Here is a 57,142-nt window from a genome sequence, read left to right on the forward strand (position 1 = left end):
CGGCGGGCTGGAGCTGACCGGGGTGACCTTCGCCGACGCCGACGCCGTGCGCAGGCTCGCCCAGCGGCTGGCCGCCGTCGCGGGCCGGCGCCTGGACGACGCCCGGCCCTGGGCGGACGCCCGGATGCCCGACGGCACCCGGCTGCATGCCGTGCTGCCGCCGGTGGCGGTCGGCTCGGCCTGCCTGTCGCTGCGGGTGGTGCGGCCGAGGGCGTTCACGCTGGACGAACTGGTCGAGGCGGGGACGCTGCCGCCCGGCGGGCAGCGGCTGCTGCGGGACATGGTCGAGGCCCGGCTGTCGTTCCTCGTCTCCGGCGGAACGGGCACCGGCAAGACCACGCTGCTCAGCGCCCTGCTCGGGCTGGTCGGCCCCGGCGAGCGGATCGTCCTGGCCGAGGATTCGGCCGAGCTGCGCCCCGACCATCCGCACGTCGTGCGGCTGGAGACCAGGCCGGCCAACCAGGAGGGTGCCGGCCTGGTCACGCTGGCGGACCTGGTCCGGCAGGCACTGCGGATGCGCCCGGACCGGCTGGTCGTCGGCGAGGTCCGGGGCGCCGAAGTGGCCGACCTCCTGGCGGCTTTGAACACGGGTCACGAAGGCGGCTGCGGCACGGTCCACGCGAATGCCGCCGCGCACGTGCCGGCCCGGCTGGAGGCACTGGGGACCTCGGCCGGGCTCGACCGGGCCGCCCTGCACAGCCAGTTGGCGGCCGCGCTGACCCTGGTGGTCCATCTGGTCCGGGACCGGGCCGGGCGGCGCCGGGTGGCCGAGGTGCACGTGCTGGAGCGGGACGCCGCCGGGCTGGTGGTCACCGTACCGGCGCTGCGCTGGTCCGCCCGGGGCTTCGCCCGGGAGGCAGGCTGGGAGCGGCTGCGCCCGCTGCTGCGGGGTGCGCGGTGAGCGGGGTGACCGCGGTGCCGGTGCCGCTGTTCGCCGGGGTGCTCTGCGCGGGGACGGCCGCCTGGGCGCTGGCCGGGGGAGACCGGGTGTCGCGGCGGGCCCGGGTGGTGCTGGCCGGGGGCGGGCCCGTGGCGCACGGCGGTCCGTTGCGCCGGGAGCGGCTGCTGGTAGCCGTGCGGGTACGGGCCGCGCGGTGGCGGGAGTGGGCCTGTCTCGGGATCGGGCTCGTGGTCGCGCTCCTGGGTGGCTCGGTGATCCCGCTGGTGGCGGGCGCGGCAGCGGTGCCGCTGGTGCGGCGGTGGCTGCGGGTCATGCGGCGGGAGCGGGAGCGGGGTGCCCGGGCCGCCGGGGTGATCGCGCTGTGCGGAGCGGCCGTGGGCGAGCTGCGGGCGGGGGCCCAGCCCGGACAGGCGCTGACGGCGGCGCTGCGGCGGACAGCCGCGGGTCCGGGCGGTCCGGGCCCGGCGGAGGCGGCGGTGCTGGCCGCCGCGGCGTTCGGCGGCGACGTCCCCGCGGCGTTGCGGCAGGCGTCGCGGGAGCCCGGCGCGGAAGGGCTGGCCGGCATGGCCGCCTGCTGGTCGATCTCGGTGGACGGGGGCGCGGGGCTCGCGGCCGGACTGGACCGGCTGGAGGGGGCGTTGCGGGCCGAGCGGGACCGGCAGGAGTCCCTGCGGGCGCAGTTGGCGGGCGCCAGGTCGACCACGGCGGTGCTGGCCCTGCTGCCGCTGGTCGGCCTGTTGATCGGCACCGGGCTCGGAGCGGACCCGCTCCGCGTGCTGCTGCACACCCCGGTCGGGTGGGGCTGTCTGCTGGCGGGCGGGGTGCTGGAGGCGCTGGGGCTGCTGTGGTGCCGGCGGATCGTACGGGCGGGGGAGCGGTGATGGGCGGATTCGTGATCCACAGGCTGGGGATGGCGTTGTGCCTCGCGGTGGCGGTGCTGTGCACGGCTTCGGCGGTGGCGGCCCGGGTCCGGGAGCGGGCGGCCCGGCGCAGGATCTCCGCGCTGCTGTCGGCGGAACCGGAGCGTCGGGCGCCGGCGTTCGGAACCGGGATACGGGCGGCGGTGACGGTGTGGGCGGGTCCGGCGGGGGCGTTGCTGGCGGCCTGGGTGCTGATCGGCGGGGTGCTGGGAGTACCGCTCGGCTGTGGGGCGGCGATCGGGGTGTGGCGCTGGCAGCGGCGGGCGCGACCGCCGGCCGGGGTGGATCCGAGGGAGGCGGAGCGCCAGCTCCCGTTCGCGGCCGATCTGTTGGCCGCGTGTCTTGCAGCCGGTGCGGCGCCCGTGGAGGCCGCCGAGGCGGTGGGCGAATCACTGGGCGGTCCGGTCGGCGAGCGGCTGGCGCTCGCCGGGGCGGAGCTGCGGCTCGGCGGTGAACCGGGCGCCGCGTGGGGGAGGTTGGCGGAGATACCGGGCGCCCGGATGCTCGCGGAATGCCTGGAGCGGGCCGCCCGTACGGGAGCCCCGGCGGCGGAGCCGGTGTCCCGTCTGGCGACGGCCCTGCGCGAGGACCGCGCCCGCCGGGCCGGGGCCCGGGCGCAGCGGGCGGCGGTGCTCGTCACCGCTCCGGTCGGGCTGTGTTTCCTCCCCGCGTTCCTCGCGGTCGGAGTGGCCCCGGTGGTGATCGGAATGGCCTCTGGCCTTCTCGCGACTACCTGAAGTCACAGCAGAAACTCGGGTAACTCGGCTCTCGCGTTGGACCTCAACTCTGCGCCTGGAAACACCAATCGGATCACCACTGAGATCACGTCAGGAACGCGAATCAACAGGAGGTTGTCATGAGGATCATCTGGCTTCGTCTGCGGTCGGCGATGAGCGGTCGTGCGAACGACGCGGGCATGTCCACTTCGGAATACGCCATGGGCACGATCGCGGCATGTGCGTTTGCGGCCGTTCTGTACAAGGTGGTGACGAGTGACGTGGTCTCCACTGCACTGCAGTCGACCATCGGGAAGGCGCTCGATGTGCCGTTCTGAGGAAAAGCGCGGGCGGCCGGGCGACCGCGGATATGTGACGGCGGAGGCCGCCCTGGTGATTCCCGCGCTGGTGCTCTTCGCGGCGCTGCTGGTGTGGGCGCTGATGGCGGGGGCCGCGCAGATCCGGTGTGTGGATGCGGCCCGGGCCGGTGCCCGGGCGGCGGCCCGCTCGGAGCCGCCGGATGTGGCGGAGGCGGCGGCCCGGTCGGCCGCCCCGGCGGGGGCGGAGGTGGGGCTGGAGCGGGAGGGGGACCTGTGGCGGGTCCGGGTGTCGGCGCCGGCGCCGGGCCCGGGCGGGCTCCCGGTGCGGCTCGGAGCACAGGCGGTGGCCCTGGCCGAGGACAGCGTGGGGCCGCCGCCATGAGCCGGGACCGGGACCGGGGGTCGGCGACGGTGTGGGCCGCGCTGGTGGCGACGGTGCTGGGGGCGGTGTTCGGCGGGGTGCTGCTGCTCGGCCAGGCCGTCGTGGCCCGGCACCGCGCGGCGGCGGCTGCCGACCTGGCGGCCCTGGCGGCGGCTGCCACCTGGACCCACGGTCCCGAGGCCGCCTGCGCCGCCGCCCGCCGCGTCGCCGGGGCCCAGAGCGCGGCGGTGAGCGTCTGCACCGTCCGCGGTGAGGTGGCCGAGGTGGCGGCCCGGCCCGCGACCGGCCCCTTCGCCCCGACGATCGCCGCCCGGGCGGGCCCGCCCGCGGCCGGCCCCGACCGACCCGGGACTCCCCGTACGGGGGCGCTCAGGCGGGCGGGGCCTGCGACAGGAGGCGGGTGAGGAGGCGGATCGCACCGCGTTTGTGGAGGGGGTCGTTGCCGTTGCCGCACTTCGGGGACTGGATGCAGGACGGGCAGCCGGCCTCGCATTCGCAGGCGGCGATCGCGTCGCGGGTCGCCGTCAGCCAGGCGCGGGCCGTGTGGAAGGCCCGCTCCGCGAATCCGGCGCCACCGGGGTGGCCGTCGTAGACGAACACGGTCGGGAGGAGGGTGTCGGGATGCAGCGGGACGGAGACCCCGCCGATGTCCCAGCGGTCGCAGGTGGCGAAGAGCGGGAGCAGGCCGATGGAGGCGTGCTCGGCGGCGTGCAGGGCGCCGCCGAGGATCTCCGGGTTGATCCGGGCCTCGTCGAGCTGGTCCTCGGTCACGGTCCACCACACGGCCCTCGTGCGCAGGGTGCGCGGCGGCAGGTCCAGCTTGGCCTCGCCGAGCACCTCGCCGGTGATCAGTTTGCGGCGCAGGTACGAGACGACCTGGTTGGTCACCTCGACCGAGCCGAAGCACAGCCGGGCCGGACCCCACGGGATCTCGGTCTCGGTCTCCAGGACGGAGATGGAGGTGGTGTCGCGCGCGGTGGTCGAGAACGGCGGGCTGGACTCCTCGACCAGCGCCACCGAATCCTCCAGGTCCAGCTGCTTCACCAGATAGGTGCGGCCCTGGTGGAGGTGGACCGCCCCTTCGTGGACGGCGGTGTGGGCCGCCGACTCGTCGACGGTGCCCAGCAGGCGCCCGGTGGCCGCCTCGACGATCTGCACCGGGCGGCCGCCCCCGCCGCGGATGTCGGTCAGGTCCGAGGCCCGCTCCCGGCGTGTCCAGTGCCAGGCCGTCGCCCGGCGGCGCAGCAGCTTGGCGGCCTCCAGCTGCGGGATCAGTTCGGCGGCCGCCGGGCCGAACAGGGCGAGGTCCGGCTCCGTCAGCGGCAGCTCGGCGGCGGCCGCGCACAGGTGCGGGGCGAGGACGTACGGGTTGTCCGGATCCAGCACCGTGGCCTCCACCGGCCGGCGGAACAGAGCCTCCGGATGGTGGACCAGATAGGTGTCCAGGGGGTCGTCCCGGGCGATCAGCACGGCCAGGGCGCCCTGCCCCGAACGCCCGGCCCGGCCCGCCTGCTGCCACAGGGAGGCCCGGGTGCCCGGGTACCCGGTGATCAGGACGGCGTCCAGCCCCGAGACGTCCACGCCCAGCTCCAGGGCGGTGGTGGCGGCCAGGCCGAGCAGCTCGCCGGAGTGCAGGGCCCGCTCCAGGGACCGGCGCTCCTCGGGCAGGTAGCCGCCCCGGTAGGCCGCGACACGCCGGGGCAGGGACCGGTCCACCTCGGCCAGCCGCTCCTGGGCGATCACCGAGATCAGCTCCGCGCCGCGCCGGGAGCGGACGAAGGCGACCGTGCGGACGCCCTGGACGACCAGGTCGGTCAGCAGGTCGGCGGTCTCGGCCGTGGCGGTGCGGCGCACCGGGGCGCCCTTCTCGCCCCGCAGCTCGGTCAGCGGCGGCTCCCACAGGGCGAAGACGACCTCGCCGCGGGGGGAGGCGTCGTCGGCGACCTCCAGGACCGGCAAGCCCGTCAGCCGGGACGCGGCGGCCGCCGGGTCGCTCGCGGTGGCCGAGGCCAGCAGGAAGACCGGATCGGCGCCGTAGCGGGCGCACAGCCGCCGCAGGCGGCGCAGTACCTGGGCGACGTGGGAGCCGAATACGCCCCGGTAGGTGTGGCACTCGTCGATGACCACGTAGCGCAGCGCGCGCAGGAAGGAGGACCAGCGGGGATGGGCGGGCAGGATCCCCCGGTGCAGCATGTCGGGGTTGGTGAGCACGTAGTTCGCGTACTGGCGCACCCATTCGCGTTCTTCCACCGGCGTGTCGCCGTCGTAGACCGCGGGCCGGACCGCGTGGCCGAGGGGCGCGGCCAGCTCTCGTACGGCTCGCCGCTGATCGGCCGCCAGGGCCTTGGTCGGTGCCAGGTACAGGGCGGTCGCACCCCTGCCGTTGGGGGCCTCGGCGCCGTCCGCGAGGGCGGAGAGCACGGGCGCGAGGTAGGCCAGCGACTTTCCCGAGGCGGTGCCGGTGGCGACGACCACCGACTCGCCGTCCAGGGCGTGCTCGGCGGCCGCGGCCTGGTGTGCCCACGGCTGTTCGATGCCCGCCGCCTGGATCGCGGCTACGACATCCGTTCGGATGCGGTCGGGCCAGACTGCATGACGACCCTCCCGAGGGGGCAAGTGCTCCGTATGGGTGATGCGCGCAGCTCGAGAAGGCCCCCTTGAGAGCCGGTCCAGAACCGTGCCGGGAGTGGGTCGAGAGTCCTCGGGTGCCGTGGGCCGACCGGGACGGTGAGTATTGGCCATTGGAACCGAGTGTGTCACCGGCGTGCGGGACAATGGTCGGAAGGCGTCGTGCGCGCCTGCCGGTAAGTGATTGAATGCCATCGCGGCAGCCAATCCCTCCCCTGCCTACGGGTGGGGAGGCCCCTGGGGGGCGCCGCTCGATAGCAAGGTGCTGGAGGATCCGTGGACCTGTCCCTGTCGACTCGCACTGTCGGCGACCGCACGGTCGTGGAGGTCGGTGGCGAGATTGATGTGTATACCGCGCCCAAGCTGCGCGAGCAGTTGGTCGAGTTGGTGAACGACGGCAGCTACCACCTGGTTGTCGACATGGAGCGAGTGGACTTCCTCGACTCCACCGGGCTTGGTGTGCTCGTGGGAGGTCTCAAGCGCGTCCGTGCACATGAGGGCTCGCTGCGTCTGGTGTGCAACCAGGAGCGCATCCTGAAGATTTTCCGCATCACCGGCCTGACGAAGGTGTTCCCGATCCACACGACGGTGGAGGACGCCGTCGCAGCCACCGACTGACGGTTCACCCTCCGCGGCGCCGCGAGGCGCCGCGGAGGGAGCCCAAGAGGAGCGGGGGCGCGGGCCGACAGCGGTCCGGGCCCCTGTAAGGCACGCCCGTAGTCCGAGGGGGACGCGCATGGCCACCGTTGAACTGCGCTTCAGCGCCCAGCCCGAACACGTCAGGACGGCCCGCCTCGTCGCGGCCGCCGTGGCGCGGCGGGCAGGCGTGGACGAAGCCGTGCTCGACGAGGTCCGCCTCGCCGTCGGCGAGGCCTGCTCGCGCGCCGTCGGTCTGCACCTCAGCAACGGGCTGACCGCGCCCGTCCGGGTGGTTCTGACCGAGGAGGAGAAGCTGTTCTCCATCGAGGTCGGCGACGAGGTGCCCGGACCGGCCGGCGGCCCGGAGGGCGCCGTGTCCGGAATCGACGCCGCCCTGGACCCGGACACCGAGACCGAGGACGAGATGGGCCTCGCGGTGATCAGCGGGCTCGTCGACGACGTCGAGGTGACGAGCGGGGAGGGCGGCGGGACCATCCGGATGAGCTGGCCCGTGTCCGGCGGGTCGAATCTCCCGTAGCCCCCACCCCTTCGGAGATTCTTCCGATCTTCATCAAGGCCCTGCTGAGCAGGGCCTTTTTTCATACCCCCACGGCATTTTCTAGATCAATGATCAGGCGTCAATGCCTTTGCCCCATTACCTCTTTCGGGGGTAATGGAGTGACAGGATCTATTGCTGAGGAGCAAGAGCAGGCCAATTCCGTTTCCTGCGCACTGTTTTGATCGGGAAGAGCTCCCTACAATCCGTCCACATCTTGAGCTCATCACGTCAAGGAGGACGAATGACGGGGCTCTTCACCCCCAACGCGCCGATCGGAAACTCCGATCTGGCAGCAGCCGTACTCACCGATGACAATCGGCTCATCGTCATGGTGATCGCGGGCGTGGCACTTGCCGCACTCGTCGTCGCGCAGATCCTGGTCCGCCAGGTTCTCGCAGCGGACGAGGGAACCGACAGCATGAAGAAAATCGCCGCCGCGGTCCAGGAAGGCGCCAACGCCTACCTCGGCCGGCAGCTGCGCACCCTCGGGATCTTCGCCGTCGTCGTGTTCTTCCTGCTCTTCCTGCTCCCCGCCGACGACTGGACGCAGAGGGCGGGACGTTCCGCCTTCTTCCTCGTGGGCGCCATCTTCTCGGCGGCCACCGGCTACATCGGCATGCGTCTGGCGGTCCGCGCCAACGTGCGCGTCGCCGCCGCCGCGCGCGAGGCCACCCCCGCCGAGGGCGAGCCCGCCAAGGACCTCACCGACGTCGCGCACAAGGCCATGCGGATCGCCTTCCGCACCGGCGGCGTCGTCGGCATGTTCACCGTCGGCCTGGGCCTGCTCGGCGCCTCGTGCGTCGTCCTGGTCTACGCCGCCGACGCCCCCAAGGTCCTGGAGGGCTTCGGCCTCGGCGCCGCCCTGATCGCGATGTTCATGCGCGTCGGCGGCGGCATCTTCACCAAGGCCGCCGACGTCGGCGCCGACCTGGTCGGCAAGGTCGAGCAGGGCATTCCGGAGGACGACCCGCGCAATGCCGCGACCATCGCCGACAACGTGGGCGACAACGTCGGCGACTGCGCCGGAATGGCGGCCGACCTCTTCGAGTCGTACGCCGTCACCCTGGTGGCCGCGCTCATCCTCGGCAAGGCCGCCTTCGGCGACCTCGGCCTCGCCTTCCCGCTGATCGTCCCCGCGATCGGCGTCGTCACCGCCATGATCGGCATCTTCGCGGTCTCCCCGCGCCGCTCCGACCGGAGCGGGATGACCGCGATCAACCGCGGTTTCTTCATCTCCGCCGTGATCTCGCTGGTCCTGGTCGCGATCGCCGTCTTCGTCTACCTGCCGTCCAGCTACAAGGACCTCATCGGCGTCGAGAACGCCACGATCACCAACCACACCGGCGACCCCCGCATCCTGGCCCTCGTCGCCGTGGCGATCGGCATCCTGCTCGCGGCCCTGATCCAGCAGTTGACCGGCTACTTCACCGAGACCAGCCGCCGGCCCGTCCGGGACATCGGCAAGTCCTCCCTGACCGGCGCGGCCACCGTCGTCCTCGCAGGCATCTCCGTCGGCCTGGAGTCCGCCGTGTACACGGCGCTGCTCATCGGCCTCGGCGTGTACGGGGCGTTCCTGCTCGGCGGCACGTCGATCATGCTCGCGCTCTTCGCGGTGGCCCTGGCCGGCACCGGCCTGCTCACCACCGTCGGCGTCATCGTCGCCATGGACACCTTCGGGCCCGTCTCCGACAACGCCCAGGGCATCGCCGAGATGTCCGGCGACGTCGAGGGCGCCGGTGCGCAGGTCCTGACCGACCTGGACGCCGTCGGCAACACCACCAAGGCCATCACCAAGGGCATCGCGATCGCCACCGCCGTGCTCGCCGCGGCCGCGCTGTTCGGCTCGTACAGCGACGCCATCGCGAACGCGGTCAAGGAAGTCGGTGCCAAGGCGGGCGAGATGAACCTCAGCCTGGACATCGCCCAGCCCAACAACCTGGTCGGCCTGATCCTGGGCGCGGCGGTCGTGTTCCTGTTCTCCGGCCTCGCCATCAACGCCGTCTCCCGCTCCGCGGGCGCCGTCGTCTACGAGGTGCGCCGCCAGTTCCGCGAGCACCCCGGGATCATGGACTACACCGAGAAGCCCGAGTACGGGCGCGTCGTGGACATCTGCACCAAGGACGCGCTGCGCGAGCTCGCCACGCCCGGCCTGCTCGCCGTCCTCACCCCGATCGCCGTCGGGTTCTCGCTCGGTGTGGGCGCGCTCGGCTCGTTCCTCGCGGGCGCCATCGGCACCGGCACCCTGATGGCGGTCTTCCTCGCCAACTCCGGTGGCGCGTGGGACAACGCGAAGAAGCTCGTCGAGGACGGCCACCACGGCGGCAAGGGCAGCGAGGCCCACGCCGCGACGGTCATCGGCGACACGGTCGGCGACCCGTTCAAGGACACCGCCGGTCCCGCGATCAACCCGCTGCTGAAGGTCATGAACCTGGTGGCGCTGCTGATCGCCCCGGCGGTCGTGCAGTTCAGCTACGGCCCCGACACGAGCGCGACCGTGCGCGCGGTCGTCGCGGCCTTGGCCATCGCCGTCATCGTCGGCGCGGTCTACATCTCCAAGCGCCGCGGCATCGCGGTCGGGGACGACTCCGAGGGCGAGGGCGCGGCCGCCGAGCGGGTGGCCCAGCAGGCCGATCCCGCGGTGGTTTCCTGACCCGAGGGGTGACCCCCGGAGGGGTCTGCGGGCCGACCGGCCCGAGGACTCGAAGGTACGCCCGAAAGGCGGACGGGCGGCGCGGACTGACGCGCCGTCCGTCCGCCTTTCTGCGTGCCCGGATGGCGGGCGTGTATCTTCCGGGCCGAGAGCCTTCGAAGGGACCAATCCGGTGAACAAGAAGTTTGCGGCCGCAGTGTCCGGCGGTGCGGTGCTGATGCTCGTGCTGTCCGGCTGCGGCGGCGATGAGACGGACGACAAGGCCAACGCCTGGGCCAAGAAGGTCTGCGACAAGTGGCAGCCGGAGCTGAAGAAGATCGAGACCGCCAACGCCGACATCAAGCGGGTGGCGACCGAGAGCAGCAAGCCCGAAGAGGTGCAGACGACCGACTCCGCGGCGTTCGGGACCATGTCCGCGTCGTACAAGGCGATGGGGACCGCCCTGCAAGGGGCCGGGGTTCCGCCGGTCAAGGACGGCCAGACGACGCAGGCCACGGCCATCAAGGGCTTCGAGGAGTCGTCCAAGGGCTACGCCGACTTGAAGACGAAGATGGAAGGCCTGGACCCGAAGGACCAGACGAAGTTCGCCGAGGGTCTCAAGGAGGTGGCCGGCGGACTCGAAGCGGCCACCAACGGCGGCAAGAACGCGCTCAGCACGCTCAAGGCCGGCGGCCTGGACAAGGCGATGAACAGCCAGAAGGGCTGCCAGGTCGCGGCCCCCTCGGCGTCGCCGAAGTGAGGTAGCCCGCGGGCGCCGTTGCCGGCGGACGCGGCATCGGTACGCCGACCGGGGCGGCCGGGTTCCCCGGAACCCGGCCGCCCGGCACATGCCGGGCCGGCGGCGGCGCGGCGCGCACGCGTCGGCGCAGGATCCCGGCATCCGGAACCGGCCGCCCTGGCACACGCGTCGTCGGCTCAGCGGCCGCGCGGCATACGCATCGGCGCCGGCAGCCGACACAATGGACGGGTGAGTACCACCAGCCTCCCCACGCCCGACCGCGCCGCCGAACTCCGCACGGCCCTGCTCGCCGCCGGCTTCACCGCCGACGGCCTGCTCGACCTGCTCGGCGCCCCCGCCTACGCCGCGCTGGCCCGCAGCGAGACGGTCCCCGCCCTGCGCGCCACGCGCGGCTCCGGCGACGGCCCGCTCGCGAGCCTGGTCCGGCTGTTCCTGCTCCAGCAGCCGGAGCCGTACGTCAACGCCGCCCGGGCGCTGCCCGTCGAAGCGGCGGTGGCCGACGGCTGGCTGCGCCGGGAGGGCGATGAGGTGCACGCCACCGTCGACGTGCGCCCGTACGGCGGACCCGACGGCGAGGACTGGTTCATCGTCTCCGACCTCGGCTGCGCCGTCGGCGGGGCCGGCGGGATCGGCAGCCGCGAGGAGGGCGTTGTCCTCGGCGTCGGCGGGGCCTCCACCACCCTGGCCGGGATCACCGTCCGCACCCCGGTCGGCAGTGCCCTCGACCTCGGCACGGGATCCGGCATCCAGGCCCTGCACGCCGCCCAGCACGCCACCCGGGTCACCGCCACCGACGTCAACCCCCGGGCCCTGGGCTTCACCCGGCTGACCCTGGCGCTGTCCGGCGCGCAGGAGGCCGAACTGCTGCAGGGGTCGCTGTTCGAGCCGGTCGGCGAGGCCACGTACGACCTGATCGTGTCGAATCCGCCGTTCGTGATCTCTCCCGGCGCGCGGCTGACGTACCGCGACGGCGGGATGGGCGGCGACGACCTGTGCCGGACCCTCGTCCAGCAGGCCGGAGCGCATCTCAACCCGGGCGGGTACGCGCAGTTCCTCGGCAACTGGCAGCACGTGGAGGGCGAGGACTGGCACGACCGGGTCCGCGCCTGGGTGCCGCGCGGCTGCGACGCGTGGATCGTGCAGCGTGACGTGCAGGACGTCACGCAGTACGCCGAGCTGTGGCTGCGCGACGCGGGCGACCACCGCACCGACCCCGCCGAGTACGCGCGGCGGTACGAGGACTGGCTGGACGAGTTCGAGGCCCGCAAGACCAAGGCCGTCGGCTTCGGCTGGATCACCCTGCGCCGCAGCGACGCGGCCGAGCCCTCCATCGTGGTCGAGGAGTGGCCGCACGCGGTGGAGCAGCCGCTCGGCGACGCCGTCGTGGCCCACTTCGCCCGGCAGGACTACCTGCGGGACCACGATGACGCGGCCCTGCTGGAGGCCCGCTTCGTGCTGGCGGCGGAGGTCGTCCAGGAGCAGGTCGGCGCGCCCGGCGCGGAGGACCCGGAGCACGTGGTGCTCCGGCAGAACCGGGGGATGCGGCGGGCGACCAAGGTCGACACGGTCGGGGCCGGCTTCGCCGGAGTGTGCGACGGCTCACTCACGGCGGGCCGGATCCTGGACGCGATCGCGCACCTGGTGCAGGAGGATCCCGTCGTGCTGCGGGACCGGACCCCGGAGGCGATCCGGGTACTGGTCGAGCAGGGATTCCTGGAGCCGGCAGCAGGCTGACCGGCCCCGGCCGCCCCCCGGGGCGCGCCCGGCCGGCCCGCTCCGCCGGCTTCTCCGAGCTCCGCCCGCGGCTTGGCCGGCGGCCCGGTCGGCGGCCTCGTCCGAGACGTCCGGCCGTGGCCGAAACCCTCATGTAACCCGGGGTTCGCAGGCCGCGGCGCAGCGCCTGGCGGGCTCGCCCGCAGGGGTACGGCCGGGGGCCGGCCACGGGGGCCGACCGGGACCCGGAGAGCGGCCCGGGAGCAAGCGGGAGTAAGGGGGGAACGGCACGGAGAGCGGTCCGGCGATCTTCGCGGCGACCGTGTTCCTGCTGTTCGGAACGGCTCTGCCGGGCTGGACGGGGATGTGCGCGGCGCGCCGGGCGCCAGTGGCCGAGGGTGTGCGCCCCGCCGTGGCCGTACCGCCGGTGCTCCTCGCGTCCGGGACCTCTCTGGCGCTCGGAGTCCGGCGTCTCGTACGACGGTGATCCCGGGCCGGGTCGCAGGCCTGATCGGAGCCCGATCAGAGTCGCGGTCAGCGGTCGGCCGCCGGCGCGCCGACCCGCGCGATGTGCGTCGTAAACGGGACGTCAGAGCGGGTGCGGGGGCGGGGCCAGACGGCCCCCTGGCCACTCGGCCCGGTGATCGCTACGGGTCCGGCGGGGTATCCGGGCGGCAGAAATGGCACTTGTCGGGTTACCGTTCGAGTGGCCGTTGCGGGCTTCCGCCGTTTGACACGGGGGCGGGTTGTACCGTCACACTCCGCAGCGTCGCCGTACCGCGACCGAGTGCCGACCGGAGAGAAGAGCCAAGTTGTCCCCGACTAGCGAGACCGCAAAGGGCGGCCGCCGACTCGTCATCGTCGAGTCCCCTGCCAAGGCGAAGACGATCAAGGGCTACCTCGGCCCGGGATACGTCGTCGAGGCGAGCGTCGGGCACATTCGCGACCTCCCCAACGGCGCCGCCGAGGTGCCCGACAAGTACACGGGCGAGGTCCGCCGCCTCGGCGTGGACGTCGAACACGACTTCCAGCCGATCTACGTCGTCAACGCCGACAAGAAGGCCCAGGTCAGGAAGCTCAAGGAGCTGCTGGCCGAGTCCGACGAACTCTTCCTCGCCACCGATGAGGACCGCGAGGGCGAAGCCATCGCGTGGCACCTGCAGGAAGTCCTCAAGCCCAAGGTCCCCGTCCACCGGATGGTCTTCCACGAGATCACCAAGGACGCGATCCGCGACGCCGTCGCAAACCCGCGCGAGCTGAACCAGCGCATGGTCGACGCCCAGGAGACCCGACGCATCCTCGACCGCCTCTACGGCTACGAGGTCTCGCCGGTCCTGTGGAAGAAGGTCATGCCGCGGCTGTCGGCCGGCCGCGTCCAGTCCGTGGCCACCCGCCTCGTCGTCGAGCGGGAGCGCGAGCGCATCGCCTTCCGCTCCGCCGAGTACTGGGACCTGACCGGAACCTTCTCCACCGGCCGCGCCGGTGACGCCTCCGACCCCTCGACGCTCGTCGCCCGCCTGAACACGGTGGACGGAAAGCGCGTCGCGCAGGGCCGCGACTTCGGCTCGAACGGGCAGCTCAAGAGCGAGGTGCTGCACCTCGACGAGGCGAACGCGCGGGCGCTGGCCGCCGCGCTGGCGGACACCTCGTTCGCCGTCCGCTCGGTCGAGTCCAAGCCGTACCGCCGCTCCCCGTACGCCCCGTTCCGCACGACGACGCTCCAGCAGGAGGCCTCGCGCAAGCTGGGCTTCGGTGCGAAGGCGACGATGCAGGTGGCGCAGAAGCTGTACGAGAACGGCTTCATCACGTACATGCGTACGGACTCCACCACGCTCTCCGACACCGCGGTGTCGGCGGCGCGGGCGCAGGTCACGCAGCTCTACGGCGCCGACTACCTGCCGGAGAAGCCGCGCGTCTACGCGGGCAAGGTCAAGAACGCGCAGGAGGCGCACGAGGCGATTCGTCCTTCGGGTGATCGTTTCCGCACCCCCGCCGAGACGGGTCTGACCGGCGACCAGTTCCGCCTGTACGAGCTCATCTGGAAGCGGACCGTCGCCTCCCAGATGAAGGACGCGGTCGGCAACTCGGTCACCGTCAAGATCGGCGGCCGAGCGTCGGACGGCCGGGACGCCGAGTTCACCGCCTCCGGCAAGACGATCACCTTCCACGGGTTCATGAAGGCGTACGTCGAGGGCGCGGACGACCCGAACGCCGAGCTCGACGACCGCGAGAAGCGGCTGCCGCAGGTCGCGGAGGGCGACGCGCTGTCGGCCGAGGAGATCACGGCGGACGGCCACTCGACCAAGCCGCCGGCCCGCTACACCGAGGCCTCGCTGGTCAAGGAGCTGGAAGAGCGGGAGATCGGCCGCCCGTCGACGTACGCGTCGATCATCGGGACGATCCTGGACCGCGGATACGTCTTCAAGAAGGGCACGGCGCTCGTGCCGTCCTTCCTGTCGTTCGCCGTGGTCAACCTGCTGGAGACGCACTTCGGGCGGCTCGTCGACTACGACTTCACGGCCAAGATGGAGGACGACCTCGACCGCATCGCGCGGGGCGAGGCCCAGTCCGTGCCGTGGCTGAAGCGCTTCTACTTCGGCTCCGAGGACGCGTCGGAGGTCGTACCGGCCGACGGCGACCACCTCGGCGGTCTGAAGGAGCTCGTCACCGACCTCGGCGCGATCGACGCCCGGGAGATCTCCTCCTTCCCGGTCGGCGAGAGCATCGTGCTGCGCGTAGGCCGCTACGGGCCGTACGTCGAGCGCGGTGAGAAGGACGCGGAGGGCCACCAGCGGGCCGACGTGCCGGACGACCTGGCGCCGGACGAGCTGACGGTCGAGTACGCGGAGGAGCTGTTCGCGAAGCCGAGCGGCGAGTTCGAGCTGGGCAAGGACCCGGTGAGCGGGAACGAAATCGTCGCGAAGGACGGTCGTTACGGGCCGTACGTGACGGAGATCCTTCCCGAGGGCACGCCGAAGACGGGCAAGAACGCGGTGAAGCCGCGGACGGCCTCGCTGTTCAAGTCGATGAGCCTGGACACGGTCACGCTGGACGACGCGCTGCGCCTGATGTCCCTTCCCCGGGTCGTGGGCGCGGACGCGGAGGGCGTGGAGATCACGGCACAGAACGGCCGCTACGGCCCGTACCTGAAGAAGGGCACGGACTCGCGGTCGCTGGAGACCGAGGACCAGCTGTTCTCGATCTCCCTGGACGAGGCGCTGGCGATCTACGCCCAGCCGAAGCAGCGGGGGCGCGCCGCGGCGAAGCCGCCGCTGAAGGAGCTGGGCACGGACCCGGTCAGCGAGAAGCCGGTCGTGGTCAAGGACGGCCGCTTCGGCCCGTACGTGACGGACGGCGAGACGAACGCGACGCTGCGGCGGGACGACGACGTCGAGACGATCACTCCGGAGCGCGGCTACGAGCTGCTGGCGGAGAAGCGCGCGAAGGGCCCGGCCAAGAAGACGGCGAAGAAGGCCCCGGCCAAGAAGGCGCCCGCGAAGAAGGCCACGGCGACGAAGACCGCCGCGGCGAAGAAGACGACGACGGCCAAGAAGACCGCCGCGAAGAAGACGACGACGGCCAAGAAGACGGTCGCGAAGAAGGCGGCCGCGTCGGCCCCGTCGTCGGACGACTAGCAGACGCCTGGCAGACGCCCGGCAGACGGCCGGCAGGCGTCGGGGCCCGTGCGATCCGCACGGGCCCCGACGCCGTCCGGCCAGGTGCGGCCGGGGTCACACCGGACGGTTATCCACAGGCTCCGCAGCTGCCAAGCGCAGCGGATAGGCTGGGCGGATGACGCGAGCCGAGCAGCCAACGGTCGTGACCGCCCCCGCGAACCCCACCTACGACGAAGCCCTCGCCGCGGATTCCCGCGAGCGGGCGGTGCGAGCCCTGCTGCGCACGCCCAGGCTGCGCCGGCTGTGGAGCGCCCAGCTGGTGAGCGGCATCGGCGATGCCCTCGCCCTGCTGGTGCTGGTGCTGCTGGCCTTCCAGACGGCCGTCTCCGAAGAGACCTTCGGCGGCGGCTACCAGGGCTGGGCCCTCACCGTCGCCGCCGTCTTCGCCGTCCGGATCGTCGCCACCTTGATCTTCGGCGCGGTCCTCCTCGGTCCGCTGGCGGGGCTGCTCGCCCCGAAGGAGGCCGGCGGCAAGCTGGACCGCCGCTGGACGATGATCGGCGCCGACGGGATCCGGCTCGGCCTGTTCGTCGTCGCCCCGCTCTGGCTCGACTGGATCCCGGCCCATGCGCTGACCGCGCTACTGGCCACCGTCTTCGTCTCCGGAGTCGCCGAGCGCCTCTGGACCCTGGCGAAGGACAGTGCGGCTCCCGCCCTGCTGCCCTCGCCGCCGCCCGAGGGGGCGACCGTACGGCCGCTGCCGGACCACCTCGACGCGCTGCGCCGGCTGACCCTGCGCACGTCCTTCGCCGCGATGCCCGTAGCCGCCGCCGTGCTGCTCGTCGCGACCCTGGTCGGCAAGGCCCTCGGCCTCGGCGTGGAGTGGTTCGCCGAGAACCAGGCCGCCCTCGGCTCGTACGTGGCCTCCGGCCTCTTCGCGGCGTCCGTCTCGCTGCTGCTCCCACTGGTGCTGCCCGGGGCGAAGACCCCGCGCCCGCGTTCGCCGCTGGAGGGCCTGCGGGCCCCCAAGGCGGGGGACCGCCCGGAGAAGGGCCGTACGGGGGCCGTTCCCCTGCTCGTCCTGGCCTGCGCCGCCGTCGCCGGAGCCGTGGCCAGTGCGGCCGCCGTCTCCGTCCTGCACGCCTTCGACCTGGGCGGCGGCCCCGCCACCTTCGCCCTGCTCGTCCTGGCCCTGCTCGGCGGCACCGCCCTCGGCATCCGCGCCACCCAGGCCGGCAAGGTGCTGCCCGCGCTGTCCCGGCGCCGGCTGCTCGCCCTGGCCATCGCGGCGGCCGGGCTCGCGCTGCTGCTGACCGGGCTGGTCCCGGACACGGCGACCGTGCTCTTCCTGTCGCTGCTCGCCGGCACCGCCGCGGGCGTCGCCGCCAACACCGGGCACACCCTGCTCGACCAGGAGACCGAGGAGTTCCGCCGGGCCCGGGTCACCGAGCACCTGCAGGCCGTCGTGCGGGTGGCCGTGGGCGTCGGAGCCGTCCTCGCCCCAGTCCTCGCCGCGGCGATCGGCCCGCACCGGCTGGCGGCCGGGGACGTGGTCTTCGAGCACGGCGGGGCCGCCTTCACCCTGATGCTGGTCGGCGCCCTGCTGCTGCCCGTCGCCGTCGTGGTGCTCGCCAAGGCCGACGACCGCAGCGGCGTACCGCTGCGCCGCGATCTGCGCGAGGCGCTGCGCGGCGGGGAGCCGGTCCAGGCGGCGTCCGACGCCGGGTTCTTCATCGCCCTGGAGGGCGGGGACGGAGCCGGAAAGTCCACCCAGGTCGAGGCCCTGGCCGACTGGATACGGGGCAAGGGCCACGAGGTCGTCGTGACCCGCGAGCCCGGGGCCACCCCGGTCGGCAAGCGGCTCCGCTCGATCCTGCTCGACGTCTCCTCGGCCGGGCTGTCGAACCGCGCCGAGGCCCTGCTGTACGCCGCCGACCGCGCGGAGCACGTGGACACCGTCGTACGGCCCGCCCTGGAGCGCGGCGCGGTCGTCATCTCCGACCGCTACATCGACTCCTCGGTGGCCTACCAGGGGGCCGGCCGCGATCTGTCCCCGACCGAGATCGCCCGGATCTCGCGCTGGGCCACCGACGGGCTCGTGCCGAACCTGACCGTACTGCTCGACGTGTCGCCGGAGGCGGCCCGCGAGCGGTTCACGGAGGCCCCGGACCGGCTGGAGTCGGAGCCGGCCGAGTTCCACCAGCGGGTGCGGGCCGGGTTCCTGACGCTGGCCGCGGCCGACCCCGGGCGCTACCTGGTGGTCGACGCCGGGCAGGACCCGGAGTCCGTGACCACGGTCGTCCGCCACCGCCTGGACCGGATGCTGCCGCTCTCGGAGGCCGAGGTGGCCGCCCAGGCCGAGGCCCGGCGCAAGGCCGAGGAGGACGCCCGGCGCAGGGCCGAGGAAGAGGCGGCGCGCAAGGCGGAGGAGGAGCGGCTGCGCGCGGAGGAGGAAGCCCGGCTGAAGGCCGAGGCGGAAGCCGCCCGGATCAAGGCCGAGGCCGAGGCCGCCCGCAAGGCGGAGGAGGAGCGGCTGCGCGCCGAGGAGGAGGCCCGCGCCCGGGCCGAGGCCGAGCGGTTGCGCGCCGAGGCCGAGGAGAAGGCCCGCGCGGCGGAGCAGGAGCGGCTGCGCAAGCAGGCCGAGGAGGAGGCCCGGCTGCGCGCCGAGGCCGAGGAGCGGCGGCTGGAGAAGCAGCGGCGTGCCGAGGAGGCCCTGCTGAGGGCCGAGGAGGCGCGCCGGCTGGCGGAGGCCTCGGCGGCAGCGGCGGCTGCGCGGGCCGCGGCGGCGGCGGCGGCTTCGGCTGCGGCGCCTGCGCCGGCCCCCGCCCCGGCTCCCGAGACGCCCGCGGCTCCCGCTGCTCCCGCCCCCAAGGTTCCGATGACCAAGGAGCCGCTGCCGGACGACGCCGTGACGGTGGAGACCCCGCTGGTCAAGCGGGTCGTCCAGCCGGACGACGTGACGCAGACGGTCCCGGTGCCGAAGGTCGACCCGGCGGCGGAGACCTCGGTCCTGCCCGCCGTCCCGCCGGCCGGCCCGGCGGACGAGACGGCGGTCCTGCCGCCCGTACAGGCATCCGGTCCCACCGACGAGACGGCGGTCCTGCCGCCCGTACGGCCGTCCCGTACGACCCCTCCGGCCGGTCAGGCCCCGTCCGGCCCGGCCCGGTCCGCCACGCGGCCGACGGCCCGGCGCCCGGAGGAGAGCCCGGCCGACCGGGTGCCGCCGGGCATCTTCCGGGATGCCGGCGAGGACGCGACCCGCGAGCTGCCGGTCTTCGGGGCCGACGGCCGCCCGGGCGGGCAGGGACAGGAGGACGGGCAGGGTCAGCCCACCCGGCCGAGCAGGCCGCGGCCCGCCTGGGCCGAGGAGACCCCGCTGGACGACCTGCCGACCCTGGCGGACGAGCTGCTCGGCCCGCGCCGGGACGACGACGAAGAGGGCGGTCCGCGCCGCCGCCGCTGACGGGGATTGTCAGTGGCGCACGCCACACTGGGGGCGGGCGGGAGCAGCACGAGCGGCACGGACGGCCGAGGCACGACGGCCGGTGAAAGGCGGTGGGCGGGATGCCCGTATGGGACGACCTGGTGGGACAGGAGCGGGTTCAGGCGCAGCTGGCCGCAGCCGCTCGTGACGCCGACGCCCTGGTCACCGCCATCGAGACCGGGGCGGCGCCGCCCGCCGCGTCCAAGATGACCCACGCCTGGCTGTTCACCGGCCCGCCCGGCTCCGGGCGGGCCACCGCCGCCCGCGCCTTCGCGTCCGCGCTCCAGTGCACCAGCCCGGACCGCGCCCTCGGCGGCGAGCCGGGCTGCGGGTTCTGTGACGGCTGCCACACCACGCTGGTCGGCACGCACGCCGATGTGGAGATCGTCCGTACCGATCTGCTGTCCATCGGTGTGAAGGAGACGCGCGACCTGGTCCGCCGGGCGCAGCTCTCCCCGGCCGTGGGCCGCTGGCAGGTCATCGTCCTGGAGGACGCCGACCGGCTGACCGAGGGCGCGGGCAACGTGCTCCTCAAGGCCGTGGAGGAGCCCGCTCCGCGGACCGTGTGGCTGCTGTGCGCGCCCTCGCTGGAGGACGTGCTGCCCACCATCCGCTCCCGCTGTCGGCATCTGACCCTGCGCACCCCGCCGGTCGCCGCCGTCGCCGATGTGCTGGTCCGGCGCGACGGCATCGAGCCCGCCGTCGCCGCGGCCGTCGCGCGCGCGACGCAGGGGCACATCGACCGGGCCCGCCGGCTCGCCACCGACGAGTCAGCCCGGGCCCGCCGGGCCGCCGTGCTGAAGCTCCCGCTGCGCATCGACGACGTGGGCGGCTGCCTCAAGGCCGCCCAGGAGCTCGTCGACGCCGCCGCCGAGGATGCCAAGCAGGTCGCGGAGGAGGTCGACACGAAGGAGACCGAGGACCTGCGGGCCGCGCTCGGCGCCGGAGCCGGCACCGGTGGACGCATGCCGCGCGGCACGGCGGGCGTGATGAAGGAGCTCGAAGACCGGCAGAAGCGCCGCCGAACCCGTACCCAGCGCGACACCCTCGACCTGGCGCTGACCGACCTCACCGGCTTCTACCGGGACGTGCTGGCCCTCCAGCTCGGCTCTTCGCTGGCGATCGCGAACGAGGAGATACGGGCCGACCTCGACCGGATCGCCCGCGAGTCCGGACCGGAGCGCACCCTGCGCCGGATCGAGGCGATCATCGCCTGCCGCGAGGCGCTGGACCGCAACGTGGCCCCGCTCCTCGCGGTCGAGGCGATGACCATGTCGCTGCGCGCGGGCTGAGCGAGTCGGCGCCCCGCCCGCGTTTACCCCTTCACCCGTATGAGCGATCCGCACAGGTCGTGCTGCACGGCGTGGGCTCCCGGCGGGCCCGCGGTGCGCCACCGGGCGGCGGGAGGCCGCGGCGTGCGCCCGCCCGGCCGGGCTGCCCGGCAGGCCGTAGGCTCCGAGAATGGACACCAGTCGCCTGCTGCGTACCACCGGAACCGTGATCGCAGCCGCCGGGCTGCTGCTCTCCGGGTGCTCTTCGGCCGGCTCGGGGGGCCCGCAGGCGGCCGCCTCCTCGTCCGGGGTCGCCGCGCGGTCGGCGGCTCCGACCGCGGTACCGGCGGCGCTGCGCCCGTACTACGAGCAGAAGCTGATCTGGCGCGAGTGCGGTGTCCCCGGGTTCCAGTGCGCCACGATGAAGGCCCCGCTGGACTACGCGCACCCCGAGTCCGGGCAGGACGTGGACATCGCCGTGGCCCGCCGCCAGGCCACCGGCCCCGGCAAGCGGCTGGGCTCGCTGGTGGTCAACCCGGGCGGACCGGGTGGCTCCGGCATCGGGTACCTCCAGGGGTACGCGGGCATCGGCTACCCGGCACCCGTCCGCGCCCGGTACGACATGGTCTCCTTCGACCCGCGCGGGGTGGACCGCAGCAGTCCCGTGCAGTGCCTGACGGGGCCCGAGATGGACAAGTTCACGCAGGTGGACCAGACACCGGACAACGCGGCGGAGCGCGCCGGGCTGGTGACCGCGTTCAAGGAGTTCGCCGACGGCTGCAAGGCCCGTTCGCAGCGGGTCCTGCCGCACGTCTCCACCGTCGAGGCGGCCCGCGACATGGACATGCTGCGCGCGGTGCTGGGCGACGAGAAGCTGACGTACGTCGGCGCCTCGTACGGCACCCTCCTCGGCGCGACGTACGCGGACCTCTTCCCCGGCCGGGTCGGCCGCCTCGTCCTGGACGGCGCGATGGACCCCTCCCGTCCGGCGCTCGAAATGAACCGGGACCAGACCGGGGGCTTCGAGACGGCGCTGCGTTCCTTCTCCAAGGACTGCGTGAAGCAGTCCGACTGCCCGCTCGGCAAGGGCAGCCCGGAGGCGGTGGCGGACCGTCTCCAGGAGTTCTTCCGCAAGGTCGACGCCCAGCCCGTGCCCAGCGGCGATCCGGCCCGCCCCCTGGGGGAGTCCCTCGCCACGACCGGGGTGATCGCGGCGCTGTACGACGAGAGCGCGTGGCCGCAGCTGCGGGAGGCGCTGTCGGCGGCGATGAACGGCGACGGGTCCGGCCTGCTCGGCCTCGCCGACAGCTACTACGAGCGCGAGCCGGACGGGAAGTACGCGAACCTGATGTTCGCGAACGCCGCGGTGAACTGCCTCGACCAGCCGCCCGCCTTCACCGGCCCGGAGGCGGTGGACGCGGCCGTGCCCTCCTTCGAGAAGGCCTCCCCGGTGTTCGGGGCGGGCCTCGCCTGGGCCTCGCTGAACTGCGCGTACTGGCCGGTCAAGGCCACCGGCGAGGCCCGCGCCCTGAACGCGAAGGGCGCCCCGCCGATCGTGGTGGTCGGCACGGTCCGCGACCCGGCGACCCCGTACAAGTGGGCCCAGGCCCTGGCGAAGCAGCTCGACTCGGGAGTCCTGCTCACGTACGACGGCGACGGGCACACGGCGTACGGGCGCGGCAGCTCCTGCATCGACACGGCGATCAACACGTACCTCCTGCAGGGCACCCCGCCGCAGGACGGCAAGAAGTGCAGCTGACGCCCTGAATCACCCCATATGCGATACATGTCCGACCCCCGAGCAATGCGGTTCGGGGCACCCCGTTCGAGCCTGTAGACTTGGCGCCGCTGCTGATGAGAGCTCCTCTCCAAGGGAACACTTGTCTACCCAGCGGTGCCGCCTTAGCTCAGTTGGCCAGAGCAACGCACTCGTAATGCGTAGGTCTCGGGTTCGAATCCCGAAGGCGGCTCTGTGGAAGCCCCAGGACTCACTCGCCGTGACCTGGGGCTTTTGCTATTCCGTACGCCGTTCCCTGCCGGCGGACCGATGGCGGCCCTCACGACCTCCCCCGGGGGAACGCGTATGACGGTGCACACTGCGATGCCGCTCGACGGAGCACCGCCCGCGCCTGACCGCGTCTGGTACGCCGCCTACGGCTCCAACATGCACATGGACCGCCTTGCCGCGTACATCGCGGGAGGCAGGCCCCCGGGCGCCACGCGTACGTACCCGGGATGCCGGGATCGGCGGGCGCCGGAGCGGTCCATCGCGGTGGAGCTGGCAGGCCGCCCCTACTTCGCGACCGAGTCCCCGGTGTGGACGGGTGGGCGCGGTTTCTACGATCCGACCGCCCCGGGCCGTACGCGTGGACGCGCGCATCTGGTCACGGTGGGCCAGATGTCCGACATCGCGGCGCAGGAGATGTGCGAGGAGCCCGGACGCGACCTCGACCTCGCGACGGTTCTTCGCGAGGGCCGCTGCGAGGTGGGCCGCGGGCGCTACGAGACCCTGATCTGTCCCGGAACGATCGACGGCATCCCCGTACTGATGTTCAGGGCGCCGTGGACGCTCCAGGACGTGGACGTGCTCATGCCTTCTGCGGCGTACCTGCGGTAGCTGGCCGGCGGACTCCTGGAATCCGGCCCCTGGGAAAAGCGGGACCTCTCCGACTACTTGGCCGCGTGCCCGGGCGCGGCGGGCAGCTGGACGGCCCATCAGGTACTGGAACTGCCGACTGCCGACATCACACAGTGAACCGGCGGCGGTCGACGCCCCGGACCACACCAAGGGTGATCAAGGCGGAGCCGGCGACCCGGGGCGTCCCCACGAGGGGTGACCGGGCCGGTGCGGGGCTGGGGGTCCGGTCGCCGGGGGGTGGGGGTGGGGCTACTTTGGGATGGCTGGACCTGGGCGACGCGTGGCAGGAGGCCGGCATGTCTACTCGGTTGCGCAAGGCGGCGGTGGGGGCGGCCGCGGTGGGGCTGGTGGTGGTGCCGCTCGGGGTGGGCGCCGGGTACGCGCTCGATACGCCCGCCGGGACCGTCGTGTCGGCTTCGGCACCCGTTGCCGACGATGCGGAGTTTCCGCAGCTCACGCCCGCCGTGGCACGGCAGTTGGACGACGCCGTGCGGAAGGTGATGAAAGAGGCCCAGGTGCCCGGGGTGATGGTGTCGCTCTCGGCCCCCGGCAAGGGCTCGTACGTACGGGCCTTCGGTGTCGCCGACAAGGCCACCGGCCAGCCGATCCGCACGGACATGAACATGCGCATCGGCAGCGTCACCAAGACCTTCACCGTGACCGCCCTGCTCCAGCTCGTCGACCAGGGCAAGGTCCGGCTGGACGACCCCATCGGCAGGTACGTGTCCGGGGTGCCCAACGGGGACCGGATCACGCTGCGCGAACTCGCCGACATGCGGAGCGGGTTGTTCAACTACTCCGAGGACGAAGGGTTCTTCAAGGCCCTCACGAGCAATCCCCGACGGCCCTTCACCCCGCAGGAGCTGCTCGCGTACTCCTTCAAGCACCCGGTGCTGTTCGAGCCCGGCGCCAAGTTCTACTACTGCAACACCAACTTGATCCTGCTGGGGCTGGTGGTCGAGAAGCAGAGCGGGCAGAGGCTCAACGACTACATCAACCAGAAGGTCGTCCGCCCGGCCGGGCTCCACCACACGCTCTTCCCGGTCGGCGCGGAGTTCCCGAATCCGCACTCCCAGGGGTACACCGACCAGACCGCCAGCGGGAAGACCGAGGACGCTGCCGACTGGAACCCCTCCTGGGGCTGGGCCGCCGGAGCGATGACCTCCGAACTCGAAGACCTGAAGGCCTGGTCGAAGGTCATGGCCACGGGCACGCTGCTGAAGCCCGCCACCCAGGCCGAGCGCCTGAAGGTCGTCGAGGCGCTCCCCGGCACCGGCTACGGCCTGGGCATCTTCAACGTCCAGGGCTGGATCGGCCACAACGGGTCACTGCCCGGCTATCAGGCGCTGGCCGTGTACCTGCCGGAGGCGAAGGCCACGCTCGCGGTGATGCTGAACACGGACATCTCCTACAAGGGCGCCGAGCCCAGCACCCTCTTCGGTGAGGCGATCACCAAGGTCGTCACTCCGGACCACGTCTTCACGCTGCCCGCCCAGTCCGTTACCGCACACTGAGGGAATGAGCGATCAAGGTGTGGTGTTGCGCGTCGCCGGTCACAGCGATCTCGACGTGGCGGGCGGGCTGTTCCGCGGCTACCTCGACTTCTACGAGGTGAAGGTCGAGGACCCGGACGCGCCGCGGGCGTACCTCGCGGAGCGGATCCGGGGCGGCGAGTCGCTGGTGCTGCTCGCGGACGTGCCGGGGGCCGGCACGGTCGGGTTCGCGCAGGTCTACCGGACCTTCTCCTCGCTCGCCCTGCGGCCGATGTGGATCCTGAGCGACCTGTACGTCGACCCCTCCGGCCGCCGTACCGGCGCCGGGAGGGCGCTGCTGCGCGAGGTGCTGCGCCGGGCGCGGGAGGCGGGGGTGTCCGGGGTGCAGCTGGAGACGGCGTACGACAACCACGTCGCGCAGGCGCTGTACGAGGCGGAGGGCTTCGAGCGCGAGGAGTTCCACGTCTACTTCCACGGACTGGACGTTCCAGGGGCGGGGTGAGGGTGGTCGGCCCCTTCTACTTCGCGTCCGCGTAGCACCGCACGATCGCCGTCGTGAACGGGAAGCGGACCGGGGTGTCGCCGAAGGCGATGCGGCCGGCGCGGTCGCCGGCGGTGCGGATCGCCTCGGCCACCGCCTCGGCCTCCTCGGCCGGGCAGTGCACGATCACCTCGTCGTGCTGGAAGAACACCAGCTCGGCCCGCATCCCGGCGCCGGCGATGGCCTGGCGCAGGGCCGCGAGGAGCAGCAGGGCCCAGTCGGCGGCGCTGCCCTGGACGACGAAGTTGCGCGTGAACCGGCCGCGGGCCCGGGTGTTGGTGGAGGCGTAGCTCGGCGTCCAGCCCTCCTCCCGGTCCTGCGGTACGCCGGCTTCGCCGTCCTCGTCGGCGCCGACCGGCGGCGGGCAGGTCCGGCCGAGCCAGGTACGTACGAGGCGGCCCTCCTCTCCGGCCTTGGCGGCGTCGTCCACGTACGCCACGGCCCGGGGGAAGCGGCGGCGCAACGCGGCCAGGTTCTTCAGGCCGTCGCCGGAGGTCTGGCCGTACACGGCGCCGAGGACGGCCAGTTTGGCCATGTCCCGGTCGCCGGAGAAGCCCTGGCGGGAGATGGCCGTGTAGAGGTCCTCGGGGCGTCCGGCGACCTCCATGAAGGCCGGGTCGCGGGAGATCGCGGCCAGGACGCGGGGCTCCATCTGGTCGGCGTCGGCGACGACGAGCCGCCAGCCGGGGTCGGCGACGACGGCTCTCCGGATCACCTTCGGGATCTGCAGGGCGCCGCCGCCGTTGGTGACCCAGCGGCCGGTGAGGGTGCCGCCGGGGACGAACTCGGGGCGGAAGCGGCCGTCGCGCACCCAGTCCTGGAGCCAGCTCCAGCCGTGGGCGGTGTAGATCCGGTACAGCTTCTTGTACGCGAGGAGGGGCTCGACGGCGGGGTGGTCGAGCTCCTGGATCTCCCAGCGGCGGGTGGACTTGAGCCGGATCCCGGCCTCGGCGAAGGCCTTGATGACGTCGTTCGGGAGGTCGGGGCGTACGCGGCGGCCGAACGCGGCGGAGATCTCGTCGGCCAGCTCGGCGAGGCGGCGGGGTTCGCCGCCGCCGGCGTAGCGCTCGCCGAGGAGCTCGGTGAGCAGGGCGCGGTGGACGTCGGCACGCCAGGGGAGGCCGGCGCGCTGCATTTCGGCGGCGATGAGGAAGGCGGCCGACTCGGAGGTGGTGAGCAGGCGCATGCGGTCGGGGTGGGCGGTGGCGGCGGTGCGGCTCGCCTGGTCGCGGTAGATCGCGACGAGGGCGTCGAGGGGGAGGGGGGCCGAGGTGGGCCGGGGGTCGAAGAGGGAGTCCTGGGTGGTGGGGGTGGCGGAGCGCTGCGGTTGCGGGGGATCGGGGGGTACGGGGGCGCCGGTGAGGCGGGCCCAGGCGGCTGCCGCCGAGCGGGGCTCCCCGTAGCGGCCTTCGTGGGCGAGCAGGAGGAGCTCGGTGTCCTCGATGTCGTGGCAGCGGTCCACGCGGGCGCCTGCGGCGAGCAGGCGGGGGTAGACGGCGGCGGTGCTCCGCCAGATCCAGCGGGTGGGGGCGGGGGCGGAGCGGACCGCGTCCGCGGGGTCTTCGAAAGCGAGGCGGGGAGTGGGGGATGCGGGGGTGAGCGGCATTGCGTGCCAGAGGCCGTCGGGGGCTTCGGCCAGGGCCCAGTGGGGGGTGGGGTCGCTCATGGGTGCGAGTGTCCCACCGGGGGCTGACAGTCCTGCCCGGGCGACGCACCGGTGTCGGTGGCGGGGCCGGTGCGGTGCGGGTGCCGCTGCGCGGGGCCTCTCCCTGCCCGCCCGTCTCCGGTTTGCCGGGCTCCGCCCGGCCCCGCCCCCCGGGGCTGTGCCCGGCCCCGCCCCCGGGCTGGCTGTGCCCCCCGGACCGCCGGCCCCCCGGACCGCCGGACCCCGGACCCCCGGCCCCCCCACCCCCGCGCCGCGAACGCCGGCGGGCAGGTTCGGGCCGGTTCGGGCCCGGTCGGCGCCCGCCGCGGTGCGGGGTGGGGGGCGTGACAAGCTGGGGTGGTGAGAGAGATTGTCGATCGGGCTTGTCAGGCCGCGCTGTACAGCCAGGACGATGCCGGGTTGGATGCCGGGGCGTCCGTGCTCGTCGGGGACGGCGGGCAGTGGGGCGGGGTCGGGCGGGAGCTGTTGGGGCGCGGGGAGGCCTACGTACGGCAGGCCTGGGAGCGGGGGTGGCGGCCCGCCGATGTGCTCCGGCTCGTGGGGCGGGATCTCGGCGAGCGCCATCTGCGGATCACCGGCGACCTGATCGCCGCCGAGGCGCGGCGGTACGCCCGGCTGCCCGAGCGGTGGACCGACGCCGAGGTGTGGTGGGTCGAGGACGGCGCGTACGGGGAACGGCTCGTGGGGCGGGAGAAGACCGACCGGTTCAGCCTGGCCACCGCCCTGCTCGAAGTGTTCCGGCTGCTGATCCGGTTGCCCTCCATCGAACCGGTCGGGCCCCTGCCGGGGGACGCGGCCGCCGATGCCCTGGAGCACGCGCACATCGAGCCCCGCATGCTCGGGCGCATCCGGGCCCTGCTCGCCAAGGCCGAGGCGACCACGTTCCCGGAGGAGGCGGAGGCGCTCAGCGCCAAGGCGCAGGAGCTGATGGCCCGGCACACCGTCGACGAGGCCGTGCTCGCGGCGAGCGGCAAGGGGCCCGCGCAGGTGCCCGCGGCCTGCCGCATCGGCGTCGAGGCCCCCTACGAGGAGGCGAAAGCGGTACTGCTGGACGCCGTCGCCTCCGCCAACCGCTGCCGGGCCGTGTGGAACAGCGCCTTCGAGTTCTCCACCGTGGTGGGGTTCGAGAGCGACCTGGAGGCCGTCGAGCTGCTGTACACCTCCCTGCTCGTGCAGGGCACGGCCGCCATGACCCGGGCCGAGGCCGCGCAGCGCTCCGGCGGGCGCAAGCGGACGAAGACGTTCCGGCAGTCCTTCCTGCTCGCGTACGCCAGCCGGCTCGGCCAGCGCCTCGCCGAGACGGCCGAGCACACCGCGGCCGAGGCCCCCGACAACCTGCCCGCCCTGGTCGCCCGCGACGTGGCCGTCACCTCGCGGGCCGACGAGATGTTCCCCCGGACCACCACCACCCGGCTGCGCGGGGCCACCGACCACGCGGGCTGGGAGGACGGCACCGCCGCCGCCGACCGGGCGCACATGGGGGGCGGGAGCCGTCCGCCGCTGACGCGCTAAGGGCGATCGCTCTCGCCGCGCAATGCCTGGGTCTCCGACTTCAGGATGCGCATCGACCGGCCCACGGAGCGGGCCATGTCGGGCAGCTTCTTCGAGCCGAAGACCAGCACGCAGACCACGAGGAGCAGGATCAGGTGCCAGGGCTCAAGGGCATTGCGGAGCATGCGCGTTTCCCCCTACGGGTGACGGGAATTCCGGTGCGGTCCCGACCATCGAACAGGGCTGCACGCGCACGGACAAATCTGAAGAAGACCTGAAGGGCGGTCGGCGCCCGCCCCGGTCGGAGCTTGATCCAGGCTTTATAAGGGTCTGATTCGCCCCTGATCCACCCGAGTTCTTCCCTGACAGTGATCAAAGCAGCACCCTCCGCGTGCACGTGCATCTGCCCATGCATGCGCTTATGAACACAGCTATGATCCGGTGCAGTTGACATCTGCACTATCGGGGGCTTCCTGTGGACCACGCGTACAACGGGATGGCAGCTGCAGAACTCGACGGAGTGACCTGGCAGAAGAGCAGACACAGCAACTCGCAAGGTTCCTGTGTGGAGTTCGCCAAGCTGCCGGGTGGCGCTGTCGCCGTGCGCAACTCGCGCTTCCCGGACGGGCCGGCGCTCGTCTACACGCCGGCCGAGATAGAGGCGCTGCTGCTGGGCGTCAAGGACGGCGAGTTCGACCACCTGATCGCCTGATCGGCCGGAGTGACGGCCGGAGGAACGGCGCGCTGATCAAGCCATGCACGTGCACTGGCCGGGACTGATCGCAATGATCAACCCCGGCCAGTTTTCGTCGAAGCGGGCCCTTTGCGAGCGCCCCGCGTCCCTCCCCGCCGCCTACTCGTGCAGCATGAACAGCGCCCAGACCACCTTGCCGGTCAGCCGGCCCGCGAGCGGGTGCCAGCCCCAGCTGTCGCTGTAGGCGTCCACGAGGAACAGCCCGCGCCCCGACTCCAGATCGCAGTTCTCCTGCGTGCGCTCCGGCGCGAACGATCCGCCCGGCCGGTCCTCGCTGGGGTCCCGTACCGCGCACACCAGGCGGGTGCTCCACCGCATCAGGTGCAGCCGTACCGTCGGCTCCGGCTCGCCCGAGCCCGATCCGCAGCCCGGTCCCGGTCCGCCGCCGACCCCGGCGTCCTCCGGCAGGGCGTGGCGCAGCGCGTTCGTGACGAGTTCGGAGACCACGAGGGCCACGTCGTCGAAGCGCTCGTCGAGGCCCCACTGCGACAAGGTCGACCGGGTGAACGAACGGGCGCCCCGCACCGCCTCGAAGCGGGCGGGCAGAGCGCAGGAGGCGGACCCGGAGACAGCCGTGGGGTCGACCGGGGGCAGCCCCTGCCGTAACGGCTCGAGCATGGTCGATCCATTCGTCCCCATGCGAGGCACTCCCGGGATTCGCGGGCGGAGCGGCGCGCTCCGTCCAGAAAGAACTGCGGGGTGGGTCCGGCGCCGGCGCGAAAGGGCACGCAGGTGCGCGGCACCATCGTTCCGAATGCAGAAGCTGGATGCAAGGGCAGATGCACGTGCACGCGCCGGACCTGTCCACTCCCGTGATGGTTCTTGCTCATTTCTTCCTACGCATCCTTACGGACTTCTTTTCCGGGAGGCGGGATTCCGTTACAGAACGAGTACGGACCGATGCGTTTTGGTGGCAGACTGCGGGGCCTGGGGTGCGGGGGCCCCGGCGACGCACATCACGCGCAGACCACGCGTACACATGGCGATGGGGAGGGCAGGACTAGTGACCGCAGAAGCAAGCGGTTCTGTGGTGCGCCGCATCCTCCTGGGCTCTCAGCTCAGGCGACTCCGAGAATCCCGCGGCATCACCCGTGAGGCGGCCGGCTACTCGATCCGCGCATCCGAATCGAAGATCAGCCGCTTGGAGTTGGGAAGGGTGAGCTTCAAGGCAAGGGACGTGGAGGACCTCCTCACGCTCTACGGAGTCACGGACGGCGCGGAGCGGGAGTCCCTGCTGGGGCTCGTACGCGAGGCCAACGCGGCCGGCTGGTGGCACAGTTACGGCGACGTGCTGCCCGGGTGGTTCCAGACGTACATCGGCCTGGAGGGCGCGGCCTCGCTCATCCGGATCTACGAAGTGCAGTTCGTCCACGGCCTGTTGCAGACCGAGGCCTACGCCCAGGCGGTCGTCAGCCGCGGCATGCCCGGCGCCACGAAGGCCGAGATCGACCGCCGCGTCGCGCTGCGCCTGGAGCGCCAGAAGGTGCTCGTCTCCGAGAGCGCCCCCGTCTTCCACGCCGTCCTCGACGAGGCCGCGCTGCGCCGCCCGTACGGCGACCGCGACGTCATGCGCGGCCAGCTGGAGCACCTCATCGAGGTCTCCCAGCGGCCCAACGTTCAGCTCCAGGTGATGCCGTTCTCCTTCGGCGGCCACGCGGGCGAGAGCGGAGCCTTCACCCTGCTGCGCTTCCCGGAGTCCGACCTCCAGGACATCGTCTATCTGGAACAGCTCACCAGTGCCCTCTACCTGGACAAAGACGAGGAAGTGGCACAGTACGAAAGGGCGATGGAGCGGCTGCAGGCCGACTGCCCCGACCCCGACCGGACGCGGGATCTTCTCCGCGGCCTTCTCCAACTGTCTTGATTCGCACGTAGTATGACGTCTGATCAGTGCATGATGACCGATCGGTCTCCGGTGCAGCGCACGGGTGCGCGCTCGCAGTAAGGGATGGCATGTCCATATTCGACGACCTGGCTCACCAGTACATCGACGGCGAATGGCTGGCCGGCACCGGTTCGTGGGACATCATCGACGTCAACCCGTACAACGGGGAGAAGCTCGCGGCCATCACCGTGGCCACCGTCGAGCAGGTGGACCGGGCCTACCGCGGCGCCGAGCGCGCCCAGAGAGAGTGGGCCGCCACCAGCCCGTACGCGAGACGTGCCGTCCTGGAACGCGCCCTGCGCATCACCGAGGAGCGCGAGAAGGAGATCATCGAGGCGATGATCGACGAGCTCGGCGGGACCCGGCCCAAGGCCGAGTACGAGGTCCACCTCGCCAAGGAGTTCATCCGCGAGTCGATCCAGCTGGCCATCCGCCCCGAGGGCCGGATCCTCGCCTCGCCGGTCGACGGCAAGGAGAACCGGGTCCAGCGCCTCCCGGTCGGCGTCGTCACCGTGATCAGCCCCTTCAACTTCCCGTTCCTGGTCACCCTGAAGTCGGTCGCCCCGGCCCTGGCGCTGGGCAACGCGGTGGTGATCAAGCCGAACCAGAACGCACCCGTGGTCGGCGGCGGGCTCATCGCCAAGGTCTTCGAGGACGCGGGCCTGCCGGCCGGACTCGTCAACGTGCTGGTCACGGACATCGCCGAGATAGGCGACGCGCTCCTGACCCACCCCGTCCCGAAGGTCATCTCCTTCGCCGGCTCCGACCGGGTCGGCCGGCACGTGGGCTCCGTCGCCGCCCGCCACTTCAAGCGGACGGTCCTGGAGCTCAGCGGCAACAGCGCCCTCGTGGTCCTCGACGACGCCGACCTCGACTACGCGGTGGACGCGGCCGTCTTCAGCCGGTTCGTCTACCAGGGCCAGGTCTGCATGGCCGCCAACCGGATCCTCGTGGACGCCTCGATCGCCGAGGAGTTCACCGAGAAGTTCACCACCCGCGTGCGGGGTCTGAAGACCGGCGACCCGCACGAGGCCGACACCCACATCGGCCCGCTGATCAACTCCTTCCAGGCCGACGCGCTGACCGCGCTCGTGGACCAGGCCGTCGAATCCGGGGCGCAGGCCCTCGTACGCGGATCTACGCGCGGCAACCTGGTCGAGCCGACCGTGCTGGCCGGCCTCCCCGAGGACTCCCCGCTGCTCGGCCAGGAGATCTTCGGCCCGGTGGCGCTGCTGGTGGTCTTCGAGGGCGAGGACGAGGCCGTACGGCTGACCAACGCCACCCCGTACGGGCTGAGCGGCGCCGTGCACACCCGGGACGTGGAGCGCGGCGTGCGGTTCGCGCAGCGGATCGAGACCGGGATGATCCACGTCAACGACTCGACGATCGGCGACGAGCCGCTCGCCGCGTTCGGCGGGGAGAAGGCCTCGGGGCTGGGCCGGCTGAACGGCGAGGCCACGATCGAGGCCTTCACCACCCAGAAGTGGATCTCGGTGCAGCACGGCCGCACCACTTTCCCCTTCTGATCCCGCCGGATCTCCCCCCTGATCGCCCTCGGATCGCCTCCTGGTCCGCTTCCGCCCTCGTTTCCCCTTCCGGGCTCGCTCTAGACTCGTGCGAGTCAGCGGCGGGCAGCGTTCCGGGGGAGACCTGAGTTGAGCAACATTCCGGAGACGGGGCGCACGCCCCGGGTCCAGAACCGCCTGGTCGTCATACAGGTGGTCGTCTTCTCCCTGCTGCTCACGCTGGGCGGGCGGCTCTGGTACCTCCAGGTGCGCAACGGCCAGGAGTACACGGACGAGGCGAAGAACAACCACACCCAGCAGGTCGTCCAGCCCGCGGTGCGCGGGTCGATCCTGGACTCCCGCGGGGTGCCCCTCGCCGACAACGAGACGCGCATGGTCGTCTCGGCCAGCCGTACCGACCTCACCAAGATGAAGGACAAGGGCAAGGACGTCCTGACCCGGCTCGCCGGAGTCCTGGGCCTCAACCCGGACGACGTCGTCAACAGCGTCCGGCTGTGCGACGCCAAGACGCCCAAGCCGTGCTGGAACGGCTCCCCGTACCAGCCGATCCCCGTCACCGACGAGGCGACGACGGACCAGGTCCTGGAGATAAGGGAGCACGCCGAGCAGTTCCCCGGCATCACCGCCGAGCCGACCGCCCTGCGCCGCTACGCCGGCCCGGACGGGGCCAACACCTCGCAGGTGCTCGGCTACCTCTCGCCCGTCACCGACGCGGAGATCACCAAGGCCAGGAAGACCGACTCCCCGTACCTGCGCTCCGACCAGGTGGGCCGCTCCGGCCTGGAGCGCACGTACGACAAGGAGCTGCGGGGCAAGGCGGGCATCACCCGCTACGAGGTGGACAACCTCGGGCGGGTCATCGGGCAGGCGCAGGCCGACAAGCCGACGCCCGGCTCGAACGTCGTCACCTCGATCGACTCGCGCGTGCAGGCGGTCGCCGAGCGCGAGCTGAACAACGCGATGCTCGAAGCCCGCAAGACGTACGACAAGATCACGCACAAGAACTACGAGGCCGACTCGGGCGCGGTCGTCGTCATGGAGGCCAAGACCGGCCGGATCGTCGCGATGGCCTCCAACCCGACGTACGACCCGAACGCGTGGGTCGGCGGCATCTCCGCCAAGGACTACGCGTCCCTGACGGACAAGGAATCCAACTACCCGCTGCTGAACCGGGCGATCCAGGGCCAGGCGGCCCCCGGCTCGATCTTCAAGGTCGTCTCCTCGACCGCAGCGGTGAACGCCGGGTACCCGTTCAACGGGCGGTACGGCTGCCCCAGCTCGTACTCGGTCGGCAGCCAGACCTTCACCAACTTCGAGTCGCAGGGCTACGGCGACATCACCATCGGCCGGGCCCTCGAGGTCTCCTGCGACACCGTCTACTACGGCATCGCGGACAAGGAGTGGAAGAAGGACGGCGGGATCAACCCCAAGAAGGACCCGAGCGACTGGTTCTACAAGACGGCCCACGAGTTCGGGCTGGGCAAGGCGACCGGTGTCGACCTGCCGAACGAGGTGAACGGCCGGGTCCCCGACCGCCAGTGGAAGAAGGACTTCTTCGAGGCGAACAAGGCCGCCTGGTGCCGGGACGGCAAGAAGGACGGCTCGTACGCCGAGAAGATCGCGTACGAGAACTGCCGCCAGGGCAACCAGCTGCGCGAGGGCGACGCGATCAACTACTCCATCGGCCAGGGCGACACCCTCGTCACCCCGATCCAGATGGCGTCGATCTACGCGGGCATCGCCAACGGCGGCATGATGCACCAGCCGAGCATCGGCAAGGCGATCGTCAGCGCCGACGGCACCTCGGTCAAGGAGATCGCGCCGAAGGAGCAGGGCCGGCTGCCGATGGACGAGGAGCTGCGCGACGACATCGACGGCGCGCTCGCGTCGGTGGCCACCACGGGCAGCGCGGCCTGGCGCTTCGGCGGCTGGCCGCAGAAGCAGATCCCGATGCACGCGAAGACGGGCACGGCGGAGGTCCAGGGCAAGCAGACCACCTCCTGGTTCGCCTCGTACACCGAGGACTACGCGATCGTCATGACGATCTCTCAGGGCGGTACGGGCTCCGGGGCGTCCGGGCCGGCGGTCCGCAAGATCTACGAGTCGATGTACGGGCTCGACGAGAAGGGCAACCAGGACCTGTCGAAGGCCCTGCTCCCGAAGCCGCAGACGGAGCTCCCGGCGATCCGCCCGGAGGGCGCGACACAGTGACGTCCATTGAGGACAGGATCTGACCGCAAGCCTCAGTAGCGTGGTTCTTGTCAGCAGGTGGCAGGCAAGAACCACGGAAAAGGCGGTTGACCATGGCTCACATCTCCGAAGAGATCCTGGGCGACGAGCGCGGCACGCTCCTCCTCTTCGTCGAATCCCAGCGCGTCGCGATCCGCGAGTCGCTGGCCGGACTGACCGAGGAGCAGGCGGCGAGCCGGCCCAGCGCCAGCGAGCTGTCGCTGTCCGGACTGGTCAAGCACGTGGCCGAGGTCGAGCTGGCGTGGCTGCGGATGGCCCAGCGGCAGGTCAACGAGAGCCAGCGCAGCGCAGAGAGCTGGAACGAGGCCTTCCGCCTCGTCGGGGACGAGACCATCGAATCCGTCCAGGCATTCTGGGACGGGGTGACGGAGGAGCTGACGGCCTTCGTCCGGGACCTGCCCAGCCTGGACGAGACCTTCCCGCTGCCTCCGGCGCCGTGGTTCCCCGAGAACGCCAAGGTGTCGATGCGCTGGATGCTGCTGCACCTGGTGGAGGAGTTCGCCCGGCACGCGGGCCACGCGGACGTCATCCGGGAATCCCTGGACGGCACCAAGGCGATGGGCTAGCCACAGGCCGGCCCCGGCGGACGGCCCCCGCGGACGGCCCCGAGGACGGCCCCCAGCGGATTCGCCTCGGAGAGGACTTGCACCTCACGTGGCGTGAGGACCCAGAGTGAAGGGCGTACCGACCAGAGGAGCGGAAAACCATGGGCTACTCCGTGGGACAGGTCGCCGGATTCGCCGGAGTGACGGTGCGCACCCTGCACCACTACGACGAGATCGGGCTGCTCTCCCCGAGCACCCGCAGCACCGCGGGGCACAGGCGCTACGACGACGCCGACCTCGACCGGCTGCAGCGGATCCTGTTCTACCGGGAGCTCGGCTTCCCGCTCGAAGAGGTCGCGGTCCTGCTGGACGATCCGGACTCGAACCCGAGGGAGCACCTGCGCCGGCAGCACGCCCTCCTGTCCGACCGGATCGCCCGGCTCCAGCAGATGGCCGAGGCCGTTGAGCACGCCATGGAGGCAGAGAGAATGGGCATCAACCTCACGCCCGAGGAGAAGTTCGAGGTCTTCGGGGACTTCGACCCCGACCAGTACGCGGACGAGGCCCACCAGCGCTGGGGCGACACGGAGGCGTACAAGGAGTCCGCACGCCGCACGGCCGCCTACACGAAGGAGGACTGGAAGCGATTCCAGGACGAGGCGGACGAGATCAACCGGCGGTTCGCCGCGCTGCTGGACTCCGGTGCGGCGGCGGACTCCGTCGAGGCCATGGACGTGGCCGAGGAGCACCGCGGCTGGATCGACCGCAACTCCTACACCTGCTCGCACGAGATGCACACGTGCCTGGGTGAGATGTACGTCGCGGACGAGCGCTTCACGGCCTACTACGACAAGATCCGGACCGGCCTGGCCGTGTTCGTGCGGGACGCGATCCTCGCGAACGCCGTCCGCAGCGTCTAGCAGGGCACTGCCGGACCGCCGGTTGTTCTCCCCACGGCCCCCTCCCGGTACCTGGAACCGGGAGGGGGTCCTGTGCGTTGATAATTGAAACCGCCGTCTCGTCCGACGCGCCCGCGGACCCCCGCCGCGACACCCCCCGATCCAGGAGAGCCCGGAACTCGTGTACACGCTTGCGCTCGCCCCTGAGTGGCTGTCCCCGGACTATCTGATCTCGCACTTCGGTCTGATAGGCATCCTGGTCATCGTCTTCGCGGAGTCGGGGCTGTTCGCCTTCCTGCCGGGAGACTCGCTCCTGTTCACGGCGGGTCTGCTGGTCGCCAACGGCGAGTACATCAAGCAGCCGCTGTGGCTGGTCTGCACCCTGATCTCGGCCGCCGCGATCATCGGTGACCAGGTCGGATACATGATCGGCAAGGTCTTCGGGCCCAAGCTCTTCAACCGGCCGAAGTCCAAGCTCTTCAAGCGGGAGAACCTGGAGAAGGCGCACGAGTTCATGGACAAGCACGGCCCGAAGGCCATCGTGCTCGCCCGTTTCGTGCCGATCGTCCGTACGTTCGCGCCGATGGTCGCGGGCGCCGGCTCGATGAAGTACCGGACCTTCCTGACGTACAACGTCATCGGTGGCATCGCATGGGGCGCGGGCCTGACGGTCGCGGGCTACTGGCTCGGCCAGATCGCCTTCATCAAGAACAACGTCGAGGCGATCCTCGTCGCGATCGTCCTCCTCTCGCTGATCCCGGTGATCTTCGAGGTGCTGAAGGCCCGCAGGGAGTCGAAGGCGCATGCCGGCGAGGCGCCCCCGGCCTCAGCCGAGCGCCGCCGCCACGCCAAGCGCTAGCCGCCCCACAGCCGTACGTACGCCCCGGAGAGCCGTTCCCAGACCTCCGGGGCGTACGCGTACCGGCAGGCGCGTGCGGGGGCGCTCAGAACCCGCGGGTCCGCTTCGCCGCGCGCCGCTTGGCGGCGCTCGCCGCTCCTGGGATCCGCATGAACAGCCGCGAGGTCTCCGACCCCAGGTTGACCCCGATCGCGATGGCCAGGGCGATGGCGGCGGCGTTCACCAGCGAGCCGAGGCCCTCGTTCAGCCGGTTCTCGGCGATCAGCAGCAGCCCGTAGTACGTCGCCGAACCCGGCAGCAGCGGGCCGATGGCCGCCGTCGTGTACGGAAGGGCCGAGGCGAAGCGGTAGCGCGAGAAGAGCTGGCCGAAGAGGCCGACCAGCCCGGCGGCGATGGCCGTGGAGGGCACGGGCGGGATGCCGCCCGCGTAGTGCAGGGCCCCGAAGGTCACCCAGGCGACCCCGCCGTTCAGTGTCACGATCCACACGGTGGAACGTTCCTGCTGGAGCAGGATCGCGAACGTGAACACCAGCACCATCGAGGCCGCGATCTGGATCAGCGGCCGCTGGGTGATCTGGAGGACCTCCTCCGGCTTCGGCGAGGGACCCAGCTGGAGCCCGAGGTAGAGCACGACCAGCACGCCCATGATGATGCCGATGAAGAGGTACATGACCTCCAGCAGCCGGGCGGAGGCGGTGATGTAGAAGCCGGTCAGGCCGTCCTGCACGGCCGCGACCAGGGCCCGCCCGGGCAGCAGCGCGAACAGCCCGCCGGTGATCACCGCGGAAGCGCGTACGTCGATCTCGGCCAGCTTCAGGGCCACGCCTATGGCGGCGGGCGGCATCGCGGCGACCACGAACTGGTAGAACTCCGGCAGCCCGCGCCCGGCGCACAGCCAGGCCAGCCGGTCGCCGAGCATCGCCCCGATCGCGGCGGCGAAGAAGACGAGCACGCCGCCGCCGACCAGGGTGGAAGCGGCCCCGGCGAGCAGCCCGGCGGCGCCCGTCAGGACCCAGGAGGGGTAGGGGTGCCGGTTGCGGCGGATCTCGGCGAGGCGCCGGTACGCCTCCTCCAGCGAGAGCTCGAACTCGTGCGCGCTGATGTCGTCCACCAGCTGGTAGACGGCGGCCAGACGGGTGTAGTCGGTGCCTCGGCGGCGAACGGTCCGGCTCGCCGAGACGGGGTCGTCGACGAGCGAGGGCTGGTGGGTGATCGACAGCAGCGTGAACGTGACCGTGGGCTCGCAGCGGTCCAGCCCGTACGAGCGGGCCACCGCGAACATCGCGGCCTCGACGTCCTCGGCCCCCTCGCCGCCCGCCAGCAGCAGCTCGCCGATGCGCAGGGTGAGGTCCAGTACGCGGCCCACGGCGGGCCCGGCCTCGGCGTGCTTCTGCGCGGCTTCCGGGACGGGCCGCACGTCGACCGGCATGCGCAGCATGGTGCGCATGCGGTCCTGCCAGGGGGATTCCTTCATCAGGGAGACGGGGAACCCGGCGCCGGGGGTGTAGGCGGGCGGGGAGTGCTGGGCGCTGTACGTGGCCGGGGGCGCGAAGGCGGAGCCTTCGGGTTCGGGCCCGCCGGCCGGCTCCGGAACGCCCTGCGGCACGGCGAACTCCGAGGTCGGCTGGTCCTCGTCGACCGGTTCCGGCTCGATTCCGGCGGGGGGAGCGAAGGCGCTGTGCGCCTCGTCGGATTTCGGCTTCCGGTCCTCCGTGCCCCCGGATCCCTCGCCCTCCGCCACACGTCCTCCAGTCCCCGACCAGCCCGGGTATCAGTATGCGGAACCGTCTCGTCCTCGGCGAAACCAGACGACGAACGGGCGGCACCCCCTCGGTGAAGGGGTACCGCCCGTCGCGTTCGAGTCTGCTACCGGCTGAGCGGAGTCAGCGGAACCAGGGGACTCAGTGGTGGCCGCCCTGGGCCTCAAGGCGCTTGTACGAGGCCTCGATCTCGGCCTCGGCCTCGGCGCGGCCGACCCAGTTGGCGCCCTCGACCGACTTGCCCGGCTCCAGGTCCTTGTAGACCTCGAAGAAGTGCTGGATCTCCAGGCGGTCGAACTCCGACACGTGGTGGATGTCGCGCAGGTGCTCCACGCGCGGGTCCGAGGCCGGCACGCACAGCAGCTTGTCGTCGCCGCCCGCCTCGTCCGTCATGCGGAACATGCCGATCGCGCGGCACTTGATCAGGCAGCCCGGGAAGGTGGGCTCGTCCAGGATGACCAGCGCGTCCAGCGGGTCGCCGTCCTCGCCGAGGGTGTTCTCGACGAAGCCGTAGTCCGCCGGGTAGCTGGTGGAGGTGAAGAGGCGACGGTCCAGACGGATCCGGCCGGTCTCGTGGTCCACCTCGTACTTGTTCCGCGAACCCTTGGGGATCTCGATGGTGACGTCGAACTCCACGTCCTGCTCCTCCATGATCAGCTTCATTGCTTCGAGACTGCATTGATTCATCTGCGCGCGCTTCCGGCCCGGCCTCGCCCAGCTACCGCTGGGAGGTGCCCGTGCCCCAACCGGGTGGGGTGCCATGCTCGCGGCAAGACGCAGTGGTTAAGTGTCCCTCACGCACATGTGTGATCGCGAAAGGGGCTGGTCCGAGGTGCCATTGGTCAAGACGTGGCAGCTCATCGCGGTGTCGGCCGTCGCCGGCCTCGCCCTGTCGGTGGCTGCGGTGGCCGCCGCCGGTCCTTGGGACTCCGGCCAGCGTAAGGCCGAGCGGGACAGGGCCGCCTCCCGGGGCCTTACGGGTGGCGCAGATCACGGCGGCGACCGCGGAGCGGGGCTGCTGCCGCAGGCCGCGCCCAGCGCGCCCGGGGTGCTCTCCGGGATCGGTCCGGGCGCCCTGCGCACGGCGGGCAGCGGGCTCGCGGCCGCGGAATCCGGGCGGCTCGCCGAGGTGCTGCGGCCGCTGCTGGCTGACCCCGCGCTCGGCAGCCTCCGTACCGCCTCGGTGATCGACACCGCCACCGGCCGGGTGCTCTTCGAGTCCGGGGCGCGCGAGCCCATGACCCCGGCCTCCACCATCAAGATCGCCACCGCGGCGGCGGCCCTCGCCGCGCTCGGCCCCGAGCACCGGATCCGGACCACCGTGGCCCCCGGCGCCGGCCCCGGGGAGATCGTCCTGGTCGGCGGCGGCGACCCCTCCCTCACCGCGAAGAAGAAGAGCCCCGCCGGATCCGGCGGCAGCCTCGTCGCCCTCGCCGCCGACACCGCCCAGGCCCTCAAGGCCGCCGGCACCGACTCCGTGCGCCTCGGCTACGACGACACCCTCTTCACCGGCCCCGCCCGCCACCCGATCGGCGAGAACCCCAACATCGCGCCGGTCACCGCCCTGGCGGCCGACGAGGGCCGCGTCGACGACTCCACCTCCGGTCCCGTCGACCGGGTCGAGGACCCCGCCAGGGAGACCGCCCGCTCCTTCGCGGCCCTGCTGGGGGACCGCGGCGTCAAGGTCACCGCCGAACCCGCCAAGGCCAAGGCGCCCGCCGGGGCCCAGCCGCTCGCCACCACCCTCTCCACCCCGCTCGCCGGGCTCGTCGAGCGCATGCTGACCAACAGCGACAACGACATCGCCGAGGTCCTCGCCCGCCAGACCGCCCTCGCCTCCGGGCAGCCCGCCAGCTTCGAGGGCGCCGAGAAGGCCGTCACCGCCCGGCTCACCGCCCTGGGCCTCGACACGGCCGGCTCCCGCTTCGCCGACGGCAGCGGCCTGGGCCGCGCCGACAAGGTCAGCACCGGCCTGCTCACCGGACTCCTGGCCAAGGCCGCCGACCCGCAGCGGCCGGAACTGCGGCCCGTGCTCACCGGACTGCCCGTCGCCGGATTCACCGGGACCCTGCGCAGCCGCAACGCCGGCAGCTCCCCGGCGGCCGGCCTCGTCCGGGCCAAGACGGGCACCCTGAGCGGCGTGAACTCCCTCGCCGGGACCGTCGTCGACTCCTCCGGGCGACTGCTCGCCTTCGCGTTCCTGACGGCGAACACCGCCGACTCCGGGGCCGCGGAGAAGGGCCTCGACAAGCTCGCCGCAGCCGTCGCCCGCACTTCGTAGCGCATCGCAGCGCATCCGGGGGGCTCCGCCGCGGCGCCGGTCCACGTACCGTTGACGCATGACGAGCATCGGTGGTGCCGAGATGGTCGACTGGAATCTCGCGGTGGCGACCGCGACCCGGCTGGTCCGGCCGGGTCCCGAGGTCAGCCGCGACGAGGCCCGAGCCGTGGTGGCGGAGCTGCGCCGGCATGCGAAGACCTCCGAACGCCACGTCCGCGAGTTCACCCGGATGATCCCCGAGGGGGCCGCCGTCCCCGACACCCCCGTCCTCGTCGTCGACCGGGCCGGCTGGGTCCAGGCCAACGTGGCCGGCTTCCGCGAGCTCCTCGCCCCGCTGCTCGGCAAGATGCAGGACCGCCGCGCCGGCGCTCCCGGCGGCGCGGTCCTCGGCGCGGTCGGCGGCAAGGTCACCGGCGTCGAGCTGGGCATGCTGCTCAGCTTCCTGGCCTCCCGCGTGCTCGGCCAGTACGAGACCTTCGCCCCGGCCGGCCGCGATCTGCCGGGCTCGGCCGCGGGGGGCGGCCGGCTGCTGCTGGTCGCCCCGAACATCGTCCACGTCGAGCGCGAGCTGGACGTGCGCCCCCACGACTTCCGGCTGTGGGTCTGCCTGCACGAGGAGACGCACCGTACGCAGTTCACGGCCGTCCCCTGGCTCCGCGACCACCTGGAGGGCGAGATCCAGACCTTCCTCGGCGCCACGGAGTTGGACCCGGCGACCATCCTGGAGCGGCTGCGCGAGGCCGCCCAGTCCTTCGCCGGAGCCCGCCCCGACTCCGAGCATGGCGACGAGGGCCGCTCCCTGGTCGAGCTCGTCCAGACCCCCGAGCAGCGCGAGGTGCTCGGCCGCCTGACCGCCGTCATGTCCCTGCTGGAAGGCCACGCCGACTACGTCATGGACGGCGTCGGCCCCGCCGTGGTGCCCTCGGTCGCCGAGATCCGCGAGAAGTTCCAGCAGCGCCGGGCCAGCGGTGCGGGGCGCCTGGACGCCGCGCTGCGCAAGCTGCTCGGGCTCGACGCCAAGCTGCGCCAGTACCGCGACGGCGAGCGCTTCGTACGCGCCGTGGTCGACCAGGTCGGCATGGACGGCTTCAACCGGGTCTGGACCTCGCCGAACACACTGCCGACCAAGGCGGAGATCGCCAAGCCCGCGGACTGGGTCGCACGGGTGCACCGCAAGGGCGAATAGAGGCGAAGGGGAGTGACTCAGGGGGCGTAAACGTGTCTCACTGGGGGAAGCAGCGTCACCCGTCCGAGGGACCGTGAGGCGTGGAAGGGCGTGCGATGCTCAGGGAACGGCTCGGTTCTGTCACCATCGACGCACTCTGAGTGACAACCCTCATCCCACGGGGGCTCCCAGCGGGGGTCCTCACGGGGGCCGGGGCACCGGGCAGCGTCGAACAGCACCGAACAGCAGCCGTTCCAGCACCACACCCCCAGCCTTCGAGGCATCCGAACTCCACCGAAGGGCACCGGACATGGGTCCCCATCCTGCGGTCGCGGCGATACGCCTGGCGGTCCGCCGCGTACTCCACGACGTCCTCACCGACCTCACCGACCGTCCCGCCGGCCACTCCCCGACCCCGTCCGGGGGGATCCCCGCGGCGGCCGGCACCCCGCCACTCGTACTCGTCGCCTGCTCCGGCGGCGCCGACTCGATGGCCCTCGCCTCCGCCCTGGCCTTCGAGGCGCCCAAGCTGGGCATCCGGGCCGGCGGCATCACCGTCGACCACGGCCTCCAGGCCGGCTCCGACCTGCGCGCCGCCGAGGTCGTCACCCGCATGACCGCGCTCCGCCTCGACCCGGTGGAGTCCGTCTCCGTGCGCGTCGGCCGGGGAGGCGGACCCGAGGCGGCCGCCCGCGACGCCCGCTACGCCGCCCTGGACGAGGCGGCGGACCGCCTGGGCGCCGCCGCCGTGCTGCTCGGCCACACCCGGGACGATCAAGCCGAAACCGTCCTGCTGGGCCTCGCCCGCGGCTCCGGCATCCGCTCGCTGTCCGGCATGGCCGAAGTCTCCGGCGGCCCGGGCCGCAGCCACCGCTACCGCCGCCCCTTCCTCCAGATCGACCGGCAGACCGCCCGCAAGGCCTGCATGGTCCAGTCACTGGCGGTCTGGGACGACCCGCACAACATCGACCCCGCCTACACCCGCTCCCGGCTCCGCCACGAGGGACTGCCCGCCCTGGAGAAGGCGCTGGGCAAGGGAGTCGTCGAGGCGCTGGCCCGCACCGCACAGCTGTCCCGCGACGACGCCGACGCCCTCGACTCCTGGGCCGCCGAGGCCGAGGCCGGCGTACGGGACGAGGACGGCCGGCTGGAGTGCGCCAAGCTGTACGCCCTGCCCCCGGCCGTCCGCCGCCGCGTGCTGCGCAGGGCGGTGGTCGCGGCCGGTTCCCCCGCAGGCTCCCTCTTCGCCCGCCACATCGAGGAAGTGGACCGGCTCATCACCGGATGGCGGGGCCAGGGCGCCATCAACCTGCCCGGCCGGGTCGAGGCCCAGCGGCAGGGTGGCAGACTTGTCATCCGGCAGGGCTGATTGGTGCTGAAACACGGCTGAGTCCTCCGGGGGCACCCCCGGAGCCCCGGCCGCAAACGAAAGTGATGCGGGTGGACGAGAAGGACATGGGCAGCGACCTCCAGTCGGTGCTCATCACCAAGGAAGAGATCGACGCGAAGCTGGCAGAGCTGGCCGCGAAGATCGACGCGGAGTACGCGGGCAAGGACCTGCTCATCGTCGGCGTCCTCAAGGGCGCGGTGATGGTGATGGCGGACCTGGCGCGCGCCTTGTCCACCCCGCTCACCATGGACTGGATGGCGGTGTCCTCGTACGGCGCCGGGACCCAGTCCTCCGGTGTGGTCCGGATCCTCAAGGACCTGGACACCGACATCAAGGACAAGCACGTCCTGATCGTCGAGGACATCATCGACTCGGGCCTGACCCTGTCCTGGCTGCTGTCGAACCTGGGCTCGCGCCAGCCGGCCTCGCTGGAGGTCGTCACGCTGCTGCGCAAGCCCGACGCCGCGAAGGTCGCGATCGACGTGAAGTGGGTCGGCTTCGACATCCCGAACGAGTTCGTCGTCGGCTACGGCCTCGACTACGCGGAGAAGTACCGCAACCTGCCGTTCGTCGGCACCCTCGCCCCGCACGTCTACGGCGGCTGACCCCCCGGACGGGACCGGGCCCCGGACGGGGCCCGCTCAGGGGAACCCTGGAACGATTCCTGCCGTTGGAGCAAGGGAAAGCAGTTCTGTCAGCCGTCCCACGAGGCCGCGGGTGACAATACAGGGGTACATTCCGAAGAACAGTCTTTACTCACAGCAGCATTTACCTACGGGCAGGAGGGACGGGGCGCCTGGCGCCCCGTATGGATGGACGTGAAGCGATACTTCCGTGGGCCGGTCATGTGGATCGTGCTGGCCGTCCTCGCCGTGGTCGTGTTGATGAACGTCGTCGGCTCCGGCGGCGGCTACAAGTCGGTGGAGACCAGCGAGGTCATCAAGGCGATCAACAGTGGCCAGGTGGAGAGCGCCAAGCTCACCACCGGTGACAGCCAGATGATCAAGATCGAGCTGAAGAAGGACCAGAAGCTCGGCGACAACGACGGCACCAAGTTCCAGGCCAACTACATCGGGGACCAGGGCGTCCAGCTCGCCCAGAACCTCCAGACCAAGTTCGAAGCCGGTCAGATCCCGGACGGGTACACCGTCTCTCCGGACAAGACCAGCCCGTTCCTCAGCGTGCTGCTCTCCCTGCTGCCCTTCGTCCTCATCGTCGTCGTCTTCCTGTTCCTGATGAATCAGATGCAGGGCGGCGGCTCCCGGGTGATGAACTTCGGGAAGTCCAAGGCGAAGCTCATCACCAAGGACACCCCGAAGACGACGTTCGCCGACGTCGCGGGCTCGGACGAGGCGGTCGAGGAACTCCACGAGATCAAGGAGTTCCTGCAGGAGCCGGCCAAGTTCCAGGCCGTCGGGGCCAAGATCCCCAAGGGCGTGCTGCTGTACGGCCCGCCCGGCACCGGCAAGACCCTGCTGGCGCGCGCCGTCGCCGGCGAGGCCGGCGTCCCGTTCTACTCGATCTCCGGTTCCGACTTCGTCGAGATGTTCGTCGGTGTCGGCGCCTCGCGTGTCCGCGACCTGTTCGAGCAGGCCAAGGCCAACGCCCCGGCGATCGTCTTCGTCGACGAGATCGACGCCGTCGGCCGGCACCGCGGTGCGGGCCTCGGCGGCGGCCACGACGAGCGCGAGCAGACCCTCAACCAGCTGCTCGTCGAGATGGACGGCTTCGACGTGAAGGGCGGCGTCATCCTGATCGCCGCCACGAACCGTCCGGACATCCTCGACCCGGCGCTGCTGCGCCCGGGCCGCTTCGACCGGCAGATCGCGGTCGACCGTCCGGACATGCAGGGCCGTCTGGAGATCCTCAAGGTCCACCAGAAGGGCAAGCCGGTCGCTCCGGACGTCGACCTCTCGGCCGTCGCCCGCCGCACCCCCGGCTTCACCGGTGCCGATCTGTCCAACGTCCTGAACGAGGCGGCGCTGCTCACCGCCCGCTCGGACCGCAAGCTGATCGACAACCACATGCTGGACGAGGCCATCGACCGCGTCGTGGCGGGCCCGCAGAAGCGGACCCGGATCATGTCGGACCGGGAAAAGAAGATCACCGCGTACCACGAGGGCGGCCACGCCCTGGTCGCGGCGGCTTCCCCGAACTCCGACCCGGTCCACAAGATCACGATCCTGTCCCGCGGCCGGGCCCTGGGTTACACCATGGTCCTGCCCGACGAGGACAAGTACTCGACCACGCGCAACGAGATGCTCGACCAGCTGGCGTACATGCTGGGCGGGCGCGCGGCCGAGGAGCTGGTCTTCCACGACCCGACGACCGGCGCGGCGAACGACATCGAGAAGGCCACGGCGACGGCCCGCGCGATGGTGACCCAGTACGGCATGACCGAGCGCCTCGGCGCGATCAAGTTCGGCGGCGACAACACCGAGCCGTTCCTGGGCCGCGAGATGTCGCACCCGCGGGACTACTCGGAAGAGGTAGCGGCGCTCGTCGACGAAGAGGTCAAGAAGCTCATCGAGACGGCGCACAACGAGGCCTGGGAGATCCTGGTCGAGAACCGCGACGTCCTCGACAACCTGGTTCTCGCGCTCCTGGAGAAGGAGACGCTGGGCAAGGAGGAGATCGCCGAGGTCTTCTCGACGATCGTGAAGCGCCCGGCCCGCCCGGCGTGGACCGGCTCCTCGCACCGCACCCCGTCGACCCGCCCGCCGGTGCTCTCTCCCAAGGAGCTCCAGCTGACGAACTCGGCGAACGGCACCTCGGCGGGCACGCCGGCCGTGTCCGTGGAGAAGGACCCCGCGCCGGAGGACCGCGCCGAGTAGCCCTCGGCCGGACCGTCCCGGAATGGATGCCGCGCCCCCCAGGTTCTAGCCTGGGGGGCGCGGCACTTTTGCGTGCCCGTGAGGCGCCAGTGCACACAGGAACGAGGAAGAAATGACCGACCCAGTGACCCTGACCGGTGACGAGGGCACGATCGGCGAGTTCGACGAGAAGCGCGCCCAGGCGGCGGTCCGCGAACTCCTGATCGCGGTCGGCGAGGACCCGGACCGCGAAGGGCTCCTGGAAACCCCGGCCCGCGTGGCCCGCGCGTACAAGGAGATATTCGCCGGCCTCTACCAGAAGCCCGAAGAGGTCCTGACGACCACCTTCGACCTGGGCCACGACGAGATGGTCCTGGTCAAGGACATCGAGGTCATGTCGAACTGTGAGCACCACCTGGTGCCGTTCCACGGTGTGGCGCACGTCGGCTACATCCCGTCCGTCGACGGCAAGATCACCGGGTTGTCGAAGCTGGCCCGCCTCGTGGACGTGTACGCCCGCCGCCCGCAGGTGCAGGAGCGGCTGACAACGCAGATAGCGGACTCCCTGATGGAGATCCTGGAGCCGCGCGGGGTCATCGTGGTCGTCGAGTGCGAGCACATGTGCATGACCATGCGCGGGGTCCGCAAGCCCGGCGCGAAGACGATCACCTCGGCGGTCCGCGGCCAGCTCCGCGACCCCGCCACCCGCAACGAGGCCATGAGCCTGATCATGGCGCGCTGACCGGGCCGCCCGGACCCGGCCGGCTCCGGCTCAGGCGCGCGCCGGGCCGTTCAGGCGCGGGAGGGGGCGTGGGGGGTGGTGTCGTCGTCTTCCGGGAGTTTGAGGACGTGCTCCAGGAAGAGGGCGGCGGCGATGACTGCCGCGCCCGCCAGGACCGAGAAGCCGGCGTACCAGGTCTGGTCGCGGCGGGCGGGGACGTCGAGGGAGTCCGTCAGCAGGAAGACGCCCACGCCGCCGTACATGCCCGCCACGAGGGCCGCGACGAGGGCGCTGGCCTGTCCGAAAACCACCGCACGGGCCGCCATCAGCGGCTCCACGCCCTTGGCGCCCGGCCGGCGCTCGCGCTGCGCCTTGAGGCGGGAGCGGAGCGAGAGGGCCGTGGCCAGCAGGACGACCGCGATGGCGCCCAGCACGATGGGCGCGGCCAGCGGGACGCCCGGCAGGGTCCCGTACGCGTTCCACAGCCGGGCGCCCGCCCAGGACAGCACCCCGGCGACGACGAAGATCCCCGCCAGGACCGCCGGCCTCAGTTGCTTCACGTGCCCGTTCCCCGCTTTCCGTGCCGTCGCCTCGTCGGCCTCAGCCACAGGTTAACGACTACTCGGGCAGGCGGAGTTCCAGGTCCGGTCGCGGCGTGACGCCGGCCTGGCCGATTCCTGCCAGCAGCGACGCGACCGGGCCGTGCCCGGGGATCTGCGCCTCGGGGTCGATGTCGTTCCACGGGGCCAGGACGAAGGCGCGCTGGTGGGCCCGCGGGTGCGGGAGGGTGAGCACCGGGTCGTCCGAGACCACGTCGGCGTACGAGACGATGTCGACGTCGATCGTGCGCGGGCCCCAGCGCTCCTCGCGGACGCGGTCGAAGGCCTCTTCGATGGCGTGGCCGCGCTCCAGCAGGGAGGACGGCGGCAGGGTCGTCTTGAGCGCGACGACCGCGTTGAGGTACGAGGGCTGCGAGCCGGGCTCGACGCCCCACGGCTCGGTCTCGTAGACGGGGGAGACGGCCTTGACCCGAAGGCCGGGGGTGTCCCCGAGGGCGTCGATGGCGCCCTGGAGGGTCTCCAGGCGGTTGCCGAGGTTCGAGCCGAGCGCGATGACCGCCCACTTGGGGTTGGAGAGGGTGGTGTCGGCAGCGTCCACCGTCTGGACGACGGATGCGGGCACCGGCTGGACGGTGGGGTCGCTCGGGGCGTTCAGTCCGTTGTTCACACGCGGCTCCGGGTGATCGTGATGGTCACGTCGTCGAAGGGGACGGTGATGGGGGCGTCCGGTTTGTGGACGACTACCTCCACCTGTGCCACCGCTTCGTGCTTCAGGCACTGCTGGGCGATCCGCTCGGCGAGGGTCTCGATCAGGTCGACGGGCTCTCCCTGGACCACATCGACGACCTCTTCGGCGACGACCCCGTAGTGCACGGTCTTCGCCAGGTCGTCGTCGGCCGCCGCGGGGCGGGTGTCGATGTGCAGCACGAGGTCGACGATGAAGGTCTGGCCTTCCTCGCGTTCCCGGGGGAAGACGCCGTGGTGCCCGCGAGCCTTGAGGCCGCGCAGCGCGACACGATCCACGCGAATCACTCCTGCTTTCGTAGGTGCTTCCGGTCCGGGACTCCCCGGATCCATGGGCCTGCGCCGAGTGCGGTCGGCGTCGTCCGTCTTCGAATTTACCTGCGAAAGACCTCGGGCCCCGCCGGAGGGGTCAGGCCGGGTCCTCTTCCCCGTCCTCGTCGGAGTCCGTCAGCACGGGAGAACCGTGGTGGGACCAGAGCCGCCAGCCCTCCGATGTGCGTCGGAACACATTCGTGGCGACGACCAGCTGGCCGACGAGCGGGCCGAGCTCTCCGCCGTCCTCGGCGGGCCCGCCGCTGAGGATGTTCTCCGTGCACGTCACCAGGGCGGTGTCACCGATGACGGCGACCTTCGTGTCGGTGAGGAAGAACTGGATGTAGTCGGTGTGGGACATGATCAGCGCGTACGAGCGCAGCACCTCGCCGCGGCCGGAGAGCACCGGCCAGCCCGGGTGCACGCAGGAGATCTCGTCCTCCAGCCAGAGCGCCGACAGTGCGTCGAAGTCCCCCCGCTCCATGGCCTCGTAGAAGGCCGTGTTGACCTCGTCGACCGCTTCGATGTCGGTTCTGCTCACCGTGCTCCTTCTCGTTCGGTGGTCACAGCGCTCCTTCCACGGCGCGGGCCACCCGAACCGCGTCGGCGGTCGCCCGTACCTCGTGGACCCGTACGGCCCAGGCGCCCTGGTGGGCGGCGATGGCGGAGACGGCGGCGGTGGCGGCGTCGCGCTCGCGGGCGGGCGGTGGGGCGGCGTCGGCGGCGCCGGCGAGGATCCGGCCGAGGAAACGTTTGCGCGACGCGGCCACCAGCAGCGGGAAGCCGAGGGCGCGCAGTTCGGGGAGGTGGGCGACCAGGGCCAGGTCGTGCTCGGCCATCTTCGCGAAGCCGAGGCCGGGGTCGACGAGGAGCCGCTCGGGGGCGATACCGCCGGACACGACGGCGTCGATGCGGATCCGGAGCTCGGCGGTGACCTCGGCGACGACGTCCTCGTAGACGGCGAGGCTGTTCATGCCGTCGCTGAAGCCGCGCCAGTGCATCACCACGAACGGCACTTCGGCGGCGGCGACGGCCGGGATCATCCCGGGGTCGGCGAGGCCGCCGCTGACGTCGTTGACCAGCGCCGCGCCGGCGGCGACGGCCCGGGCCGCGACGGAGGCGCGCATGGTGTCGACGGAGACGACGACCCCTTCGGAGGCCAGGCCGCGCACCACGGGGACGACGCGGCGCAGCTCCTCCTCCTCGTCGACGCGGGAGGCGCCGGGGCGGGTGGACTCGCCGCCGACGTCGACGAGGTCGGCGCCCTGGGCGACGAGGTCGAGGCCGCGCTTGACGGCGGCCGTGGTGTCGAACCAGCGCCCGCCGTCGGAGAAGGAGTCGGGGGTGACGTTGACGACGCCCATGACCCCGCAGCGGTCCCATTCCGGCAGGCCTGCGACCCGGCCCCTGCCGGTGGCCCCGCGCTTGATGTTCATGGCTCCAGGGTAGGGCCGCCGTCCTGGCCGGGCCGTACGCGGGGATCGGGGCCCCGCTCCCCTCCCGTGACCGACGCCCCGGGCGGCCGCGGGAAGCGGCGAAGCCCGGCCCGCCGCAGGTGCGGCGGGCCGGGCTTCGAGCCGGGATTCGGGGCCGGTGCCGGGGTCAGGCGACCTGGACTTCGCGCTCCTGCTTGGCCTGGGCCGGGACCTGCGCGGTGTGGTGCGTGTGGGCGCAGGTGCGGACCGGCTTGGGGCGGCGCCGGCTGGCGAACAGCCGGGGCAGGGCCAGCGTGACGAATCCCTCGGCCTGCATCACGGCGAAGCCGATGCGGGGCAGGTCGCTGCTGTTGCGGTAGACCATGAAGCGCGGCTCCCAGCGGGGGCGGAACTTCTCGTTGAACTTGTACAGCGACTCGATCTGGAACCAGCGGGACAGGAAGACCAGCAGGCTGCGCCACATGCGCAGGACCGGACCCGCGCCGATCTTCTCGCCGCGGGCCAGGGCCGCGCGGAACATCGCGAAGTTCAGCGAGACCTTCTCGATGCCGAGGTCGGGGGCCTGCTGCAGGGAGGCGACGATCAGCAGCTCGTTCATGCCCGGGTCGGCGGCGCGGTCGCGGCGCATCATCTCCAGCGACATGCCGTCCTTGCCCCACGGCACGAAGTGCTGGATGGCCTTGAGGTCGCCGAACGGGCTGGTGTCGCCCTCCTCGACCCGGTGGGCGGTGGCGATGAAGCAGTCGCCGTCGCCCTCGTCGCCGACGCGGCCCAGGGCCATGGAGAAACCGCGCTCCGTGTCGGTGCCGCGCCAGGCGACGGCCGCGCCGCGGACCTGCTCCAGCTCCTCCTCGGTCAGCTCGCTGACGCGGCGGACCTTGGTGGTGTAGCCGTTGCGCTCGATGCGCTTCACCATCTGGCGGACGTTGCGCATGGGGCGGCCGGTGAGCGAGAAGTCTTTGACGTCGACGATCGCCTCGTCGCCCAGTTCCAGGGCGTCCAGCCCGGTCTCGCGGGTCCAGACCTCGCCGCCGGTCTCACTGCAGCCCACGACGGCCGGGGTCCAGGAGTGGGCCTTGGCCTCCTCCATGAACCGCTCGATGGCGCCGGGCCAGGCCTCGACGTCGCCGATGGGGTCACCGGAGGCGAGCATCACGCCGGAGACGACGCGGTAGGTGACGGCGGCCTTGCCGCTGGGGGAGAAGACGACGGCCTTGTCGCGGCGGAGCGCGAAGTGGCCGAGCGAGTCGCGGCCGCCGTGCTTGGCGAGCAGTTCGCGCAGCTTCGTCTCGTCGTCGGCGGTCAGCCGGGCGGCCGGGTGCTCGGGGCGGAAGGCCAGGTAGATGGTGGTCAGGGCGGTCAGCATGCCGAGGGCGCCGAGCGAGTAGCCCACGGTCCAGGAGACGCGGCCGGCGTAGTCGACGGGTCCCTCGATGCCGAAGAGGCCGTAGACGACGTGGCTGATCTGCTCGTAAATACCCGGATGGCCGACGACGCGGCCGGGGTGGGAGTTGACGATGACGAGGCCCAGGCCGATGGAGCCGGCGCTCATCAGCACGAAGTTGGCCAGCGCCTTCCAGCGGCTGCGCGGGTCCGGCAGCGCCTTGAATTCATCCTGGTGGCGCACGATGAGCCCCAGCAGTACCGCCGCGATGACGACACTGATGACCGAGTGCCGGTACGTGAACTGCGCCACGGCCCCGGCCGGGAGCAGCACGACGGCGGCCCGCCAGGCGCGGCGCTTGCGGCGCTTGAGGCCGTGGGCGAGCAGGAGCAGCAGGACGCCCGCGCTGATGGCGAGGGCGGCTGCGAAGGGGCCCAGCGAGCCGGGCAGCACCTCGGTGACCGCGTGGATCCGGCTGTGCCGGAACCGCGGGAACACTCCCGCCGCGATGTCCAGAAGGCCGACGATCATGACGGCCGTACCTACCAGCCCGGGCACCGACTCCGGTCGTGGGCCGCGGAAGATTCGGCGGACCTGCTTCGGAACCTGTCCCGACTTATCGCCATCTATCCTGCTAGACATCGCTTCCCGTTGCTCCGCGAGAGATCATGTGGCCGAAGGCCGCGACAGCCTCCGGAGTGTGGTGCGTCCACTAGGACGACATCGGGGTCGAGCGGGTTCACTCTTCCGCCGAGAAAAACTAGTCCTGCCATCAGAAAGTCGACTGACTGCTCATGGGTCTCACCAGTAATACGGTTCTGGCGCTGGCCATCATCGCCGGTGTGCTGCTGTTCGCAGCCACGGTGTGGTTCTGGCCCCGGCTCTCGGGCCGCACCTGGCGTGCGCTGCTCGGCCGGATCGGGCTCCTGCTCGCGACCCAGCTGGCGCTGTTCTCGGCCGTGGGCCTGGCGGCGAACAAGTCCTTCTCCTTCTACGGCTCGTGGGCCGACCTGTTCGGCCAGCAGACATCTGTCGGCAAGGTCGTGGACCACTCCATGAGCAGCAAGGACATCAAGGTCGTCGACAAGCAGAAGCTCGACGTGCCGGGCGGCGCCCAGCCCCAGGTCGGCGGACAGATCCTGAAGGTTGCCATAACCGGGCAGAAGTCGAAAATAACGAGCCCCGGGTACGTGTGGCTGCCGCCGGAGTACTTCCAGCCGCAGCACAAGGAGCAGAACTTTCCGGCCTCCATCGTCCTGACGGGCTACCCCGGCACCGCCGAGAACCTGATCAAAGGGCTGAACTACCCGATGACGGCCTTCAAGCAGGCCAAGGCGGGCAAGATGAAGCCGATGATCCTGGTGATGCTGCGCCCGACCATCGCGCCGCCGCGTGACACCGAGTGCGTGGACATACCGGGCGGACCGCAGACCGAGACCTTCTTCGCCGAGGACCTGCCGCAGGCCATCCAAGACACCTTCCGGGTCGGCAAGAAGCCGCAGAACATGGGCTTCATCGGGAACTCGACGGGCGGCTACTGCGCCCTGAAGATCGCCGCGCACTACCCGCAGACCTTCGGCGCCGCCGCGGGTCTGTCCGCGTACTACGACGCGGCGAACGACGCGACGACCGGCAACCTGTTCCAGGGCGACGACAAGCTGAAGAAGCGCGCGGACGTCCTGCACAGCATCGCGCACAAGAAGCCGACCGGTACGTCGTTCCTGGTCACGAGCAGCGAGACGGGCGAGCCCAACCTCGACGACACCAAGAAGTTCATCAAGCTGGTCAAGGGCCCGGACCGGGTCTCGTCGATCATCCTCGACAGCGGCGGCCACAACTTCAACACCTGGCGCCGCGAGATCCCGCCGATGCTGGTGTGGATGAGCAACCGCATCCAGGCCTGAAGCCCGGCCTCGGACTTGAGGCCGTGCCCGGGCCGGGGCCCCAGGAGCAGGCCCCCGGCCCAGGAGCAGTCTTCCTAGGCCTCTTGCAGTTGGGCCCGGCGCAGCGCCCGGTGGACCCCCTCCGGGGTCAGTACGCCGACCAGCGCACCGGAGTCCGGATCCGTGACCCCGATCCGCCCGGAGTCCTCCTGCAGCAGCAGCGCGAGTGCCTCGCGCAGACTCGCCCCCAGCGCCACTTCGGCGGTGGGGGCTTTCCCGTCCGCCCCCGCCAGGTCGGCCCGCTCCACCGGGGTCACCGCCAGCCGCTTCAGGCCGCGGTCGGCGCCGACGAAGGAGGCCACGTACTCGGTGGCCGGAGCGCCCAGCACCTCGGCCGGGCGGGCGAACTGCTCGATGGTGCCCGCGCCGTAGACGGCGATGCGGTCGCCGAGCCGGATCGCCTCCTCCAGGTCGTGCGTGACGAGCAGGATCGTCTTGCGGACCGTCCGCTGGAGCGCCAGGAACTCGTTCTGGAGGCGTTCGCGGACCACCGGGTCCACCGCCCCGAACGGCTCGTCCATCAGCAGCACCGGCGGATCGGCGGCCAGCGCCCGGGCGACGCCGACGCGCTGGCGCTGCCCGCCGGACAGCTGCTCCGGGTACCGGCCCCCGTACACGGCCGGGTCCAGCCCCACCAGTTCGAGGAGCTCGGCCGCCCGGGCGCGGGCCTTGGCCTTGGGGGTGCCGATCAGCTGCGGGACGGTCGCGGTGTTCTCCAGCACCGTCTTGTGCGGGAAGAGCCCGACCTGCTGGATGACGTAGCCGATGTGCCGGCGCAGCTCCACGGGATCGGCGCTCGCGATGTCCTCGCCGCCGAGCAGGATCCGCCCGGAGGTCGGCTCGATGAGCCGGTTGACCATCTTCATCGTGGTCGTCTTGCCGCAGCCGGACGGGCCCACGAGCGTGACCAGCTCACCCTCCGCCACCTCGAAGGACAGGTTCTCGACGGCCGTGGTCCCGTCGGGGTAGCGCTTGGTCACGTGCTCGAATCGGATCACACGCCCATCCTCCCCCACACGCTGCGGGTTGTTTGTGACGGGAGTATTACCCCGGCGCGAAGGTTTCCGGCCATTGTCGGCGACGGGGGTTATGGTCGCTGTTGACCGTGCCCGTTCGGACGGGTGTACGCAGCGGTGGCAGGGGGTGAGGGCATGGCCGGGCAGAACTGCCTGGTGGCGAACGACTGGATCTGCTGGGACTACGTCACGTCCCGCTCCCAGGAACTCACCGACGCCACGGTCCAACATGTCTGGATCACGGGGGTGTCGGTCCTCATCGGCCTCGTCGTCTCCCTCCCGTTGGCCCTGCTGGCCCGCCGCGGCCGCCGGTGGTCCGCGCCGGTGCTGGGCCTGACCACCCTGCTCTACACGGTCCCCTCGCTCGCCATGTTCTCGCTGCTGCTGCCGCTGTTCGGGCTGTCGGCCTCACTCGTGGTGACCGGCCTGGTGCTCTACTCGCTGACCATCCTGGTCCGCAACGCGATGGCCGGCCTGGAAGCCGTCCCCGAGGAGGTGCGGGAGGCCGCGCGGGGGATGGGGTACGGGCCGGCGAGGCTGCTGTGGCAGGTCGAACTGCCGCTGGCGCTGCCCGCGCTGCTCGCCGGGGTGCGGATCGCCACGGTGTCCACGGTGGCACTGACCACCGTCGGCTCCATCGTCGGCAAGGGCGGCCTCGGAAACCTCATCGCCCCGGCGGTCAACAGCTCCTTCAAGGCCCAGGTGCTCACGGCCTCCGTACTGTGCGTCCTGCTGGCCCTGGTGGCGGACCTGCTGCTGCTCGGCGTGCAGCGGATGCTCACCCCGTGGACGCGGGCGACGCGCGCGCCGCGGCGGCCGGGTCCGGCGACGACTCCCGAGACCCCGGCCGCGGCTACGGCTCCCGCGCCGGCCGCGACGACTCCGACGACTCCTACGACTCCTACGACTCCGACGAAGGGGGCCTGAGGCGATGGGCGTGCTCGGACAGGCCTGGGACTGGCTGGCGAACGGAGCCAACTGGTCCGGGGAGAACGGGGTGTGGCACCGGCTCGGCGAGCACGTCTACGTCAGCGGGATCTCCCTCGCCATCGCCTGCGCGGTGGCCCTCCCGATCGGCCTGTGGCTCGGCCACATCGGCAGGGGCGGGGCGCTCGCCGTCAACGTCTCCAACATCGGGCGGGCCGTCCCCGTCTTCGCGGTGCTGGCCCTGTTCATGGTCTCGCCGCTGCGCAGCGCGGGCTATCTGCCCACCATCGCGGCGCTCGTGCTCTTCGCCATGCCGCCGCTGCTGACCAATGCGTACGTCGGCATGCGCGAGGTGGACCGCTCCGTGGTGGAGGCCGCCCGGGGCATGGGCATGTCCGGAGGCCAGCTGTTCTGGCGGGTGGAACTGCCGCTCGCGCGCGAGCTGGTGATGACCGGGCTGCGCTCGGGCGCCGTCCAGGTGATCGCCACGGCCACGATCGCGGCCATGGTCGGCCAGGGCGGTCTGGGCCGGATCATCACCGCCGGCTTCAACACGTACAACACGCCGCAGGTCTTCGCGGGGGCGCTGCTGGTGGCGGCGCTGGCCCTGCTGGTCGAGGGCGCCCTGGTGGCGGCGGACCGGCTCTTCCCGCGCCCGGCGGCGCGCTGACCCGTCCCTCCGGCACCCGTCCTCCGGCACCCGTCCGCCCCACCCCCGCCCGTTGCCGGTCGTTCCCACTCCCTTGGAGGAGCACAAGATGAGCAAGTCCACGCGCGTCCTCGGCGCCGTACTGGGGGCGGCGGCCCTGACCGCCTCCCTCGCCGCGTGCGGCGGCGACAGCCTGGAGAAGAGCAAGGACACCGGGTCGGGCGCCTCCGCCCCCTCGGATTCCGGTTCCGGCTCCGGCAAGGGCAAGGTCGTGATCGGCGCGGCCGGGTTCACCGAGTCCAACGTGCTGGCGGAGCTGTACGCCCAGGTGCTCAAGGACGCGGGCTACAGCACGTCGATCACCACGGTCAACAACCGCGAGCTGTACGAGCCCTCGCTGGAGAAGGGCGAGATCGACCTCGTCCCGGAGTACGCGGCCACCCTCGCCGAGTTCCTCAACGCCAAGGTGAACGGGCCGAAGGCGCCGGAGGAGAAGCCGGTCGCGTCGAGCGACGTGGCGGCGACGGTCGCGGGGCTGGAGAAGCTCGCGGCGCCGCTCGGCCTGAAGGCGCTGCCGGCGGGCCCGGCGGTCGACCAGAACGCGTTCGCGGTGTCGAAGGAATTCGCCCGGAAGAACAACCTGAAGACGCTTTCCGATCTTGGCAAGTCGGGGCTGAAGGTGAAGATCGCGGCGGGCGACGAATGCTCCGTACGGCCCTTCTGCGCACCGGGGTTGAAGAAGACGTACGGAATCGATGTTTCCGGTATTGATCCGAAGGGCGTCGGCACCCCGCAGGCCAAGCAGGCGGTCAAGGACGGGGTGGACCAGCTGGCGCTCACGACGACCACGGACGCCACCCTCGACTCCTTCGGCCTCGTCCTCCTGGAGGACGACAAGAAGCTCCAGAACGCCGACAACGTCCTGCCGGTGGTCAACGCCAAGGACGCGGGCTCC

At 71.9% G+C, this 57,142-nt stretch carries 49 protein-coding genes and 1 tRNA gene (2 of these 50 only partly in view); 37 read left to right on the forward strand and 13 right to left on the reverse strand.

Annotation, left to right across the window (positions count from 1 at the left end; genetic code table 11):
- The 6 genes from ACIBAD_RS17685 to ACIBAD_RS17710 form a co-directional block, all read left to right on the forward strand.
- Positions 1-901, forward strand: partial view of a TadA family conjugal transfer-associated ATPase gene (locus tag ACIBAD_RS17685; protein WP_134072535.1) — the 3' portion only. Its footprint begins 248 nt before the window's first position; 901 of the gene's 1,149 nt are visible here — the last part of the coding sequence; the start codon falls outside the window, past its left edge; it ends in the stop codon at positions 899-901.
- A gap of 5 nt (positions 902-906) precedes the next feature.
- Positions 907-1,782, forward strand: coding sequence for a type II secretion system F family protein (locus ACIBAD_RS17690; protein WP_398907674.1), 876 nt, complete (start codon positions 907-909; stop codon positions 1,780-1,782).
- A complete protein-coding gene (locus ACIBAD_RS17695) occupies positions 1,782-2,558 on the forward strand; it encodes a type II secretion system F family protein (protein ID WP_398907606.1) in 777 nt (258 codons plus the stop codon). The genes ACIBAD_RS17690 and ACIBAD_RS17695 overlap by 1 nt, the downstream gene beginning before the upstream one ends.
- A gap of 119 nt (positions 2,559-2,677) precedes the next feature.
- The gene (locus tag ACIBAD_RS17700) at positions 2,678-2,875 is read left to right on the forward strand and encodes a DUF4244 domain-containing protein (protein ID WP_134072531.1); all 198 of its coding nucleotides are present in this window, start codon (positions 2,678-2,680) and stop codon (positions 2,873-2,875) included.
- Positions 2,862-3,239 carry a TadE family type IV pilus minor pilin gene (locus tag ACIBAD_RS17705; protein ID WP_398907608.1) on the forward strand — a complete coding sequence of 126 codons (378 nt, stop codon included), beginning with the start codon at positions 2,862-2,864 and terminating at the stop codon, positions 3,237-3,239. Before ACIBAD_RS17700 ends, ACIBAD_RS17705 begins: the two co-directional genes overlap by 14 nt.
- Entirely contained in the window at positions 3,236-3,643 is a 408-nt protein-coding gene (locus tag ACIBAD_RS17710) for an Rv3654c family TadE-like protein (protein ID WP_398907610.1), read from the forward strand. Before ACIBAD_RS17705 ends, ACIBAD_RS17710 begins: the two co-directional genes overlap by 4 nt.
- On the opposite strand, the gene ACIBAD_RS17715 is transcribed toward ACIBAD_RS17710, so the two are convergent.
- On the reverse strand, positions 3,609-6,062 hold the full coding sequence (locus tag ACIBAD_RS17715) for a DEAD/DEAH box helicase (protein WP_398907612.1): 2,454 nt from the start codon (positions 6,060-6,062) through the stop codon (positions 3,609-3,611). The two genes, ACIBAD_RS17710 and ACIBAD_RS17715, sit on opposite strands and share 35 nt — an antisense overlap.
- Positions 6,063-6,143: 81 nt before the next feature.
- Between ACIBAD_RS17715 and bldG the strand changes: the two genes are divergently transcribed.
- The 13 genes from bldG to ACIBAD_RS17780 all read left to right on the forward strand — a co-directional run bounded on the left by bldG (position 6,144) and on the right by ACIBAD_RS17780 (position 25,172).
- Entirely contained in the window at positions 6,144-6,485 is a 342-nt protein-coding gene (gene bldG / locus ACIBAD_RS17720; RefSeq protein WP_030152678.1) for an anti-sigma factor antagonist BldG, read from the forward strand.
- Between the two features lie 118 nt (positions 6,486-6,603).
- The gene (locus tag ACIBAD_RS17725; RefSeq protein ID WP_134072523.1) at positions 6,604-7,044 is read left to right on the forward strand and encodes an ATP-binding protein; all 441 of its coding nucleotides are present in this window, start codon (positions 6,604-6,606) and stop codon (positions 7,042-7,044) included.
- Positions 7,045-7,306: 262 nt separating this feature from the next.
- A complete protein-coding gene (locus tag ACIBAD_RS17730) occupies positions 7,307-9,715 on the forward strand; it encodes a sodium-translocating pyrophosphatase (protein WP_398907615.1) in 2,409 nt (802 codons plus the stop codon).
- Between the two features lie 172 nt (positions 9,716-9,887).
- Positions 9,888-10,454, forward strand: coding sequence for a small secreted protein (locus ACIBAD_RS17735; RefSeq protein WP_134072521.1), 567 nt, complete (start codon positions 9,888-9,890; stop codon positions 10,452-10,454).
- Between the two features lie 228 nt (positions 10,455-10,682).
- Positions 10,683-12,188: a methyltransferase gene (locus ACIBAD_RS17740; RefSeq protein ID WP_398907617.1), complete on the forward strand. Its 1,506-nt coding sequence runs from the start codon at positions 10,683-10,685 to the stop codon at positions 12,186-12,188.
- Between the two features lie 791 nt (positions 12,189-12,979).
- Entirely contained in the window at positions 12,980-15,802 is a 2,823-nt protein-coding gene (gene topA / locus ACIBAD_RS17745; RefSeq protein WP_134072516.1) for a type I DNA topoisomerase, read from the forward strand.
- A 157-nt stretch (positions 15,803-15,959) separates the two neighbouring features.
- Positions 15,960-19,247 (forward strand): dTMP kinase, encoded by a 3,288-nt coding sequence (gene tmk, locus ACIBAD_RS17750; RefSeq protein ID WP_398907619.1) that lies wholly within the window; start codon positions 15,960-15,962, stop codon positions 19,245-19,247.
- A 101-nt stretch (positions 19,248-19,348) separates the two neighbouring features.
- Positions 19,349-20,560 (forward strand): DNA polymerase III subunit delta', encoded by a 1,212-nt coding sequence (locus ACIBAD_RS17755; RefSeq protein WP_134072512.1) that lies wholly within the window; start codon positions 19,349-19,351, stop codon positions 20,558-20,560.
- Positions 20,561-20,729: 169 nt separating this feature from the next.
- Positions 20,730-22,298, forward strand: a complete 1,569-nt coding sequence (locus tag ACIBAD_RS17760) for an alpha/beta hydrolase (protein WP_398907622.1) — start codon at positions 20,730-20,732, stop codon at positions 22,296-22,298.
- Between the two features lie 137 nt (positions 22,299-22,435).
- A tRNA-Thr gene (locus ACIBAD_RS17765) sits at positions 22,436-22,509 on the forward strand.
- A gap of 113 nt (positions 22,510-22,622) precedes the next feature.
- Positions 22,623-23,156, forward strand: coding sequence for a histone deacetylase (locus ACIBAD_RS17770; protein ID WP_398907624.1), 534 nt, complete (start codon positions 22,623-22,625; stop codon positions 23,154-23,156).
- A gap of 317 nt (positions 23,157-23,473) precedes the next feature.
- Positions 23,474-24,691, forward strand: a complete 1,218-nt coding sequence (locus ACIBAD_RS17775; protein WP_398907626.1) for a serine hydrolase domain-containing protein — start codon at positions 23,474-23,476, stop codon at positions 24,689-24,691.
- A 4-nt stretch (positions 24,692-24,695) separates the two neighbouring features.
- Positions 24,696-25,172: a GNAT family N-acetyltransferase gene (locus ACIBAD_RS17780; protein ID WP_134072506.1), complete on the forward strand. Its 477-nt coding sequence runs from the start codon at positions 24,696-24,698 to the stop codon at positions 25,170-25,172.
- A gap of 16 nt (positions 25,173-25,188) precedes the next feature.
- On the opposite strand, the gene ACIBAD_RS17785 is transcribed toward ACIBAD_RS17780, so the two are convergent.
- Positions 25,189-26,877 carry a bifunctional 3'-5' exonuclease/DNA polymerase gene (locus ACIBAD_RS17785; protein WP_134072503.1) on the reverse strand — a complete coding sequence of 563 codons (1,689 nt, stop codon included), beginning with the start codon at positions 26,875-26,877 and terminating at the stop codon, positions 25,189-25,191.
- Between the two features lie 339 nt (positions 26,878-27,216).
- On the opposite strand from ACIBAD_RS17785, the gene ACIBAD_RS17790 reads away from it, so the two are divergent.
- The gene (locus tag ACIBAD_RS17790) at positions 27,217-28,389 is read left to right on the forward strand and encodes a DUF2786 domain-containing protein (RefSeq protein ID WP_398907629.1); all 1,173 of its coding nucleotides are present in this window, start codon (positions 27,217-27,219) and stop codon (positions 28,387-28,389) included.
- On the opposite strand, the gene tatA is transcribed toward ACIBAD_RS17790, so the two are convergent.
- On the reverse strand, positions 28,386-28,553 hold the full coding sequence (gene tatA / locus ACIBAD_RS17795; protein ID WP_030158578.1) for a Sec-independent protein translocase subunit TatA: 168 nt from the start codon (positions 28,551-28,553) through the stop codon (positions 28,386-28,388). The two genes, ACIBAD_RS17790 and tatA, sit on opposite strands and share 4 nt — an antisense overlap.
- Positions 28,554-28,843: 290 nt before the next feature.
- Between tatA and ACIBAD_RS17800 the strand changes: the two genes are divergently transcribed.
- Positions 28,844-29,080: a DUF397 domain-containing protein gene (locus ACIBAD_RS17800; RefSeq protein WP_030158576.1), complete on the forward strand. Its 237-nt coding sequence runs from the start codon at positions 28,844-28,846 to the stop codon at positions 29,078-29,080.
- Between the two features lie 141 nt (positions 29,081-29,221).
- Here ACIBAD_RS17800 and ACIBAD_RS17805 read toward each other — a convergent pair whose 3' ends face one another.
- Positions 29,222-29,761, reverse strand: coding sequence for an ATP-binding protein (locus tag ACIBAD_RS17805; protein WP_134072495.1), 540 nt, complete (start codon positions 29,759-29,761; stop codon positions 29,222-29,224).
- A 346-nt stretch (positions 29,762-30,107) separates the two neighbouring features.
- Here ACIBAD_RS17805 and ACIBAD_RS17810 point away from each other — a divergent pair, with 346 nt between their 5' ends.
- From ACIBAD_RS17810 to ACIBAD_RS17835, 6 genes are all read left to right on the forward strand, one after another.
- Complete coding sequence (locus tag ACIBAD_RS17810) at positions 30,108-30,986, forward strand: helix-turn-helix transcriptional regulator (protein ID WP_053691382.1); 879 nt, start codon at positions 30,108-30,110, stop codon at positions 30,984-30,986.
- A gap of 89 nt (positions 30,987-31,075) precedes the next feature.
- Positions 31,076-32,533 (forward strand): aldehyde dehydrogenase family protein, encoded by a 1,458-nt coding sequence (locus tag ACIBAD_RS17815; RefSeq protein WP_398907632.1) that lies wholly within the window; start codon positions 31,076-31,078, stop codon positions 32,531-32,533.
- A gap of 129 nt (positions 32,534-32,662) precedes the next feature.
- A complete protein-coding gene (gene mrdA, locus ACIBAD_RS17820) occupies positions 32,663-34,744 on the forward strand; it encodes a penicillin-binding protein 2 (protein WP_134072491.1) in 2,082 nt (693 codons plus the stop codon).
- A gap of 92 nt (positions 34,745-34,836) precedes the next feature.
- Entirely contained in the window at positions 34,837-35,349 is a 513-nt protein-coding gene (locus tag ACIBAD_RS17825) for a DinB family protein (RefSeq protein WP_134072489.1), read from the forward strand.
- 140 nt (positions 35,350-35,489) lie between these two features.
- Positions 35,490-36,248: a MerR family transcriptional regulator gene (locus tag ACIBAD_RS17830; RefSeq protein WP_134072487.1), complete on the forward strand. Its 759-nt coding sequence runs from the start codon at positions 35,490-35,492 to the stop codon at positions 36,246-36,248.
- 160 nt (positions 36,249-36,408) lie between these two features.
- Entirely contained in the window at positions 36,409-37,086 is a 678-nt protein-coding gene (locus ACIBAD_RS17835) for a VTT domain-containing protein (RefSeq protein WP_134072485.1), read from the forward strand.
- Positions 37,087-37,171: 85 nt separating this feature from the next.
- Here ACIBAD_RS17835 and ACIBAD_RS17840 read toward each other — a convergent pair whose 3' ends face one another.
- Together ACIBAD_RS17840 and ACIBAD_RS17845 are read right to left on the reverse strand one after the other, a co-directional pair.
- Complete coding sequence (locus tag ACIBAD_RS17840) at positions 37,172-38,827, reverse strand: threonine/serine exporter ThrE family protein (RefSeq protein WP_398907636.1); 1,656 nt, start codon at positions 38,825-38,827, stop codon at positions 37,172-37,174.
- 160 nt (positions 38,828-38,987) lie between these two features.
- The gene (locus ACIBAD_RS17845; protein ID WP_030031597.1) at positions 38,988-39,482 is read right to left on the reverse strand and encodes an inorganic diphosphatase; all 495 of its coding nucleotides are present in this window, start codon (positions 39,480-39,482) and stop codon (positions 38,988-38,990) included.
- Positions 39,483-39,678: 196 nt separating this feature from the next.
- Here ACIBAD_RS17845 and dacB point away from each other — a divergent pair, with 196 nt between their 5' ends.
- The 6 genes from dacB to folE all read left to right on the forward strand — a co-directional run bounded on the left by dacB (position 39,679) and on the right by folE (position 47,237).
- The gene (gene dacB, locus ACIBAD_RS17850; protein WP_398907638.1) at positions 39,679-41,127 is read left to right on the forward strand and encodes a D-alanyl-D-alanine carboxypeptidase/D-alanyl-D-alanine-endopeptidase; all 1,449 of its coding nucleotides are present in this window, start codon (positions 39,679-39,681) and stop codon (positions 41,125-41,127) included.
- A gap of 58 nt (positions 41,128-41,185) precedes the next feature.
- Complete coding sequence (locus ACIBAD_RS17855; protein ID WP_398907640.1) at positions 41,186-42,313, forward strand: zinc-dependent metalloprotease; 1,128 nt, start codon at positions 41,186-41,188, stop codon at positions 42,311-42,313.
- A gap of 289 nt (positions 42,314-42,602) precedes the next feature.
- On the forward strand, positions 42,603-43,661 hold the full coding sequence (gene tilS, locus ACIBAD_RS17860; RefSeq protein ID WP_398907642.1) for a tRNA lysidine(34) synthetase TilS: 1,059 nt from the start codon (positions 42,603-42,605) through the stop codon (positions 43,659-43,661).
- 65 nt (positions 43,662-43,726) lie between these two features.
- Complete coding sequence (gene hpt / locus ACIBAD_RS17865; RefSeq protein WP_030158549.1) at positions 43,727-44,287, forward strand: hypoxanthine phosphoribosyltransferase; 561 nt, start codon at positions 43,727-43,729, stop codon at positions 44,285-44,287.
- Between the two features lie 207 nt (positions 44,288-44,494).
- The gene (gene ftsH / locus ACIBAD_RS17870; protein ID WP_134072479.1) at positions 44,495-46,516 is read left to right on the forward strand and encodes an ATP-dependent zinc metalloprotease FtsH; all 2,022 of its coding nucleotides are present in this window, start codon (positions 44,495-44,497) and stop codon (positions 46,514-46,516) included.
- A 112-nt stretch (positions 46,517-46,628) separates the two neighbouring features.
- Positions 46,629-47,237 (forward strand): GTP cyclohydrolase I FolE, encoded by a 609-nt coding sequence (gene folE / locus ACIBAD_RS17875; protein ID WP_134072477.1) that lies wholly within the window; start codon positions 46,629-46,631, stop codon positions 47,235-47,237.
- A 50-nt stretch (positions 47,238-47,287) separates the two neighbouring features.
- Here the strand turns inward: folE and ACIBAD_RS17880 are convergent, their stop codons facing one another.
- The 6 genes from ACIBAD_RS17880 to ACIBAD_RS17905 all read right to left on the reverse strand — a co-directional run bounded on the left by ACIBAD_RS17880 (position 47,288) and on the right by ACIBAD_RS17905 (position 52,294).
- A complete protein-coding gene (locus ACIBAD_RS17880) occupies positions 47,288-47,776 on the reverse strand; it encodes a DUF3180 domain-containing protein (RefSeq protein ID WP_134072475.1) in 489 nt (162 codons plus the stop codon).
- A gap of 58 nt (positions 47,777-47,834) precedes the next feature.
- Entirely contained in the window at positions 47,835-48,443 is a 609-nt protein-coding gene (folK, locus tag ACIBAD_RS17885) for a 2-amino-4-hydroxy-6-hydroxymethyldihydropteridine diphosphokinase (protein ID WP_398907646.1), read from the reverse strand.
- The gene (gene folB / locus ACIBAD_RS17890; RefSeq protein ID WP_030158540.1) at positions 48,440-48,799 is read right to left on the reverse strand and encodes a dihydroneopterin aldolase; all 360 of its coding nucleotides are present in this window, start codon (positions 48,797-48,799) and stop codon (positions 48,440-48,442) included. The genes folK and folB overlap by 4 nt, the downstream gene beginning before the upstream one ends.
- A gap of 130 nt (positions 48,800-48,929) precedes the next feature.
- On the reverse strand, positions 48,930-49,373 hold the full coding sequence (locus tag ACIBAD_RS17895; protein ID WP_134072473.1) for a nuclear transport factor 2 family protein: 444 nt from the start codon (positions 49,371-49,373) through the stop codon (positions 48,930-48,932).
- Between the two features lie 22 nt (positions 49,374-49,395).
- Positions 49,396-50,268: a dihydropteroate synthase gene (gene folP, locus ACIBAD_RS17900; protein ID WP_134072471.1), complete on the reverse strand. Its 873-nt coding sequence runs from the start codon at positions 50,266-50,268 to the stop codon at positions 49,396-49,398.
- Positions 50,269-50,434: 166 nt separating this feature from the next.
- On the reverse strand, positions 50,435-52,294 hold the full coding sequence (locus ACIBAD_RS17905; RefSeq protein ID WP_134072469.1) for a phosphatidylglycerol lysyltransferase domain-containing protein: 1,860 nt from the start codon (positions 52,292-52,294) through the stop codon (positions 50,435-50,437).
- 152 nt (positions 52,295-52,446) lie between these two features.
- Here ACIBAD_RS17905 and ACIBAD_RS17910 point away from each other — a divergent pair, with 152 nt between their 5' ends.
- The gene (locus ACIBAD_RS17910) at positions 52,447-53,556 is read left to right on the forward strand and encodes an alpha/beta hydrolase-fold protein (RefSeq protein ID WP_134072467.1); all 1,110 of its coding nucleotides are present in this window, start codon (positions 52,447-52,449) and stop codon (positions 53,554-53,556) included.
- A gap of 74 nt (positions 53,557-53,630) precedes the next feature.
- Here ACIBAD_RS17910 and ACIBAD_RS17915 read toward each other — a convergent pair whose 3' ends face one another.
- Entirely contained in the window at positions 53,631-54,593 is a 963-nt protein-coding gene (locus ACIBAD_RS17915; RefSeq protein WP_398907648.1) for an ABC transporter ATP-binding protein, read from the reverse strand.
- Between the two features lie 153 nt (positions 54,594-54,746).
- On the opposite strand from ACIBAD_RS17915, the gene ACIBAD_RS17920 reads away from it, so the two are divergent.
- The 3 genes from ACIBAD_RS17920 to ACIBAD_RS17930 all read left to right on the forward strand — a co-directional run.
- Positions 54,747-55,538, forward strand: coding sequence for an ABC transporter permease (locus ACIBAD_RS17920; RefSeq protein ID WP_398907649.1), 792 nt, complete (start codon positions 54,747-54,749; stop codon positions 55,536-55,538).
- Positions 55,539-55,542: 4 nt separating this feature from the next.
- The gene (locus ACIBAD_RS17925; RefSeq protein WP_134072463.1) at positions 55,543-56,208 is read left to right on the forward strand and encodes an ABC transporter permease; all 666 of its coding nucleotides are present in this window, start codon (positions 55,543-55,545) and stop codon (positions 56,206-56,208) included.
- An 88-nt stretch (positions 56,209-56,296) separates the two neighbouring features.
- On the forward strand, positions 56,297-57,142 hold the 5' portion of the coding sequence (locus ACIBAD_RS17930) for an ABC transporter substrate-binding protein (RefSeq protein WP_134072461.1). It continues 147 nt past the right edge of the window; only the first 846 of its 993 coding nucleotides appear in the window; its start codon is at positions 56,297-56,299; the stop codon falls past the right edge of the window.

The sequence above is a fragment of the Streptomyces sp. NPDC051109 genome, from assembly GCF_044455885.1.
GTDB lineage: Bacteria > Actinomycetota > Actinomycetes > Streptomycetales > Streptomycetaceae > Streptomyces.

Excerpts from the sequence above, each read along its gene's own strand:
- ACIBAD_RS17805 (WP_134072495.1), bottom strand. The coding sequence starts at position 29,761 with ATGGGGACGAATGGATCGACCATGCTCGAGCCGTTACGGCAGGGGCTG.
- ACIBAD_RS17700 (WP_134072531.1), top strand. The coding sequence starts at position 2,678 with ATGAGGATCATCTGGCTTCGTCTGCGGTCGGCGATGAGCGGTCGTGCG.
- ACIBAD_RS17710 (WP_398907610.1), top strand. The coding sequence starts at position 3,236 with ATGAGCCGGGACCGGGACCGGGGGTCGGCGACGGTGTGGGCCGCGCTG.
- ACIBAD_RS17815 (WP_398907632.1), top strand. The coding sequence starts at position 31,076 with ATGTCCATATTCGACGACCTGGCTCACCAGTACATCGACGGCGAATGG.
- ACIBAD_RS17770 (WP_398907624.1), top strand. The coding sequence starts at position 22,623 with ATGACGGTGCACACTGCGATGCCGCTCGACGGAGCACCGCCCGCGCCT.
- ACIBAD_RS17705 (WP_398907608.1), top strand. The coding sequence starts at position 2,862 with ATGTGCCGTTCTGAGGAAAAGCGCGGGCGGCCGGGCGACCGCGGATAT.
- ACIBAD_RS17830 (WP_134072487.1), top strand. The coding sequence starts at position 35,490 with ATGGGCTACTCCGTGGGACAGGTCGCCGGATTCGCCGGAGTGACGGTG.
- ACIBAD_RS17715 (WP_398907612.1), bottom strand. The coding sequence starts at position 6,062 with ATGGCATTCAATCACTTACCGGCAGGCGCGCACGACGCCTTCCGACCA.
- ACIBAD_RS17855 (WP_398907640.1), top strand. The coding sequence starts at position 41,186 with ATGACGAGCATCGGTGGTGCCGAGATGGTCGACTGGAATCTCGCGGTG.
- folE (WP_134072477.1), top strand. The coding sequence starts at position 46,629 with ATGACCGACCCAGTGACCCTGACCGGTGACGAGGGCACGATCGGCGAG.
- tilS (WP_398907642.1), top strand. The coding sequence starts at position 42,603 with ATGGGTCCCCATCCTGCGGTCGCGGCGATACGCCTGGCGGTCCGCCGC.
- folP (WP_134072471.1), bottom strand. The coding sequence starts at position 50,268 with ATGAACATCAAGCGCGGGGCCACCGGCAGGGGCCGGGTCGCAGGCCTG.
- ACIBAD_RS17730 (WP_398907615.1), top strand. The coding sequence starts at position 7,307 with ATGACGGGGCTCTTCACCCCCAACGCGCCGATCGGAAACTCCGATCTG.
- tmk (WP_398907619.1), top strand. The coding sequence starts at position 15,960 with ATGACGCGAGCCGAGCAGCCAACGGTCGTGACCGCCCCCGCGAACCCC.
- tatA (WP_030158578.1), bottom strand. The coding sequence starts at position 28,553 with ATGCTCCGCAATGCCCTTGAGCCCTGGCACCTGATCCTGCTCCTCGTG.
- ACIBAD_RS17775 (WP_398907626.1), top strand. The coding sequence starts at position 23,474 with ATGTCTACTCGGTTGCGCAAGGCGGCGGTGGGGGCGGCCGCGGTGGGG.
- hpt (WP_030158549.1), top strand. The coding sequence starts at position 43,727 with ATGCGGGTGGACGAGAAGGACATGGGCAGCGACCTCCAGTCGGTGCTC.
- ACIBAD_RS17905 (WP_134072469.1), bottom strand. The coding sequence starts at position 52,294 with ATGTCTAGCAGGATAGATGGCGATAAGTCGGGACAGGTTCCGAAGCAG.
- ACIBAD_RS17725 (WP_134072523.1), top strand. The coding sequence starts at position 6,604 with ATGGCCACCGTTGAACTGCGCTTCAGCGCCCAGCCCGAACACGTCAGG.
- ACIBAD_RS17825 (WP_134072489.1), top strand. The coding sequence starts at position 34,837 with ATGGCTCACATCTCCGAAGAGATCCTGGGCGACGAGCGCGGCACGCTC.
- ftsH (WP_134072479.1), top strand. The coding sequence starts at position 44,495 with ATGGACGTGAAGCGATACTTCCGTGGGCCGGTCATGTGGATCGTGCTG.
- ACIBAD_RS17810 (WP_053691382.1), top strand. The coding sequence starts at position 30,108 with ATGGGGAGGGCAGGACTAGTGACCGCAGAAGCAAGCGGTTCTGTGGTG.
- ACIBAD_RS17760 (WP_398907622.1), top strand. The coding sequence starts at position 20,730 with ATGGACACCAGTCGCCTGCTGCGTACCACCGGAACCGTGATCGCAGCC.
- ACIBAD_RS17910 (WP_134072467.1), top strand. The coding sequence starts at position 52,447 with ATGGGTCTCACCAGTAATACGGTTCTGGCGCTGGCCATCATCGCCGGT.
- ACIBAD_RS17925 (WP_134072463.1), top strand. The coding sequence starts at position 55,543 with ATGGGCGTGCTCGGACAGGCCTGGGACTGGCTGGCGAACGGAGCCAAC.
- ACIBAD_RS17780 (WP_134072506.1), top strand. The coding sequence starts at position 24,696 with ATGAGCGATCAAGGTGTGGTGTTGCGCGTCGCCGGTCACAGCGATCTC.
- ACIBAD_RS17785 (WP_134072503.1), bottom strand. The coding sequence starts at position 26,877 with ATGAGCGACCCCACCCCCCACTGGGCCCTGGCCGAAGCCCCCGACGGC.
- ACIBAD_RS17695 (WP_398907606.1), top strand. The coding sequence starts at position 1,782 with ATGGGCGGATTCGTGATCCACAGGCTGGGGATGGCGTTGTGCCTCGCG.
- ACIBAD_RS17755 (WP_134072512.1), top strand. The coding sequence starts at position 19,349 with ATGCCCGTATGGGACGACCTGGTGGGACAGGAGCGGGTTCAGGCGCAG.
- ACIBAD_RS17920 (WP_398907649.1), top strand. The coding sequence starts at position 54,747 with ATGGCCGGGCAGAACTGCCTGGTGGCGAACGACTGGATCTGCTGGGAC.